At 70.1% G+C, this 57671-nt stretch carries 48 protein-coding genes and 3 pseudogenes (2 of these 51 cut by a window edge); 15 read left to right on the top strand and 36 right to left on the bottom strand.

Going from position 1 to position 57671, the window contains the following annotated elements:
• From M8J73_RS06970 to M8J73_RS06910, 13 genes and pseudogenes are all read right to left on the bottom strand, one after another.
• A protein-coding gene (locus tag M8J73_RS06970; protein WP_249828353.1) for a class I SAM-dependent methyltransferase crosses the window boundary here: on the bottom strand, nt 1–898 show its 5' portion. It extends 374 nt beyond the left edge of the window; 898 of the gene's 1272 nt are visible here — the first part of the coding sequence; the start codon lies at nt 896–898; the stop codon falls past the left edge of the window.
• Complete coding sequence (locus M8J73_RS06965) at nt 895–1653, bottom strand: DUF1365 domain-containing protein (RefSeq protein WP_249828352.1); 759 nt, start codon at nt 1651–1653, stop codon at nt 895–897. The genes M8J73_RS06970 and M8J73_RS06965 overlap by 4 nt, the downstream gene beginning before the upstream one ends.
• Nucleotides 1650–2966, bottom strand: a complete 1317-nt coding sequence (locus tag M8J73_RS06960; protein ID WP_249828351.1) for an NAD(P)/FAD-dependent oxidoreductase — start codon at nt 2964–2966, stop codon at nt 1650–1652. The genes M8J73_RS06965 and M8J73_RS06960 overlap by 4 nt, the downstream gene beginning before the upstream one ends.
• Before the next feature lie 150 nt (nt 2967–3116).
• On the bottom strand, nt 3117–3854 hold the full coding sequence (locus tag M8J73_RS06955; RefSeq protein ID WP_055540435.1) for a flavodoxin family protein: 738 nt from the start codon (nt 3852–3854) through the stop codon (nt 3117–3119).
• A 4-nt stretch (nt 3855–3858) separates the two neighbouring features.
• Nucleotides 3859–4245, bottom strand: a complete 387-nt coding sequence (locus M8J73_RS06950; RefSeq protein ID WP_157873206.1) for a hypothetical protein — start codon at nt 4243–4245, stop codon at nt 3859–3861.
• Nucleotides 4236–6662 carry a SpoIIE family protein phosphatase gene (locus M8J73_RS06945; RefSeq protein ID WP_055540433.1) on the bottom strand — a complete coding sequence of 809 codons (2427 nt, stop codon included), beginning with the start codon at nt 6660–6662 and terminating at the stop codon, nt 4236–4238. The genes M8J73_RS06950 and M8J73_RS06945 overlap by 10 nt, the downstream gene beginning before the upstream one ends.
• A gap of 186 nt (nt 6663–6848) precedes the next feature.
• Complete coding sequence (locus tag M8J73_RS06940) at nt 6849–8459, bottom strand: phytoene desaturase family protein (RefSeq protein WP_249828350.1); 1611 nt, start codon at nt 8457–8459, stop codon at nt 6849–6851.
• A gap of 88 nt (nt 8460–8547) precedes the next feature.
• The gene (locus M8J73_RS06935) at nt 8548–10821 is read right to left on the bottom strand and encodes a serine/threonine-protein kinase (protein ID WP_249828349.1); all 2274 of its coding nucleotides are present in this window, start codon (nt 10819–10821) and stop codon (nt 8548–8550) included.
• Nucleotides 10822–10889: 68 nt separating this feature from the next.
• Nucleotides 10890–11789: an oxygenase MpaB family protein gene (locus M8J73_RS06930; RefSeq protein ID WP_249828348.1), complete on the bottom strand. Its 900-nt coding sequence runs from the start codon at nt 11787–11789 to the stop codon at nt 10890–10892.
• Between the two features lie 218 nt (nt 11790–12007).
• Nucleotides 12008–12115: pseudogene (locus M8J73_RS45470) on the bottom strand (RICIN domain-containing protein); the annotation flags it as partial.
• Between the two features lie 127 nt (nt 12116–12242).
• Nucleotides 12243–13271, bottom strand: coding sequence for an acetate/propionate family kinase (locus M8J73_RS06920; RefSeq protein ID WP_240501277.1), 1029 nt, complete (start codon nt 13269–13271; stop codon nt 12243–12245).
• 163 nt (nt 13272–13434) lie between these two features.
• Nucleotides 13435–13629, bottom strand: coding sequence for a hypothetical protein (locus tag M8J73_RS06915; RefSeq protein ID WP_055538822.1), 195 nt, complete (start codon nt 13627–13629; stop codon nt 13435–13437).
• 349 nt (nt 13630–13978) lie between these two features.
• Complete coding sequence (locus M8J73_RS06910; protein WP_055538823.1) at nt 13979–14566, bottom strand: TetR/AcrR family transcriptional regulator; 588 nt, start codon at nt 14564–14566, stop codon at nt 13979–13981.
• Nucleotides 14567–14665: 99 nt separating this feature from the next.
• Between M8J73_RS06910 and M8J73_RS06905 the strand changes: the two genes are divergently transcribed.
• Complete coding sequence (locus tag M8J73_RS06905) at nt 14666–15496, top strand: oxidoreductase (RefSeq protein WP_055538824.1); 831 nt, start codon at nt 14666–14668, stop codon at nt 15494–15496.
• Nucleotides 15497–15716: 220 nt separating this feature from the next.
• Here M8J73_RS06905 and M8J73_RS06900 read toward each other — a convergent pair whose 3' ends face one another.
• The gene (locus tag M8J73_RS06900; RefSeq protein ID WP_055538825.1) at nt 15717–17891 is read right to left on the bottom strand and encodes an FUSC family protein; all 2175 of its coding nucleotides are present in this window, start codon (nt 17889–17891) and stop codon (nt 15717–15719) included.
• A gap of 333 nt (nt 17892–18224) precedes the next feature.
• Nucleotides 18225–19400: a glutathione-independent formaldehyde dehydrogenase gene (locus M8J73_RS06895; RefSeq protein ID WP_055538826.1), complete on the bottom strand. Its 1176-nt coding sequence runs from the start codon at nt 19398–19400 to the stop codon at nt 18225–18227.
• Between the two features lie 345 nt (nt 19401–19745).
• On the opposite strand from M8J73_RS06895, the gene M8J73_RS06890 reads away from it, so the two are divergent.
• A complete protein-coding gene (locus tag M8J73_RS06890) occupies nt 19746–20237 on the top strand; it encodes a hemerythrin domain-containing protein (RefSeq protein WP_055538827.1) in 492 nt (163 codons plus the stop codon).
• A gap of 297 nt (nt 20238–20534) precedes the next feature.
• On the top strand, nt 20535–21635 hold the full coding sequence (locus tag M8J73_RS06885) for an NAD(P)/FAD-dependent oxidoreductase (protein ID WP_055538828.1): 1101 nt from the start codon (nt 20535–20537) through the stop codon (nt 21633–21635).
• Between the two features lie 74 nt (nt 21636–21709).
• On the opposite strand, the gene M8J73_RS06880 is transcribed toward M8J73_RS06885, so the two are convergent.
• Entirely contained in the window at nt 21710–22831 is a 1122-nt protein-coding gene (locus tag M8J73_RS06880; RefSeq protein ID WP_206187837.1) for a hypothetical protein, read from the bottom strand.
• A 264-nt stretch (nt 22832–23095) separates the two neighbouring features.
• Between M8J73_RS06880 and M8J73_RS06875 the strand changes: the two genes are divergently transcribed.
• Nucleotides 23096–23545, top strand: coding sequence for a DUF1931 family protein (locus M8J73_RS06875; protein WP_055538834.1), 450 nt, complete (start codon nt 23096–23098; stop codon nt 23543–23545).
• A gap of 103 nt (nt 23546–23648) precedes the next feature.
• Here the strand turns inward: M8J73_RS06875 and M8J73_RS06870 are convergent, their stop codons facing one another.
• From M8J73_RS06870 to M8J73_RS06820, 11 genes are all read right to left on the bottom strand, one after another.
• Nucleotides 23649–24041: a DUF2267 domain-containing protein gene (locus M8J73_RS06870; RefSeq protein ID WP_055538829.1), complete on the bottom strand. Its 393-nt coding sequence runs from the start codon at nt 24039–24041 to the stop codon at nt 23649–23651.
• A 234-nt stretch (nt 24042–24275) separates the two neighbouring features.
• Nucleotides 24276–24773: an Hsp20/alpha crystallin family protein gene (locus tag M8J73_RS06865; protein WP_055538830.1), complete on the bottom strand. Its 498-nt coding sequence runs from the start codon at nt 24771–24773 to the stop codon at nt 24276–24278.
• Nucleotides 24774–24835: 62 nt separating this feature from the next.
• Nucleotides 24836–26617: an FAD-dependent oxidoreductase gene (locus tag M8J73_RS06860; protein WP_055538831.1), complete on the bottom strand. Its 1782-nt coding sequence runs from the start codon at nt 26615–26617 to the stop codon at nt 24836–24838.
• The gene (locus M8J73_RS06855) at nt 26617–26880 is read right to left on the bottom strand and encodes a UBP-type zinc finger domain-containing protein (RefSeq protein WP_055538832.1); all 264 of its coding nucleotides are present in this window, start codon (nt 26878–26880) and stop codon (nt 26617–26619) included. Before M8J73_RS06855 ends, M8J73_RS06860 begins: the two co-directional genes overlap by 1 nt.
• A gap of 6 nt (nt 26881–26886) precedes the next feature.
• The gene (trxA, locus tag M8J73_RS06850; RefSeq protein ID WP_249828347.1) at nt 26887–27345 is read right to left on the bottom strand and encodes a thioredoxin; all 459 of its coding nucleotides are present in this window, start codon (nt 27343–27345) and stop codon (nt 26887–26889) included.
• Nucleotides 27342–29981, bottom strand: coding sequence for an ATP-dependent chaperone ClpB (gene clpB / locus M8J73_RS06845; RefSeq protein WP_055540506.1), 2640 nt, complete (start codon nt 29979–29981; stop codon nt 27342–27344). Before clpB ends, trxA begins: the two co-directional genes overlap by 4 nt.
• A complete protein-coding gene (locus M8J73_RS06840; RefSeq protein WP_055540505.1) occupies nt 29972–30379 on the bottom strand; it encodes a chaperone modulator CbpM in 408 nt (135 codons plus the stop codon). The genes clpB and M8J73_RS06840 overlap by 10 nt, the downstream gene beginning before the upstream one ends.
• Complete coding sequence (locus M8J73_RS06835) at nt 30379–31335, bottom strand: DnaJ C-terminal domain-containing protein (protein ID WP_055540504.1); 957 nt, start codon at nt 31333–31335, stop codon at nt 30379–30381. Before M8J73_RS06835 ends, M8J73_RS06840 begins: the two co-directional genes overlap by 1 nt.
• A 6-nt stretch (nt 31336–31341) precedes the next feature.
• The gene (locus M8J73_RS06830; protein ID WP_055540503.1) at nt 31342–31959 is read right to left on the bottom strand and encodes a nucleotide exchange factor GrpE; all 618 of its coding nucleotides are present in this window, start codon (nt 31957–31959) and stop codon (nt 31342–31344) included.
• A gap of 9 nt (nt 31960–31968) precedes the next feature.
• Nucleotides 31969–33879 (bottom strand): molecular chaperone DnaK, encoded by a 1911-nt coding sequence (gene dnaK, locus M8J73_RS06825; protein ID WP_055540511.1) that lies wholly within the window; start codon nt 33877–33879, stop codon nt 31969–31971.
• Between the two features lie 52 nt (nt 33880–33931).
• Nucleotides 33932–34420 carry a general stress protein gene (locus M8J73_RS06820; RefSeq protein WP_055540502.1) on the bottom strand — a complete coding sequence of 163 codons (489 nt, stop codon included), beginning with the start codon at nt 34418–34420 and terminating at the stop codon, nt 33932–33934.
• A 218-nt stretch (nt 34421–34638) separates the two neighbouring features.
• Here M8J73_RS06820 and M8J73_RS06815 point away from each other — a divergent pair, with 218 nt between their 5' ends.
• Nucleotides 34639–36360 carry a PucR family transcriptional regulator gene (locus M8J73_RS06815; RefSeq protein ID WP_079055021.1) on the top strand — a complete coding sequence of 574 codons (1722 nt, stop codon included), beginning with the start codon at nt 34639–34641 and terminating at the stop codon, nt 36358–36360.
• A 1069-nt stretch (nt 36361–37429) separates the two neighbouring features.
• Here the strand turns inward: M8J73_RS06815 and M8J73_RS06810 are convergent.
• Nucleotides 37430–37782, bottom strand: a pseudogene (locus M8J73_RS06810) (zinc-binding dehydrogenase); the annotation flags it as partial.
• 189 nt (nt 37783–37971) lie between these two features.
• Between M8J73_RS06810 and M8J73_RS06805 the strand changes: the two are divergent.
• A complete protein-coding gene (locus M8J73_RS06805) occupies nt 37972–38562 on the top strand; it encodes a TetR/AcrR family transcriptional regulator (protein WP_055540499.1) in 591 nt (196 codons plus the stop codon).
• A 169-nt stretch (nt 38563–38731) separates the two neighbouring features.
• On the opposite strand, the gene M8J73_RS06800 is transcribed toward M8J73_RS06805, so the two are convergent.
• Together M8J73_RS06800 and M8J73_RS06795 are read right to left on the bottom strand one after the other, a co-directional pair.
• Nucleotides 38732–39538, bottom strand: coding sequence for a class II aldolase/adducin family protein (locus M8J73_RS06800; RefSeq protein WP_055540498.1), 807 nt, complete (start codon nt 39536–39538; stop codon nt 38732–38734).
• Between the two features lie 40 nt (nt 39539–39578).
• Nucleotides 39579–41120, bottom strand: a complete 1542-nt coding sequence (locus M8J73_RS06795) for an aldehyde dehydrogenase family protein (RefSeq protein WP_055540497.1) — start codon at nt 41118–41120, stop codon at nt 39579–39581.
• A 143-nt stretch (nt 41121–41263) separates the two neighbouring features.
• Between M8J73_RS06795 and M8J73_RS06790 the strand changes: the two genes are divergently transcribed.
• The 5 genes from M8J73_RS06790 (at nt 41264) to M8J73_RS06770 (ending at nt 47220) form a co-directional block, all read left to right on the top strand.
• Entirely contained in the window at nt 41264–42235 is a 972-nt protein-coding gene (locus M8J73_RS06790; protein WP_055540496.1) for an SMP-30/gluconolactonase/LRE family protein, read from the top strand.
• Nucleotides 42236–42332: 97 nt separating this feature from the next.
• Nucleotides 42333–43199: an SDR family NAD(P)-dependent oxidoreductase gene (locus M8J73_RS06785; protein ID WP_055540495.1), complete on the top strand. Its 867-nt coding sequence runs from the start codon at nt 42333–42335 to the stop codon at nt 43197–43199.
• Between the two features lie 112 nt (nt 43200–43311).
• Nucleotides 43312–44514, top strand: coding sequence for an amino acid deaminase/aldolase (locus M8J73_RS06780; protein ID WP_055540509.1), 1203 nt, complete (start codon nt 43312–43314; stop codon nt 44512–44514).
• 42 nt (nt 44515–44556) lie between these two features.
• Nucleotides 44557–45828 carry an MFS transporter gene (locus tag M8J73_RS06775; protein WP_055540494.1) on the top strand — a complete coding sequence of 424 codons (1272 nt, stop codon included), beginning with the start codon at nt 44557–44559 and terminating at the stop codon, nt 45826–45828.
• Nucleotides 45829–45876: 48 nt separating this feature from the next.
• The gene (locus tag M8J73_RS06770) at nt 45877–47220 is read left to right on the top strand and encodes a D-arabinono-1,4-lactone oxidase (protein WP_055540493.1); all 1344 of its coding nucleotides are present in this window, start codon (nt 45877–45879) and stop codon (nt 47218–47220) included.
• A 118-nt stretch (nt 47221–47338) separates the two neighbouring features.
• Here M8J73_RS06770 and M8J73_RS06765 read toward each other — a convergent pair whose 3' ends face one another.
• Nucleotides 47339–47917, bottom strand: coding sequence for a hypothetical protein (locus M8J73_RS06765; protein ID WP_055540492.1), 579 nt, complete (start codon nt 47915–47917; stop codon nt 47339–47341).
• Between M8J73_RS06765 and M8J73_RS06760 the strand changes: the two genes are divergently transcribed.
• From M8J73_RS06760 to M8J73_RS06750, 3 genes are read left to right on the top strand one after another with little or no spacing between them, the layout of a single operon-like run.
• Nucleotides 47916–48557, top strand: coding sequence for a cytochrome P450 (locus tag M8J73_RS06760; RefSeq protein ID WP_055540491.1), 642 nt, complete (start codon nt 47916–47918; stop codon nt 48555–48557). The genes M8J73_RS06765 and M8J73_RS06760 overlap by 2 nt on opposite strands.
• On the top strand, nt 48554–49795 hold the full coding sequence (locus M8J73_RS06755; RefSeq protein WP_055540490.1) for an NAD(P)/FAD-dependent oxidoreductase: 1242 nt from the start codon (nt 48554–48556) through the stop codon (nt 49793–49795). Before M8J73_RS06760 ends, M8J73_RS06755 begins: the two co-directional genes overlap by 4 nt.
• Before the next feature lies 1 nt (nt 49796).
• Nucleotides 49797–50120 carry a 2Fe-2S iron-sulfur cluster-binding protein gene (locus M8J73_RS06750; protein WP_055540508.1) on the top strand — a complete coding sequence of 108 codons (324 nt, stop codon included), beginning with the start codon at nt 49797–49799 and terminating at the stop codon, nt 50118–50120.
• A gap of 6 nt (nt 50121–50126) precedes the next feature.
• Here M8J73_RS06750 and M8J73_RS06745 read toward each other — a convergent pair.
• Both M8J73_RS06745 and M8J73_RS06735 read right to left on the bottom strand, forming a co-directional pair.
• Nucleotides 50127–50600, bottom strand: a pseudogene (locus tag M8J73_RS06745) (IS5 family transposase); the annotation flags it as partial.
• A 684-nt stretch (nt 50601–51284) separates the two neighbouring features.
• Nucleotides 51285–52529, bottom strand: coding sequence for an MFS transporter (locus tag M8J73_RS06735; protein WP_249828346.1), 1245 nt, complete (start codon nt 52527–52529; stop codon nt 51285–51287).
• 1155 nt (nt 52530–53684) lie between these two features.
• On the opposite strand from M8J73_RS06735, the gene M8J73_RS06725 reads away from it, so the two are divergent.
• Entirely contained in the window at nt 53685–56135 is a 2451-nt protein-coding gene (locus tag M8J73_RS06725) for a SpoIIE family protein phosphatase (RefSeq protein ID WP_055539738.1), read from the top strand.
• Nucleotides 56136–56152: 17 nt separating this feature from the next.
• Here the strand turns inward: M8J73_RS06725 and M8J73_RS45205 are convergent, their stop codons facing one another.
• From M8J73_RS45205 to M8J73_RS06710, 3 genes are all read right to left on the bottom strand, one after another.
• The gene (locus tag M8J73_RS45205; RefSeq protein ID WP_240501391.1) at nt 56153–56494 is read right to left on the bottom strand and encodes a transposase; all 342 of its coding nucleotides are present in this window, start codon (nt 56492–56494) and stop codon (nt 56153–56155) included.
• Between the two features lie 198 nt (nt 56495–56692).
• Entirely contained in the window at nt 56693–57079 is a 387-nt protein-coding gene (locus M8J73_RS06715) for a cytochrome P450 (protein ID WP_055539739.1), read from the bottom strand.
• A 210-nt stretch (nt 57080–57289) separates the two neighbouring features.
• A protein-coding gene (locus M8J73_RS06710) for an FAD-dependent oxidoreductase (RefSeq protein WP_055539740.1) crosses the window boundary here: on the bottom strand, nt 57290–57671 show its 3' portion. Its footprint extends 158 nt past the window's final position; 382 of the gene's 540 nt are visible here — the last part of the coding sequence; its start codon lies off the right edge, out of view; the stop codon is at nt 57290–57292.

The raw sequence follows: 57671 nt of genomic DNA, 5'->3' as shown, positions 1-57671 counted from the left end.
CGCCGGGGGCGAGCCGCTCGTCGAGGGCACGGAAGTACACCGGCCAGAACTCGGCGCCGACCGCCTCGATCATCTCGACGCTGACGACGGCGTCGTACTCCCCCCGTGCCTCGCGGTAGTCGCACAGTTCGACGGAGACCCGCTGGTCGAGTCCCGCGGCGCGGATGCGGTCGCGGGCCAGGTCGCGCTGTTCCCGGGAGAGGGTGAGGGAGGTGACGTGGGCGCCGCGGGCGGCGGCCCGCAGGGCGAGTTCGCCCCAGCCGGTGCCGATCTCCAGCAGCCGGGTGCCCTCGCCTACCTCGGCCAGGTCGAGGAGGCGGTCGATCTTGCGGTGCTGGGCGGCGGCGAGCCGGTCCCCGTGGGCGGGGAAGCCGCGGAAGACGGCGGAGGAGTAGGTGAGGGTGTCGTCGAGGAAGAGGGCGAACAGGTCGTTGGACAGGTCGTAGTGGCGGCTGATGTTGGTGCGGGACCCCTCGGGTGTGTTGCGCTCCTCGTGCGGCTGGCGCGGCGCCCACAGGCCGCGCAGGCGTTGCAGCGGGGCCGGAATCAGTTCGGCGGCGTGGGCGGCGAGCACGGTGAGGGCGCCGACGAGGTCGGGGGCGTCCCACTCGCCGGCCATGTACGACTCGCCGAACCCGACGAGGCCGGCGGTGCCGACGCGGGCGTGGAAGGCGGCGGGGTCCCTCACGTCCAGCAGCGGCCCGCCCAGGCCGACGGTGCCGCTTCCGGCGAACCGGGCCCGCAGCGGAAGGTCGCGCAGGGCCCGCCGGACGAGGGCCGAGGTCACGGCCGTGCGCAGCGGCGAGGAGGCGGGGACGGCGGCCACATCGGGCCAGCGCGCGGGATCGGCCGGGGCGGTCGGGCCGCCGGGGACGATGCGGGGCTCTGCTGTGGTCATGCGGCGTTCTCCGGGATGCGGTCGTCGGGGCGCGGGTGGACGGGCAGTCCCCGCAGGTAGAGGCGTATGCCGTGGGCCCGGATGGCAGCCGACACGGCGAGGGTGGACCAGGGGTGACGCGCCGCCAGCCGCAGCAGGGTCCACGCGGTCGCCTCGCGCCGGGTGCCCCGGACGGTGGCGGTGAGGGTGCGGCCCTCCTCGCGGTCCAGGTGGACGGTCAGGTCGAGTCGCGTTCCGGGCGACGGCAGCCGCATGCGGTAGCGGCCGTCGACCGGGAGGAACGGCGAGACGTAGAACTCCTTGTCGGCGCGGTACGGCTCGCCGGCCGTGCCGGTGCCGCCGGCGGGCAGGAGGTAGCAGTGGCGTCCGCCGTAGGTGTTGTGGACCTCCGCGACGACGCACCGCAGTTCGCCGTCGGGTCCGTGGCACCAGAACAGGGTGAGCGGGTTGAACACGTACCCGAGCACGCGCGCGTGGGTGAGCATCAGCACCCGGCCGCCGTCCAGGGTCACGCCCCGTTCGGCGAGGAACGCGTCGAGGCCGGCCCGGATCGTGGGCTGGTCACCGGAGAAGTGGTCACGCGGGTCGAACCGGGCGAGCGGTCGCAGGAGGCGGGGCAGCCGGGGCGGGCGGTCGGGGTCGAGGAGCCACAGGTACGTGCGGTGCCGCAGCGCGTAGCGCCGCGGAGCGGTCCGTACGTGGACGATCTCGCAGGAGTAGAGGGCGGGTTCGGCGGTGGCCGGGACGGGGTTCACCAGCGCGCTCCCAGGGCCGCGGCGGCCTCGACGCCGGAGCGGCAGCCGTCCTCGTGGAACCCCCAGCCGTGGTAGGCGCCCGCGAAGGCGCAGACGGGACTGTCGAGTTCCGGCAGCCGACGCTGGGCGGCCACCGACTCGGGGGTGTAGACGGGGTGTTCGTAGACCATGCGAGCCAGGACCCGGCCGGGGTCGACGCGGTCCTCGCCGCCGAGCGTGACCACGTAGTGCTCGGTGGCGTCCAGGCGTTGCAGCCGGTTCATGTCGTAGCTGACCCGTACCCGGTCGGCGCCCGCGTCGCAGGACGGCAGCAGATGGTTCCAGGAGGCGCGGGCGCCCCGGGACCGCGGCAGCAGCCGGGGGTCGGTGTGCAGGAGGGTGGTGTTGCGGGAGTAGCGGAACGCGCCCAGCACGTTCCGCTCCGCCTCGGTCGGGTCGGCCAGCATCCGCAGCGCCTGATCCGGGTGGACCGCGATCACGACGGCGTCGTAGGACTCGGTGGTGCCGTCGGCGGCCGTCACCGAGGCGCCGTCGGCGTGGCGTCGTACGGCTCGGACGGGCGTGCCGGCGCGGACCTCGCCGATGTGCTTGGCGACGCGGTCGACGTACTCGCGCGATCCGCCGGTGACCGTGCGCCACACCGGTGAGCCGCCCACCGACAGCAGTCCGTGGTGTTCCAGGAAGCGGAACAGATAGGCGGCGGGGTAGCGCTGGGCGGTGGCGGCGTCGCAGGACCAGACGGCGGAGACGACCGGGGTCATGAAGTGGGTGCGGAAGTAGGGGGAGAAGCCCTCCCGGTCCAGGAACTCCCCCAGCGTGAGCGGCGGATCGCCGCCCCGGGCGAGCAGTCGCCGGGCTGCCCGGTGGAAGACGGGCACCTCCGCCAGGAGCCGCAGATAGCGGCCGCGCAGCAGGTTGCCGGGGCGGGCGAACAGTCCGGCGGGCCCCCGGGCGCCGGCGTACTCCAGGCCGCACCCCTCGCATCGGACCGACATGCTCATGTCCGACTCCTGCGTGGCGACGCCGAGTTCGTCGAAGAGCCGCAGCAGCCGTGGATAGGTGCGCCGATTGTGCACGATGAACCCGGAGTCGACGCGGTGCACGCGTCCGTCGTGCGCCGAGGTCAGCTCATGGGTGTGCGCGTGCCCGCCGAGCCGGTCGTCGGCCTCGTACAGGGTGACGTGACGGGTCCGCCCCAGGATGTACGCGGCCGTCAGGCCCGCCACCCCGGCGCCCACCACGGCCGTGCGCCGTCCGTGCCGTGCCGTGTGCTCCGAGTCGTGCGGAGCGTTCCCTCTGTCCCGCGGATCCATCGCCTCTTCCTCCCGCCCTGCGTGCTCCGGTTCTCGCGTAATCCGGAGCAGGTCGGGCGGTGGATTGGCACAGCGGTGAATCTTGTGGCGCGCGGGGGGACGGACGGGCCGCGTGGGCGGCCGGGACCCTCGTGACCTGCGACGAAGGGGTCAGCGGTGTTCGGGATTCTCCGCACCCGGGCGGCAGCCGGCGTCCCACTCGGTGCGCTGGTTGCCGTAGGCGGGGATGCCTCCGGAGCGCTTCAGCAGGGCCGCCATGTGCATGAGGTTCCAGGTCATGAAGGCGGTGTTGCGGTTGGTGAAGTCGTTCTCCGGTCCGCCCGAGCCCGGGTCCAGGTACGACGGTCCGGGGCCGGCCGCGCCGATCCAGCCGGCGTCGGCCTGGGGCGGGATCGTGTAGCCGAGGTGCTGGAGGCTGTAGAGGACGTTCATGGCACAGTGCTTGACGCCGTCCTCGTTGCCGGTGATCAGGCAGCCGCCGACGCGGCCGTAGTACGCGTACTGCCCCTTCTCGTTCAGTTCGCTGGAGCAGGCGTACAGGCGCTCGATCACCCTCTTGGTCACCGAGCTGTTGTCGCCGAGCCAGATCGGCCCGGCGACGACCAGGATGTCCGCGGCCATCACCTGCTCGTACAGGACCGGCCACTCGTCCGTCGCGAAACCGTGCTCGGTCATGTCCGGGTAGACACCGGGCGCGATGTCGTGGTCGACGGCGCGGACCTCGGAGGTGGTGACCCCGCACGACACCATGATGGCCGCGCTCTTGTCGATGAGGCCCTGGGTATGACTGAGCTGCGGGGACGGCTTCAGGGTGCAGTTGATGAACAGGGCGGTCAGGTCGTCGAAACGGTACGGCGTGTCGGCGGCGGGCGCCGAAGGAGCTGTCATGGGGTCAGCGTCTCGCGCGACATCCGTTTTGTCCCACTCCGACGCACCGCCCGTAGGTCACCTCAGCTCTGGCGCAGCGGACCGAAGAAGGTGTGCAGATCGGTGACGAGCAGGTCGGGGGCGTCGTGGGCCGCCCAGTGGCTGCCGCGGTCGAATCGCGACCATTGGTGGGCATGCCGGAGGCGACGACCCGGCAGTCCGGGTACCGGCTCTCGAATGCGTCGATGAGTTCCGCGCGCACCTTCTCGGGCAGTGTGGTGGAGAACCCGGCGCGCAGTACGCCCCCACCGAGGGACCCGGTGCGGCGGACGTCCTCCAGGGTGCGTTCGATCTGGATGTACGCGGCCCGCAGCCCCGCGTAGAGCTGGGCGCCCTGCGGGGTCAGCCGCACGCTTCCTCCCCCTCCGGACCGGGCACGCGGATCATCAGCAGCGTCACGTCGTCGTCATGGGCGGCCGGGTCCGGGAGGAGGGTGGTGATCAGCCGGTCCGCGGCCCGGTCGAGGAGTTCCGGGTCCCCGGGGGCGCCTTTCAGCGCCAGGTCGAGGGTCTGGGTGAGGACGTCGATCTGGACCTCGATGTCGGTGCCCGGTCGCTCCACGAGTCCGTCGGTGTAGAGCACGAGCGTGCTGCCGGGCGGCAGCGGATGGGTGGCCTCCTCGAACGGCACTCCGCCGCCCAGGTCGTTGACGCCGAGCGGCACTCCGATCGGGGTCCACAGTCGGCGGGCTGCCCCGTCCGGGGGCAGGGCGATGACGGGCAGATGCCCGGCCGAGCACAGGGTGACTCCGTCCGCGTCCTGGTCCATGACCAGGTAGACGCAGGTGACGAGCTGGTCGGCGAGGTCGTTGACGAAGGCGTCGAGGGCGGTCATGAGCCGGCTGGGCGTGGCGCCGGTGCGGGCCAGCGCGTGGGAGGCGGCGCGCAGCTGCCCCATGACGGCCGCCGCCTCCAGGCCCCGGCCCATCACGTCGCCGACGATGACGCCGGTGCGGCGTTCACCGAGGGGGATGACGTCGAACCAGTCGCCGCCGACCCCGGGGTCCTGGACGGAGGCCAGGTAGCGGTGCGCGCTGGGCAGGTGCGGGAGGCGGGGCGGCTCCCCCATGAGGCTGTGCTGGAGGGTGTAGGCGATGTGCCGGTGCTGCTCGTAGCGCTCGGCGCGGGCGGCCTCCGCCTGTCTGCGCTCGGTGATGTCCCGTACGGTCAGGACGACCAGGGTCTGCTGTTCGGCCTGGAGTCTGCTGACGCTCACCTCGACGGGGAACTCGGAGCCGTCGGGGTGCCGCCCGTACAGGTCCCGGTCCACGACGGTCGGCCGGGGGTCGCGCAGGCGCAGGTAGGCGTTCAGCAGGGCGCTGTGCCGTCGGCGCCGGGCGTGGGGCACGAGCCGGACGACGTCATGGCCGACGAGGTCGCCGGGCGCGAGGCCGAACAGGCGTTCCACCTGGGCGTTGGCCATGACGATGGTGCCGTCGCCGTCCGTGATGAGGGTGGCGTCGGGCGCGGATTCCAGGAGGGAGAGGAAGCGCCGCCGGGCCCGCTGGACCTCGCGCTGGGCCGCGACGCGTTCGGTGATGTCGGTGATCACACCGCAGACGGCGTAGGGCTCGCCGTTCGCGTCGTTCAGCGGGAACAGGGAGCTGAGGACGTCCCGTTCGCCCTCCGGCAGCTTGAGCAGCTCCTCGCGCTGCACGGGGGTGCCGCGGGCGAGCATGGCGAGGTCGGCGGCGCGTGCCTGACGTGCGAGGCTGGGCGGCAGGACGTCCTCGTCCCGCAGGCCGATCACCTGGTCGCGGGACAGGCCCGTTTTCGCCTCGAACGTCGTGTTGACGGCGAGGAAGCGGCCGTCCAGGTCCTTGATGAACACCACCGCCGGTGTGTGGTCCATGAAGGCCTGGAGGAGTTCGTTCTGCCGTACCTGCCATTCGGCGCGGGCATGGGCCTCCTCGATGCGGCGGCCCACCGCCGAGGCCGCGAGGACGACCGCCGTGAACACGGCGACATGGCCGGCCACGAGGAACGCGGTGCCCAGCCGCGGACCGAAGAGGCCCGCGTCCTCGCCCGCGAGGACGGCCCAGCCGAGCAGGGGCGGTACGACGAGGACGGTGGCGAACAGCCGGCGCCCGAGGGCCCCGGTGGTGCCCGCGTTCATCAGCAGTCCCGCGAGGTCCTCGTCCGGCCGGGCGAGAAACGCGGCGGTGCCCAACAGCACCAGGGCGACCGCGGTGTGCAGGGCCATCCCGGTGTAGGCGCCGAACCGTTCCAGCTCGGTCACCGCGTAGGCGGCCCCGTACAGCCGCAGCATGCCGAGGGCGAGGACGGCCAGGCCGGGGATCTGGCTGGTCCAGGCGGGTGCCCGGGGCGCGCTCGCGGACAGGGAGGCTGCTCCCCCGAGTGTCAGGGCCGCGGCCGTGTTCGGCGACATCCGCCCGGGTGTACCGGTGCCGACCCCGGCGGTGTCGTCGTCGAAGAGGAGTTCGTCGAGACCGAATCCCGTCCCGGTCAGGTACTCGAGGCCGGTGAGTCCGCCGACGAGGAGCGCCGGGAGCGCGGCGACGCGGGCCGCGGCGAGGGTCCGCCCGCCCACCGGGCGGCCGACGACCAGGAACAGGGACAGGCCGAGGGTCAGGATCGCCACGGCGGTGTTCGGCTTCATGGAGACCTCGACGCCGGGCAGCGGGCTTTTCAGCACGTCGGCGTCGACGATCCATCCGGTCAGGCTCAGCGCTCCGAGCAGGGCGGCCAGCAGGGCGGCGATCCGGGCACCCGCGCGGGCGGCGGTCAGGACCGGGGCGTGCGGCGGCAAGCCCCCGGCCTGTGTCGCTCCACCCGCGCCGGGCGGCTCGGACGCCCGCTGCTCTCCCGTCACCGCGTTCTCAACTCTGTGGACGAAGCCGTATCCGCACACTCGGCTCGGGTGCGGACGGAAAGGTACCTACAGCGTCGCCCGCCCGGCCGGAATGCGCGATCGAGAGCGGAGGTCACCCACGGGTCAGGACGGACCGCCGAGGGCCTCCAGTGCCGCCATCGCCGCGTTGTGGCCCGGCACCCCGCTGACGCCGCCACCGCGTACGGCGCCCGCGCCGCACAGGAGCACGTTCGGGTGGCGGGTCTCCACGCCCCAGCGTCCGGTGCCCTCCTGGGTGTGGGGCCAGGCGAGGGCGCGGTGGAAGATGTTGCCGCCGGGCAGGCCGAGGTCGCGTTCCAGGTCGAGGGGGGTCCTGGCCTCGATGCAGGGGCGGCCCTCGGCGTCGGTGGCGAGGCAGTCGGCGAGGGGCTCGGCGAGATGCGTGTCGAGCTGGGCGAGGGTCGACTTCAGGAGTTCCTCGCGCACGGCGTCGTTGTCGGCCTCGAACAGCCTCGCGGGGGTGTGCAGCCCGAACAGGGTGAGCGTCTGGTAGCCCTGCTCGACCAGGTCCAGGCCGAGGATCGTCGGGTCGGTGAGGGAGTGGCAGTAGATCTCGGAGGGCGGCGCCTCGGGGAGCCGGCCCGCGGCTGCCTGCGCGTAGGAGGTCGCCAGCTGGTCGTAGCCCTCGGCGATGTGGAAGGTGCCGGCGAACGCCTCGCGCGGGTCGACGGACCCGTCCCGGAGCCTCGGGAGCCGCTTGAGCAGCATGTTCACCTTGAGCTGTGCGCCCTCGGCGGGCTCCGGCGGCGTGTCGCCGGTCAGCGTCGCGAGTTCCCGGGGTGAGGCGTTGACCAGGACGTGGCGGGCGGCGACGGTGCCTTCGCCGTCCGGTGTCCGGTAGGTGATCTCGGCGGACCGGCCGTCGGTGGCGATCTTCCGTACCTCGTGGCCGGTGGCGAGCACCGCTCCGGCCGCGCGGGCGGCGGCGGCCAGGGCGTCCGTGAGGGCGCCCATGCCGCCGACGGGGACGTCCCAGGCACCCGTGCCGCCGCCGATCACGTGGTAGAGGAAACAGCGGTTCTGGCTGAGGGTGGGGTCGTGGGCGTCCGCGAAGGTGCCGATCAGGGCGTCGGTGAGGACGACACCGCGCACCAGGTCGTCGTGGAAGGCCGACTCCACGGCGACGCCGATCGGCTCCTCGAAGAGGGCGCGCCAGGCGTCCTCGTCGTCGATGCGGACCCGTAGCTCGTCCCTGGTGGGCAGCGGCTCGGTGAGGGTCGGGAAGACGCGTTCGGCGACACGGCCCGTCATGCCGTAGAAGCGCTGCCAGGACTCGTACTCGCGCCCCGAACCGGTCAGCCGTGCAAACGCCTCCCTGGTGCGGCGCTCGCCGCCGCCGACCAGCAGACCGGTGGGGCGGCCGTCGCGTTCGACGGGGGTGTACGAGGAGATCGTGCGACCCCGGACGCGGAAGTCGAGGTCGAGATCCCGGACGATCTTCTTGGGCAAAAGGCTGACCAGGTAGGAGTACCGCGACAGCCGGGCGTCGACCCCGGTGAAGGGGCGGGTGGAGACGGCTGCGCCGCCGGTGTGCCCGAGCCGCTCCAGGACCAGCACGGACCGCCCGGCGCGGGCCAGGTAGGCGGCGGCGACCAGGCCGTTGTGGCCGCCTCCGACGATCACCGCGTCGTAGGAGTCGTGGGGTCGGGGTCCGGGGCGGCCGGTCGGCGCTTGTGGGGCGGGGGTGGCAGGCATGGCTCTTGGTAACACGCGCCGATCGGGGTCGGCCAGGGGGCCGGGGCAGGTGGACCAACGCCGGCGTGCCGGGCGCCGCGGAGATCCATCAGAAGGACCCTGGTGCCCGCTGCTGTCGCAAGGCCGCCACCCTGCGGTAGAGCCGCACCGCTTCCGGGCCGCGGCCGAGCTGCTCCAGGCAGTGGGCCTCGTCGTTGCGGCTGGCGAGGGCGTCGGGGTGGTCGGCGCCGAGGACCCGTTCGCGGGCGTCGGCGACGCTCCGGTACTCGGTGAGGGCGTCGGCCCAGCGTCCGAGCCAGCCGAGGCCGACGGCGACCTCGCGGCGGCTGACCAGGGTGTCGGGATGGTCGGCGCCGAGGACCCGCGCGCGCAGGGCGCACACGTCACGGGACTCGGCGAGGGCCTCCTCCCAGCGGCCGAGCCGGCCGAGGTTGACGCCGAGGCCGTGACGGGCGCGCAGGGTCTCGGGATGGTCGGGGCCGTGGACCCGGGCGCGGTCGTCGACGAGGGCGCGGTAGAGGGGCAGGGCCCGGGCGCTGCGGCCGAGCCGGCCGAGGCTGATCCCGACCTCGTGGCGGGCGGCGAGGGTGTCGGGGTGGTCGGGGCCGAGTGCCTGGGAGCGGGCCTCGGCGACCTCCTCGTAGGTCTGGAGCGCCTCGGGCCAGCGGCCCAGCTGGCCGAGCGCCCAGGCGACCTCGAAGCGGGTGACGAGGGTGTCGGGGTGGTTGGCGCCGAGGACGCGGGTGCGGGCGGCGGCGACCTCGCTCGCCGTGCGGTACGCGTCCTCCAGCAGGCCGAGCCTGCTGAGGGTGAAAGCGAGGTTGTGGCGGCAGCGCAGGGTGTCCGGATGGTCGGGGCCCGCGAGGCGTTCCCGGGTGGCGAGCACGGACGCGTACGCCTGGTGGGCCTCGTGGTGGCGGCCCAGCTGGCCGAGGACGTACGCCATCTCCTGCCGGGCGGCGAGCGTGTCGGGGTGGTCGGCGCCGAGGAACCGCTCGCGGGCGTGGGCGACATGGGCGAACTCGCGCAGCGCGTCGGCGGGGCGGCCGGTGCGGCTCAGGGTGAAGCCGACCTCGTAGCGGCTGGCCAGGGTGTCGGGGTGGTCGGGACCGAGGGCGTGCTCCCGTTCGGCGGCGACCGCCCGGTGCACCTGCCCGGCCTCCGCCCAGCGGCCCAGGCGGCCCAGGCTCAGGCCCGCGTTGTGCCGCCCGGCCAGGGTGGCGATCAGCTCCGGTGAGGGGGTGGGCCGTTCGGCGCGTAGGGCTTCCTCCGCCTGTGCGGCGGCCGGGCGGGTGATCCACTCCCCCGTGAGACCGGCGGAGGCGTCCGGCGGGGTGAGGCGCGGTCCGGTGCCGGTGGCCTTGTGGCCGGTGGTCATGCCCTGGGTCCAGGACGGCAGCCGGGGCTCGCGCGCCGCGGCCGGGTAGGGGCGGGCCTGGGGCAGCGGGGTCACCGGCACGGGGTCGGCCGTGGGGGCGCGGCCGGGGGCGCCCAAGGGGGCTGGGACCGCCGGCGTAAGCCCCTCGTCGATACGGCGGGCCAGCTCGCGGGCGTCCTGGGGGCGGGCCTCCGGTTGCTTGGCCAGCAGGTCCAGGATGAGCCGCTCCAGGTACGTGGGGAGGTCCTCGCGGTGGCTGCGCGGGGGCAGGGGCACGGTGTCGCGGTGGCCCATGAGGACCGCCCACGCGTCGTCCAGGTCGAACGGCGGTACCCCGGTGGCGATCTCGTAGAGGACGCAGCCGAACGAGTACAGGTCGCTGCGCCGGTCGACCTGGCCGCCGCTGATCTGTTCCGGCGACATGTAGTGGGGGGTGCCCATCGCGATGCCGGTGCTGGTGAGGCGGGAGGTGAAGGTGACGTCGCGGCCGAGGCGGGCGATCCCGAAGTCGCAGATCTTCACCGTGCCGTCGGTCAGCCGCATGATGTTGGCGGGCTTCAGGTCGCGGTGCACGATGCCCCGCCGGTGGGTGTAGGCGAGGGCGGAGGCCACCTGTCCGGCCACCTCGACGACATCGGCGACGGGCAGCGGATGCTGCTTGTTGTCCTCCAGGAGCTGGCTGAGGTTGCGGCCCTCCAGCAGTTCCATCACGAGGAACAGCACGCCGTCGGACTCGCCGAAGTCATGGACGACGGTCACCCCCCGGTGCTGGAGGCCGGCGGCGACGCGCGCCTCCCGCCGGAACCGCTCGCGGAGCACACCGGCGACGGACTGGTCCGGCCGGGTGTTGACGGGTTTGAGGCACTTGACCGCGACCTGGCGGTCCAGTGACTCGTCTCTCGCACGCCAGACCTCGCCCATGCCGCCACGCCCGATCAGATCGAGCAGCCGGTACCGGCCCTGGATCAGCGTGGTGTCCGTCATCGCCAACGATCGCCCCCGTCCGTACGGACCCGCCCTCCCCTGGCTTGTCCGATGTCCAGTATGGCGACCTATCTCATGACTTTGTACGGTGCCGGGCGGGTGCCGGGGCCGAGCCGCGCCATGGCCCTCAGGATGTGCTTGGGCGGGAGCTGCCAGCGCAGACGTGCGGGAACGCCGCGCAGCAGGGTGCCTGTGCGGCGCAGGCGGCGGGTGACGACCACCGGCGCGGGGGCCGGTCTGCCGTACAACTCATGGGCGTACGGCGGCAGGGAGGCGTACGCCAGGTCGGCCACGCGCCGCCAGAGCGCTTCGCGTGCCGGTACGAGCAACGGGTGGGTGGGCGGGCGGCGCAGGAAGTCGTCCACGTCGCGTGCTTCCGGCCCGGCGGCCAGTTCGGGGCGGACCCGTTCGAAGTACGCGGCCAACTCGGCGCGGCTGCCGGGCACACCGGCCGGGTCGAGCCCCATCAGGCGGGCGCTGACACGCTGTTCGGCCACGTACCGGTCGGTGGACGCCTCACCGAGGGGGAAGCCGGAGCGGAGCAGGATGTGCACGTAGGAGTCGATCTCGGCGCAGTGCACCCACAGCAGCAGTCCGGGTTCGTCGACGCCGTACCGCTCCCCCGTGTCCGGGTCGGCGGCCGTGAGCATGCTGTGGATCTTCCGGACGCGGGCGGCGGCCCGCTCGGCGGCGTCCGTGGTGCCGTACGAGACGGTGCCGACGAAGTCCGCGGTGCGCAGCAGCCGGCCCCAGGCGTCCTTGCGGAAGTCGGAGTTCTGCATGACGCCGCGTACGGCCCGGGGGTGCAGGGCCTGGAGGTAGAGGGCGCGGACCCCGGCGATCCACATCATGGGATCGCCGTGCGTCTGCCAGGTCACCGAGTCGGGCCCGAACAGTCCGGGGTCGCCCCGGTGCGGGGCGCCCACGCCGTCGGGTCGGGTCACGCCGTCGGGTCGGGTCACGGTCATGTGAGGTCACCTCGGGTGGCTGTCGGCTCGCGCGTGTGGTCGACCGTTCAGCAGCATCATCCCCCCAGGGGGAGACAGAGCGGAAGCCGCTGGTGACCGTGCCCGGCAGACACGGTCACCAGCTCGTGGTCGGGTGTGCGCGGGTCGGCGCTGCAGGGTGAGCAGCCCGGGCGGTACGGCAGCCCAGCCGTTCGCCAGCTGCGCCGGCGGCCCGTCGAGGTCCACTTCTGATTGCTGCCGCCGGCGCAGTTCCACAGCTGCACCGCCGTGCCGTCGGCCGTGGCGCCGCCGCTGACGTCCAGGCACAGCCCGGACTCCACGGCGACGCCGCGCAGGGCGCCGCTGCTGGGCGGCCGGACCGGCGACGAGCAGCGCCGCCAACGAGACCAGGACCGCGATCGCGGCGGCGAGCGCCGCGGACGGCAGGAGCTGGTGCTGGTTCCTCACGATGCGTCACCGGTTGTCGGCGGTGCCGTTGCCGGACCGCTGGAGGACCTCACCGTCAGCAATGCCCAGCACCCGTCGGGTCTCGGCGGCGATCTGCTGTGTCTCGCCGGTTGCGACCACGAAGACCGGGACACCCCTCACCGCCTGATCGATGCGATCGATGCGTCGGAGGCCTTCCCGCATCAGATCTTCCAGTTCGGGGACGAGCAGCCCGCCTCGTACACCGAGAACAGTCAGGGCCGAGCAGATCTCCTCGCGTACCTCGGGCTGGTCCTCGCCGATCTCCCCCGTGAAGACCAGCGCGTCCAGCCGGTCCAGCGAGGCTGCCATCGAGGCAATGCCCCTGCGGCAGCTGAGTGTGAACGTGGCCAACGCCAACGCGGCCGCGGCGTCACCCTCCGCACGGGCGCGCACCAGGTCCCGGGTGTCTCCCGAGGATCCGGAAAGGCCGAGCAGACCGGACTGCCGGTGGAGTGTGTCATCCAATTCGTCCGTGCTCAGACCGTGCCGCCGCTGCAGCCACAGCAGCGCGCCGGGATCGAGGCTGCCACTGCGCCGGCTCATCACGAGGCCTTCCAGCGGAGTGAAGCCCATGGTGGTGTCCACGCTGCGGCCGTTCCGGACGGCGCAGGCCGAGCAGCCGCCGCCCAGGTGCACGAGCACGACTTGGAGGTTGTCGACGGGTCGGCCCAGGGCCTGCGCCGTCCTCCGCAGTGCCCACGAGTAGGAAAGCCCGTGGAAGCCGTACCGGCGCAGCCCGTATTCGGCTCGCCATCGCTCCGGCACGGCGTATGTGCGCGCCGGCGCCGGCAGATCCTTGTGAAAGACAGTGTCGAAGCAGGCGACATGAGGGACGTCGGGCAGGAGCTCTCGTGCGGCATCGACCACCCGCAGGGCAGGGGTCACGTGCAGCGGCGCGAGATCGGCGACATCCGCCAGCAGAGCCCGTACGCGTGCGTCGATCAGCGTATGCGCAGTCAGGTGCGGACCGCTGTGGACGATGCGGTGACCGACCGCCGCGGGAGCCGGCACCACGCTGAGGAAGTTCCGCAGTTCCGCCGCCGCAGCAGGCCCCGGGGGCTCCGAGGCGTCTCGATCCGCCACCCGTTCACCGTCCGCCGCGAACAGAGCGATGTGAAGGCTCGAAGAGCCGGCGTCGAGGACCAGTACGTGACCATCACGGCTCGCGTCGGAGCGGTCAGCACTCATCGCACACCTCCAGTGCGCCCGCGTCCTCCGGCACGGTGCGCCCACCACGGAGTGCGCTCCTGTGCTCAAGGTCGGTCTCGGTGCGAACCGGGTGGTGCTGCGCCCGGCCCGGCAGGGCGGTGAGGAAGACACGGGTGTCCCCGTCGCCGTCCTCCAGGCGGGTGCCGACGTTTGGCCACGTCAAACACGTCGACCTGTTCGTCCGCTGCCAAGGGCGCCGGAGGCGAGGTCGCGCCTCGCCGCTTTCCCCAGGCTGCCACCACGGGGAGGGATCCGCTCGTCCATCCGTTCGGCAGCACGCCGCGCCTGCGGGCCGGGGCCACGGTGCGTGGCTTGCTGTCGTGCGCGGTGTCGGTGGACGCGGCGCCGTAAGTCCTACCGAAAGGGGCGGCGACTGCCGATCGGAAAGGCCACCGCCGACGTCGTCACCACCCAGCAGACCCGGGAAGCCAACCGGCAGTTGACCAGGTCTTGAACCAGCCCGCCGGACGTGCGTCTGGGCAGTGCAGCCGCCGCGACCGGAGGACATCTGGTCAGGAGGCGGGCTTCTCGTGCGCGGTTCGTGTGTGGGTGGTCAGGCCGGTCAGCACCAGGCTGAGCCAGCGGGCGCGGGCGGCGGGCGGCTGGTCGGTGGGGGCGGTGCTGAAGAGCAAGTAGATGTCGTCGACGGTGACGTCCTGGTGGATGTCTCCGTCGGCCTGCCCCGCCTGGATCAGCGCGGCCAGAGCGGCGGCTGCTCGCGCTTCGGCGTCCCGGTCGACCGGTTCGGCGCCGAGGGCGCGGGCGGCGGCCTTGACGGCATGGTTGGTGGCGGTCGCCTCCGTGACGCGGGCAAGGAAGTCGCTGATCTCGTCCACCGCGCGCGACCCGGAGGCGAGGCGTTCACGGGAGCCCTCGGCGGCTTCGGCGACATGCGTGATGTATTCGGCGACGACGGCGGCGACCAGGTCGGTCTTGGTGGGGAAGTGCCGGTAGAGGGTGCCCACGGCCACGCCCGCCGCCGCTGCGATCTCGTCCATGCCCGTGTCGGGGCCGTGCAGGGTGATCTGCTCGCGGGCCGCGTCGAGGATCTTCTTGCGGTTGCGGACGGCGTCTGCGCGCGGTGCTCGGGTCTGGGCCATGGGCTCTCCTGCGGTGGGCGTCTTGGCTTGCATTAACGTGAACCAGGGTTCATGATGGATAGTGAACCGAAGTTCATCTTACTCCGACAGGAAGTCCTCATGACCGCCAAGACCACTCTCGTCACCGGCGCCTCGTCCGGCATCGGTGAGGCCACCGCCCTCAAGCTCCAGTCCCTGGGTTACACCGTCTACGGCGCCGCCCGCCGCACCGACCGCCTGCAGAAGCTGGCCGACCGCGGCATCCGCCCGCTGGCCATGGACGTCACCGACGACGACTCCATGCGCGCCGGCATCGACCGCATCGTCGCCGAGACCGGCCGCATCGACGTGCTGGTCAACAACGCCGGCTACGGCTCCTACGGCGCCATCGAGGACGTCCCCATGGACGAGGCCCGCCGCCAGTTCGAGGTCAACGTCTTCGGCGCCATGCGCCTCGCCCAGCTCGCCCTGCCGCACATGCGCACCCAGCGCGCCGGCACGATCGTCAACATCACCTCCATGGGCGGCAAGATCTACACCCCGCTCGGCGGCTGGTACCACGGCACCAAGTTCGCCCTCGAAGCCCTCAGCGACTGCCTGCGCCTGGAGGCCAAGCCCTTCGGCATCGACGTCGTCGTCATCGAACCCGGCGGCATCGCCACCGAGTGGGGCGCCATCGCCGCCGACCAGCTGGAGAAGTCCTCCACCGCCGGCGCCTACGCCGAACAGGCCGATGCCGTGGCCTCCTCCCTGCGCTCCGAAGCCAACACCAAGCGCAACTCCCCGCCCCAGGTCATCGCCGACGCGGTCGGCAAGGCCGTCACCGCCCGCCGACCCAAGACCCGCTACGCCACCGGGTTCGGTGCCCGCCCCCTCATCGCCCTGCGCCGCCTCGTGTCCGACCGGGCCTTCGACGCCGTCATCTCCCGCGCAGTCGGCCTGCCCACCTGATCCTCACCGGGCCACTCCGGCGACGGCCCTGCACCTCCGGTGGCAAGCCTGGTTCGCCCGGTCCAGCGATGGCACCACACTTGTTGCATCCGCTGCTGGCGGCGACACCGGCGCTGAGCCGCAGCAAGCCATCGGGCTTCGCCAGGCGAAGAGGCGGTCGTTGCGGCCGGGAGACCGCTTCCCGCTTCAGGATGCGCGGCGCTGCCCGTCGGCGGAGCCGTCACCCACCCCGATGCGCAGGTCCTGGTCCGTCACCTTCAGCTGCGGCCGCTCGCACCCGTTGCTCCTCGCGAGCGGAACTGACGTCCCGTTCCAAGGGTGTGCGGCTCACCGCTGCCGCGAGGTCCTCCAGGGCCCGCTTCTGTAGTTCCGCACCGCGTCGTAGCACCGGGCTCGGGTCCCCGGCGGCGCCCTCCCACGCGTGGAGCGCCTCCTCCACACGTCGTCCCCAGTCCGGATTCCGGTGCTCGCGCACATCGTCTGCCGCCTGCGCGGTGTCCGCCTCCAGGGCCTCGGCGAGCCGCTCCGCCTCCGGGGCGGAACGGCTGTCGACCCGCGGGACGTGGCTCTCCATGAGCATCGCCGCCCGGTCGAGTCCCTTGAGCGCCTCCTGCGCCTCCTCGGCCTCGCGCGCTGTCAGACCTCTGGGGCCGACCGGTTCCTGCCGCGCCTGGTCGTAGGCCTCCTGCCAGGCGGCACGTGCCTCCCTGCTCGCCAGCAGGGCCCTGCGCATGTCGGCGCGACGCTCCCGGGTCGGTTCGGCGTAGCTGCGGAGCACTGCGGCCGCGTAGCGGCCGTCGGCGGCGAGCCAGTCCGCCAGCCGGCCCGGCAACCGGGGGGTCTCCCATGTGGGGAACACCAGGTACGCCAGCATGGCCAGGGCCCCGCCGAGCAGGGTGAGCACCACCCGCTCCGGGACCGTCTGCTCCCATGTCTGGCCGCCCATGCCGAGCAGGAAGACGACGTACGCGGCAGTGAAGCACTGGGAGTAGGCGTAGCCGGTACGGAACAGCGTGTACGACAGGGCCGCCGAGACCACCGCCAGCGCGCCGAACACCGGGGCGTCCGGGCCCAGGACCCGCACCATCCCGGTGGCGAGCGCGACCCCCGCCAGGGTCCCGGCGAGACGGCCCACCGCACGCGCGTACGTGCGGTGGAAGTCCGGCCGCATCACCATCACCGAGGCGATGGGCGCCCAGTAGCCGTGTTCCAGGGGGAGCCGGGAAGCGATCAGATAGCCGAGCGTGGCCACCGCCGCCAGGCGGACGGCGTGCCGGAACACGGGCGAGTCCCGGCGGAGTTCACGGCGGACCGCCCGGAGGGCGACCGGGAGCAGCCTGAACATGGTCGGGCGCACCAAGAACTGGGCGCTCGCGTGGCCGGGCGGCGTAGACGTACTGTCGCGCGCCCCGCCGCTCCGGGCGATCTCCAGCGCCTCGGCGAGCAGTTCCACGAGCCGTTCGGCGGCCTGCCGGGCGGGCCCCTCCAACACCTCACCCTCCTGGTCGACGCGCAGGACGTCCGCGCTCCGGGGCGGTATCTCGGCGGGAGTGCCGCGGCGGATCGAACGGGCGGCCGCGTCCAGGACATCGGCGGCCGCGCCGAGCAACTCCCTTGCGCGGTCCCGCCCGGGTCCCTCCGCCGGGGCGCCGACGTCCGGGTCGGCGAGCGCGGCGACGACCGGCAGAATGCGCTCGGCGAGGCCCCGAGGGCCGTGGAGGACGGGGGGACGGGTGCGGGCCTGTGAGGGCGTCACGGCGGCGGCGTCCCGGGCCGTCATCAACGGCTCCGGGTCGAACGGGGCGACCGGGTCGTGCCGCAGCCGACGGGCGTAGTCCGCCACGGCGGCCAGGGCGTCGGCGAGCGCGTCACGATGCGCCCCCCAGCGGCGGACCGGGAACAGCAGGATCAGTACGGCCTGCGCCACGCCTCCGAGCGCGATGACACCGGCGTGTTCCAGGGCCCGCCCGACGCTCGTGGGCAGCGTGACGGTCACCAGCATGCTGCCGACCGTCGTCGCCGCGACGATCCCGGCGGTCGATCCGAGGGCCCACGCCATCCCCGCGGCAAAGGCCCAAGCGGCCAGCAGCGGGAGGAACGTCACGAGTCGCCCCGCCGCCAGGTAGCCCACGAAGGTGCTGAGTGCCAGACCCGCGCCCGCGCCGAGCGCGATCACCTTGCGCGGACGCCAGGTGCGCTGGAAGGTGGCAGCACCCGCCGAGTAGGCACCGAGGGCGGCGGACGCGGCGTACGCCGGGGAGACCAGCCACAGCGCCGGTCCGATGACGAGCGCCACCCCAGCGGCCGTGCGCAGCGCGAGCAGGGGCTCCAGCCGCGTCTCCTCGATCGTGAGCCCGGAGCGCGCGACCTCGCCGAAGGTCCGCAGCCACCTCACGGGGTGAGCCCGGTCGGAACGCGCTGCCGGGTCGCGGCGGCCTGGTCGAGGTGCGGCCGTCGGGCGAGGAAGCCTCCCGCCGGGCCCAAGAACCGGGCATCGGTACATTCGCGACACATCAGCATGCAGCCTCACCAGTCCCAGGGTCTGCCTCGCACCGTATGTCCGGCGGGGTCTTCGCCTACGGCTTGGCGAGCATGCGGGGCCCCGGTCCGTCCTACCGGGCCGAACTCCGGTGGTCGCCGCTGGTTCAGCCCCTGCCGGAGTCCGGGTGACTGCCACCCGTCACCCGGACTGGTCCGGGGTGACAGACGGGCAGCGGTCCCTGGGTTCCTATCGCTTGCTGCCGTTGCCGTGTCCGTTGGGATGCAGGACCACCTTGGTCCAGCCCTCGTCACGGGCGTCGAAGTGCTCGTAGGCGGTGGGGGCCTCGTCCAGGCTGAGCTCGTGCGAGACGACGAAGCTCGGCGTCGCCTTCCCGCCCGCGATCAGGTCCCGCAGCGCACGGTTGTACCGCTTCACCGGGGCCTGGCCGGTGCCCATGCGCTGGCCCTTGAACCACATCATCCCGAAGTCGATCGGCACCTTGCCCTGTGCCTCCAGCTCGCCCTGGGCCTCTTCACCGCCGGGGTCCTGGGGCAGGAACACGCCCACCACGCCGATGTCGCCGGTGAACCTGACCGAGTCGATCAGGCCGTTGAGCGTGAGGCTGGCATCCTCATGCCCCTCGGGGTCGTGGGCCTGGTAGCCGACGCACTCGCAGCCGTTGTCGGCGCCCAGACCGAGGGTGGCTTCCTTGACGACCTGCGCCGGGTCCTGCTCGGCGGTGTTGATCGCGATGGCCCCGATCTCCTCCGCCTTGCTCAGCCGGTCGGGCTGGTGGTCGGCCACCCAGACACGGCCGGCGCCCCTGAGCACGGCCGAGTAGGCCGCCATCAGCCCGACGGGACCGGCCCCGAAGACGATCGTCTGGTCGCCCGGTTTGACGTGGGCCATCTCGGTGGCGTGGTAGCCGGTGGGGAAGATGTCGGCGAGCATGACGTAGTCGGTCTGGCGCTCGGCGGCGTCCTCGCCCAGGCGCAGCGCGTTGAAGTCGCCGTAGGGCACACGCAGCAGCTCTGCCTGGCCGCCCTGGTAGGGGCCCATGTCGGCGAAGCCGTAGGCGGCTCCGGCCAGGGCCGGTTCCGGCTGCATGGTCAGGCAGTAGTTGGTCAGCCCCCGCTCGCACTGCTTGCAGAAGCCGCAGGCGATGTTGAAGGGCAGGACCACATACTCGCCGACCTGGACCTTGCGCACGGCCTGGCCGACCTCCACGACCTGGCCCATGTTCTCGTGTCCCAGCGTGCGGCCGGACTCGAACGAGGTGCGGCCCTCGTACATGTGCAGGTCCGAACCGCAGATGTTGGTGGTGGTGATCTTGACGATGATGTCGCAGGGGTGCTCGATCTTCGCGTCCGGTACGTCCTTCACCGTGACCGTTCGCGGTCCTTCGTATACCGCTGCCTTCATGATGGCAATCCCTTGATGTCGCGGCACGACCGCACCATGGCGGCGATGGAGACGGCGCGAGATGCCTCACTCCCGGGCGTTGAACGAGGGGGGTGCGGGACGCGGTCCGTGGCTCCGGCATGCCTCTGCGGGTCGTTCACCCGGATCAGGTGCAACGGCGCGGCCGGCGGCTTGCGATGCGGAGTACCGGCGGCATGCCGCTCGGGTCCCCGTCGACCCTCGACGCGAAACGAGCACACGCGCATCAATCAGGAAAATCTTGATGCAGACAGTCCTGCTGAACACCAGTGGACGGGGTAGCAGGATCTCGGCAAGGTCCCCCGTACGAATGTGAGGCCTGTTCCCATGGCAGAGACACGAGACGTCGTTGAACTCATTCTTCAGGACCACCGGAAGATGGAGGAGCTCTTTCGCCTGATGCGCAGCGTCGAAGCCGACCGGGCCGCCGCTTTGCGGGAATTCTCCGATCTGCTGATCGCGCACGCACTGGCGGAAGAGGCGAAGGTCTATCCCGCGCTCAAGCGCTACAAGAAGATCGACGACGAAGAGGTGGAACACGGCGAGGAGGAGCACGAGGAGGGCAACAAGGCACTCCTGGAACTCCTGGAAGTCGACGAGGTGGGCTCCCAGGAGTGGGACGAGAAGCTGGAAGATCTCGTTCAGGCCGTCACCCACCACGCCGACGAGGAGGAGCGCACCATCCTCAACGGGGCGCGCGAGAACGTGGCCATGGAGCGCCGCGAGGAACTGGGCGCGGCGTTTGTGGAAGAGCGCGAGCGTCAGCTGAAGGAAAGCTGCGGCGCCGTCGACAACGTGCGCCGCATCGTCAGCTCCTGACCGCAACCCGTGCCACTCCCCCGGACGGTCGGCGCTGGGAGGAGGCGGCCGTGACCTTCCGGTTCCCGCGCAGTTCCTTCCCGGGTGCAGGTCGGTCAGGGCCGCCGTCCGAGGTGGCCGCTTGACTTATTACAGACCGGTGTGACGCTGGAGAAGAGGCGGTTCCGCCGCCGTATCGCGTAAAGCCTGGCAGCGCCGCCCATCGGGTCCGACAACCCACCAGTTCGCGGCGGCGACAGATGACCTGACCCCTGCTCCGTAGAGGGAAGTCTCCGGGACGCGAAGTGAGGCGATCCAATGGACCGGGCTCCCGATGTGGCCGTGATAGGAGCCGGCATCGTCGGACTCTGCACCGCCTACGCACTGGCCGAACGGGGAACGACGGCGCGGGTCTACGAAAGCGGCGTTCCAGGCCACGGGCAATCCGGTGGCGAGTCCCGCGTATTCCGTCACGCGCACGACGATCCCCGCCTGGTTGAATTCACCCGGCAGGGCCGCGCCGTCTGGGACGAGTGGGCCGACCGGTTGGGCGCCGAACTGATCTCCCGGGACGGCGTGGTCGCCCTGGGCAGTCCCGTTCCTGGGAGACTTCGCATTCTGCAGGATGCCGGCGGCATACGGGTCCGGACCGTGGACAGCGACGAGCTTCAGGCCGGCATGCCTCTGCTCGCGGAGTACCGCGGTCCCGCGATGCTTGATGAGGACGGCGGTGCCATCCGCACCCGTGTCGCGGTCCAGTGCCTGGCCGACGCACTGGGTGACTCTGTGGTCACCGACGAGGTCCTCTCGCTGCGTCCCACGGGCCACGGCACGGTGGAGGTGCTCAGCACCGTCGGCCGCGAAGAGTACGCGAGCGCCGTGGTGTGCGCGGGCTTGGGCACCGCCCGGCTGGCACGCAACGTGGGGCTTTCGCTCCCCATACGGTCGGCAGCCCACGTCCGCCTCACCTTCCAGGTCAGAGGAGCGCCTCCGGAACGGGTCGCCTGTCTGCAGGACAGCAGCGGCGACTTCGGGGAGGTCGGCGTCTACGCAGCCCCCTACCCGGGCAACAGCCGATATGCGGTGGGCCTCAGCCAAGCGGTCGAGGTGCGGGAGGACGGCAGCGTCGTGGACCCCGGAGCACTGGCGGCACTCAGCGACCGCGCCAGCGCGTACGTCTCCCGCGCATTGCCCCGTCTCGACCCCGAGCCCGTCGAGTACCTGCACTGCTGGGTGACAAGCCTGCCGTGGAGCGAAGACGGCATAGCGGTCTGGGAAGCCGACAGGATCCTTTTCGCAGCCGGGCACAACCTCTTCAAACAGGCACCTCGACTGGGACGGGCATTGGCCGGCGCGGCCATGGCCGAAAAACTGGAGGAGAACCTGCGTCCGTCGGCAACCCTCGGCCGGCCCCGCTGAACGCCCCAGCAGTCGGGACCTTGTCGCCGGACGCCCTGCAGTACGCCCCCGGCCGCGTCGCCGGGCACCATCCTTTAGCCATCTTGGCCGTTCTGAAGCTTGCGGCGGCGTTCCTGCTCGCGCTTGGAGTAGGCGGCCGCCCGAATCGCCTCGTCGCTCTCCAAGCCTGATCCCAGTGCGCCGCCCACGGTGGCGACCGAAGCGACGAACCAGGCCAGCGTCAAGTACTCCTCGGCGTGCAGCGGGGTGCGCGTCATGGAAGCGAACACTTGGTCGTTGAGGATGAACATCGCCCACAGCCAGTTGATGAGCATCAAACCCACGTAGCAGACGAGCACCCCGATACCCACGGTCGCGACCGTCGAGGCGTTGTACAGCCGCGCCTTCTGCCTCGCCTCCGGCGAGCTCTCCGCTGATCGATGCCACAGGTCCGCGTCTATGATCAGCCAGCCGATCATGATCGCGACAGATCCGACGGTGGCGATCACCAGGCGTGGCGTACTGAGGGACGCGGCCAGGTTCCAGACGGTGGAGTTCACGGTGGCGACTGCCCCCGTGGCGAGCGCGGCCGCCAGCGCTTTCGACAAGCCCGGCACCAACAGCCACGGCCGGTTGGCGCGGACCATACCGGCGAGCACTCGCAGGTAACCGCGCGGCCCGCTGGCGACGTACCGAAGATCGTCGGTCTCCCTCTCGCCGGTTCGGCCCGGATGAACAGGCGCGAGACGCTTGACGGAGGCTCCCGGAAGCGGCTGACCTCCTGGAGGCCCTCCAGCACCAGTGGTTGGCGGACCCGCCATGCCGAGCACGGCTTCTTCGACTGCCCGCCGGGCCCTCGTCTGGAGCCGCAGGCATCCCAGTGAAGGAAGAGAGAGCAGCGCCAAGCCGTGTTCGTGATTCAGGTTCACAGCGAGCCTGCGCCCGTTTGAGTGCAGTGGGAGGTCGGTGAGGGCCACGACGATGTCCCAGTTCTCCGCACTCCCACGGTCCATGATCCGGCGCATCAAAGTGGGCGGGTCTTCCGCCCCTGCCGTGAAGGGCTCACTGACCACCTCGACGTCGAACCGTCGCCCCTGGCCCGACTTGTCGGCGAGCCGAGCAGAAAGTGTCCGGGCCATGCGCTGCGCGATTTCCGTAGGCGTGAACGGATCCGCCAGGAGAGCCACGACCGTAACGTCCTGAGAGGACACCTGCATGGCTGGACCCTCCTCATCGGCTGCCCCGCCGATCCCGAGTGCCCACAGACGCCGCCGGGGTAACGTCGACGCCGCGTGACACGGTCGGGCCCCGCCTGCGGGTGCAACGACCCCGGGCAGTCGGTCACCTAGGCCTGGCAGGGCAATACGGAGAGGCTAATTGGGCCCGGCGTGCGCATGCGTTCGCGTGTCCGCGTCGGCCAGGCTGACTGGGAAGCCCAGGGGCCGGGAGCCACCCGGGTCCCGCAGCCGGAGGTTGCCACCATGACCGTGATGTCCATCGCCAGGTTCGAGAAGTTCTTCCGTGCGGCCGCAGGACTGGACGTCGACAAGAACGATCTCAAGCGATACAGCGACTTCGTCGACGCCAAGCTCTACGATCTGCTGACCGTCGCCCAGGCCACTGCCAAGGCCAACGGTCGCGACGTCATCCGGACCTCTGACCTACCGATCACGAAGGGCCTGCAGGAGAGCATCCACCGTTTCCGGAAGATCGACCAGGAAGTGGAACTCAAGCCGATCCTGGAACAGCTCGCCACCCATCCCGCTCTGGACCGGACGCCCGATGAGGAGACCGAGGCGGCCTATCCGGACATCATCGGCGGACTCAGTCTGGCCCTTGCCCAGAGTTTCAAGATCATCCACCCTGACCTGAAGAATCCCCAGACTCAGCACTGGGACGAGGCTCGAGCGGTCTTCGACCTCCTGCTGTGACCGGTGACCGTGCCGGCCGGCGGCGGATGGTCCTACCGCCGCCGGGCGTCGTGGAGCTGAACCGGCGCACCTGTCCACGTGCGCCGAACCGACGTCCTTGAGTTCAGTCCGCGAGGTCGGGCTTGCCGAACAGGACCGCGTAGCTGGAGGGGAGTTGACTGATGATCTGATTCAGTTCTCCTCCAGTGACAGCGTCGGCAACGGTGGTCAGGACCGCACTGGCGTCCCACTGCGCCGTTCGCGGCCGGGCATTGGTGCGCTCGGCGACCCGGCGGTAGAACTCCTCGATCCCGAAGCTCTGCGCGTGCTGCGGCGTGGCACGGTCCAGAACCTGTCCCAGCGGGCCGGGCATCTGGGATGCGAGGTCCCTGACCTCTCCCGGGCTGATCCGTTGGGCCAGCACTTCCAGCACGGCGTTGGTGACGTCCGCGGCTTCATCCTGGTCGTTGTACTCGCCTCGCTCCCGTACACGCGCGAGGAATCCGTCGTATTTCATCGCTGCCTCCTTCTGCCGCGGTCACCGCTGGTCATGGGGGTCGCCCGAGGCGCTGTCGAGTCAGCCGCGTCCGTCCGTCACGTCGGCGCGTAGCCGCCGCTGGCAGGGCTCTTGGCCCTGGACTCAGAGAGGGAGGCAAGCGTCAAGCACGGGCCTTCGACCGCGAAGACCGGGGCGGCTTCGCCGGCCCGGCCGCGGTGCCGGACGGGGGTCCGGGACCGCGGCGTTCGCGTCTCAGCCGCTGCTACCGGTGCTTTCACTCTTATTGCTGATCTCGACATGCCGGGGCTTCGCGACCTCGGCCTTGGGGACGGTGATGGTGAGCACCCCGTCCGACATCTGCGCATTGATCTTTTCGGTGTCGACCTCTCCGGGCAGCCGCAGCCGGTACTCGAAGGCTCCGGTGCGCCGTGTGCTCCGGCGCAGGACGCCTTTGCGTTCCTTCTCCTTGATCTCTCCGGTGACCACCACCTCCTGACCGTTCGCTTCGACGTCGATGTCCTTGCTCTTGACGCCGGGGAGTTCGATCTCGATGTGGAAGGCGTCGTCGGACTCAGTGACATCCGCCAGGGGTGTCCACGCGACTGCGGTAGCCGCGCCTCCCACCGTCGATTCCATCAGTCCGCTCATCTCGCTGAGGAGCTGGTCGAACTCCATCAGCGGATTGCGTGCCCAGCCACCTGGCCTGGCCTGCATTGCGGCACCTCGGTGGTGCCGGACGGGCGTGGCCATTCCCATCGCCTCCTTCTCCTTCTCGTGTTCTCCTTCTCGTGATCTCGTCGCCCGCTGGGGTGTCATGCGAGCCAAGCGGACTCCTTCCGACGGGTGTGCGGGGAGCTGTCGGTGCCGCCGGGCGCGGCCGTGCGGCCCAGGTAGCGGTGCACGAAGTGGATGCTCATCGCGCCTTCGCCGACCGCGGAAGCCACGCGTTTCACCGAGCCGCTGCGGACGTCGCCGGCGGCGAAGACGCCAGGCAGGCTGGTCTCCAGCGTCAGGCAGTCGCGGCCCTGGCTCTGCCAGACTTCGGGAACGGAGCGGGCCTGCGCCTCCGTGCCGGTGAGCACGAAGCCGCGCGCGTCGAGGGCGAGCGCGCCCGACAACCACTCGGTGTGGGGGTCGGCGCCGGTGAAGACGAACAGGGCCCGCACCGCGAGCTGCCGATGCTCGCCCGTACGGTGGTCGACCACGGTGACCGCCTCCAGCACCTTGTCGCCGAGTGCCTCGGTCACCTCGGTGTGCAGCAACACGCTCACCCGCGGGTGGCGCTCGACCTGATCGATCAGGTAGCGGGACATGTGCGCCTCAAGACTCGGCCCACGGACGAGCAGATACACCCGCGGTGCGTACCGGGCCAGGAAGAGTACGGCCTGGCCCGCGGAGTTGCCGCCCCCGACGACGGCCACCGGGTCGGTGCGGCACTGCTGGGCCTCGTAGACGGTCGCCGAATAGTGGACGCTCGTTCCCTCCAGGCGTTCGACACCGGGCACATGGAGGCGGCGGTAGCGGGCGCCGGTGGCCAGGACGACGGTGCGGGCGGTGATCTCGCTGCCGTCGGCGAACCCGACGGCGTAGTGGCCGTCCCGCGGTTCGAGACGGGCCGCCTCCACCGGAACGCTGATCCTGGCGCCGAACTTGTCGGCCTGGAGCACGGCGCGGTCGGTGAGTTCGGCGCCGGAGATGCCGGAGGGGAAGCCGAGCAGATTCTCGATGCGGGACGACGTCCCGGCCTGGCCGCCGGTGGCCATCGCCTCGACCAGGGTCGTACTGAGCCCTTCCGAGGCTGCGTTCACCGCGGCGGCGAGGCCGGCGGGTCCGGAGCCGACGATCAGGAGATCGCCATGATGGTTTCCTGCGGGCAGCGAGGGCAGGCCGATGAGCCGGGCCAGTTCCGCGTTGCTGGGGTTGCGCAACAGAGTGGTGTCCCGCCAGATGACGAGCGGTGTCTCCTCCGGGCCGACGCCGAAGCGGCGCAGCAGCGCCTCGGCCTCCTCGTCCGTCTCCAGATCGATCCAGCGGTACGGCAGCCGGTTGCGGGCGGCGAACTCACGCAGCCGCCGGGTGTCGGGCGAATAGCGCGAGCCGACGATGCGGAAACCGGCGCCCTGGCCGACGAGCAGGGCACGGCGGCCCAGGCAGGCGCGCAGCACCAGATCGCCGAGGACGGAGTCCCGGGCCACCAGGTCACGCAGCTGATCCATGGACAGGGCGAGGACCTCACCGGGGTCCCTGACCGTAGCGGTGTAGAAGGCCACCTGCCCGTTCAGAAGGCCGAGTTCGCCGATGAAGCGGCCGGGGCCGTGCACGCGCAGCAGACGTTCGTCGGGCGTGCCGTAGTCCTTGACGACGGCGACCGAGCCGCTGAGGACGACGTAGAACGTCTCGCACCTCTCCCCCTCCCGGATCAGCACTTCGCCGGCGTCGACTTCGCGCCGCCGACCACGCTGCGCCAGGCGGTCGATCTGATCCTCCGACAGGCGCGGATAGGCGCCGTAGATGTCGGCGGTCTCGAAGGGGACGCTCTCCTGCGTCTCGTCCGGCACCTGCGCTGCGCTCGGCCGCGTCCCGTCGCCGGACATCAGACGAACGCCTCGTGCACGAAACACCACCGCCAGTCCTCACCGGGCTCCAGCGACGCCGCAATCGGGTGGCCGTCGGCGGCGGCGTGACGGCGCGCGTGCCGGTTCGGTGAGGAATCGCAGCAGCCGACGTGGCCGCAGGTCAGGCAGAGCCTCAGGTGGACCCACGCGGAGCCGAGCAGCAGACACTCCTGGCACCCTTCGGGGGTCAGTGGCCTGACCGGCCGGACGAGCGCGAGGTGGGGGTCGGTTCGTAGGGTCATGGCTGATCACCCTTTCCCGGCCGGTTCGCGGCCCGCGATCGACTGCTCCACCCACCGCCGCAGGGCTGGGGCGGGTGCGGCGCCCGCTTGCCGGGCGATGGTCTGTCCTTTGTCGAGGACCAACAGTGTCGGTACCGCCTGGACCTCGAACCGCTGCGCCAGGCGTGGGTTCTTGTCGATGTCGACCTTGACCAGTTTGATCTTTCCCGCGAGATCGGTGGCGACCTTCTCCAGCGCGGGGCTCACCATGCGGCAGGGTGCGCACCAGGTGGCCCACAGGTCGACGACGACGGGCACGGTGGCCTGCTCGACGACCTCGGTGAAGTCGTCGTCGCCCGCGTCGGCCGTCCACGGCAGCGGCTGCTTGCAGTTGCCGCACGTGGGGCGGCCCTCGGCGGCCACGGGTACCCGGTTGGTGCGCCCGCAGTGCGGGCAGGTGACGTTGGTGGCCTGCACGGTACTCATGCCGCCCTCGCTCCCTTCGTGTCCTCGGGCTGGTCGTAGGTGACCACCAGCTCTCCGTGCTCGGCGTCGACGCGGACCGTCGCGCCGTCCTGTACGTCGCCGCGCAGCAGGGCGCGCCCGACCAGGGTCTCGACCTCGTGGGAGATGTAACGCCGCAGCGGCCGGGCCCCGTACACCGGGTCGTAGCCCTGGTGGGCGATCAACTCACGGGCTGCCTCGGTGAGTTCAACGGTGATGCGGCGCTCGGCGAGGCGGCGGCGCAGTTCGTCGAACTGCAGCTCCACGATCCGCTCGATCTGCCTCTCACCGAGCGGCTTGAACAGCACGATGTCGTCGACGCGGTTGAGGAACTCGGGGCGGAAGTGCCCGCGCAGCTCGCCCATCACCAGGGCGCGGGCGTCCGGCTTGATCTCACCCTCGGCGGTGGCGCCGTCGAGGAGGTGCACGGAGCCGATGTTGGACGTCATGATGATCACGGTGTTGCGGAAGTCGACGGTGCGGCCCTGGGCGTCGGTGATGCGGCCGTCGTCGAGGATCTGCAGCAGGGTGTTGAAGACATCGGTGTGCGCCTTCTCGATCTCGTCGAACAGCACGACCGAGTACGGCTTGCGGCGTACGGCCTCGGTGAGCTGACCGCCCTCCTCGTAGCCGACGTATCCGGGCGGGGCCCCCATCAGCCGGCTGACGGTGTGCCGCTCCTGGTACTCGCTCATGTCGAGGCGGACCATGTTCTCCTCGGAGTCGAACAGGGCCGCCGCGAGGGTCTTGGCCAGTTCGGTCTTCCCGACGCCGGTCGGGCCGAGGAAGATGAACGAGCCGATGGGCCGGCGAGGGTCGCGGATGCCGGAGCGGGCGCGGATGATGGCGTCGGCAACGAGCTTGACGGCCTCGTCCTGGCCGATGACGCGCTCGCGCAGGATCTCGTCGAGGCGCAGCAGCTTCTCGCGTTCGCCCTCCTGGAGGCGGGCGACGGGAACGCCGGTCCAGGCGGCGACGATCTCGGCGATCTCGTCCTCGGTGACGACCTCGCGCAGCAGCCGGTTCTGCCCCTGTTTGGAGGCCAGTTGCTCCTCCTCGGCCTTCAGCCGGCGTTCCACGTCCTGGAGGCGGCCGTAGCGGAGTTCGGCGGCGCGGTTGAGGTCGTAGGCACGTTCGGCCTCCTCCGCCTCGTGCCGGACCTGTTCCAGTTCCTGGCGCAGTTCCTGCACGCGGCGGATCGCCTGCCGTTCGGCCTCCCACTGGGCGTGTTTGGCGTCGGCCTCGCCGCGCAGGTCGGCGAGTTCCTTGCGCAGTTCCTCGAGGCGGGTCTTGCTCGCGGGGTCGGTCTCCTTGGAGAGGGCGGCCTCCTCGATCTCCAGACGGGTGACGCGGCGGGTGATCTCGTCGAGTTCGGCGGGCATCGAGTCGATCTCGGTACGCAGCCGGGCGCAGGCCTCGTCAACGAGGTCGATGGCCTTGTCGGGCAGGAACCGATCGGTGATGTAGCGGTGGCTGAGGGTGGCCGCGGAGACCAGTGCGGTGTCCTGGATCTTCACGCCGTGGAAGATTTCCAGGCGCTCGCGCAGTCCGCGCAGGATGGAGATGGTGTCCTCGACGCTCGGCTCGTCGACCAGGACCTGCTGGAAGCGGCGTTCGAGGGCGGCGTCCTTCTCGATGTGCTTGCGGTACTCGTCGAGGGTGGTGGCGCCGATCATGTGGAGTTCGCCGCGGGCGAGCATCGGCTTGAGCATGTTGCCCGCGTCCATGGCTCCTTCGGCGGCGCCCGCGCCGACGACGGTGTGGAGTTCGTCGACGAAGAGCAGGATGTGCCCCTGGGCTGCCTTCACCTCGGACAGCACGGCCTTGAGGCGTTCCTCGAACTCGCCCCGGTACTTTGCCCCGGCCACCAGGGATCCCATGTCCAGTGCGAACACGGTCTTGTCGCGCAGTCCTTCGGGCACGTCGCCCCGGACGATGCGCTGGGCCAGGCCCTCGACGATGGCGGTCTTGCCGACGCCGGGGTCGCCGATGAGGACGGGGTTGTTCTTGGTCTTGCGGCTGAGGATCTGGGTGACGCGGCGGATCTCTGCGTCACGGCCGATGACCGGGTCGAGTTTGCCGTCCCTGGCCTCGGCGACCAGGTCGCGGCCGTACTTCTCCAGCGCCTCGTACGCCACTTCGGGGTTGGCCGAGGTCACGCGCTGGTTGCCGCGGATCTGGGTGAGCGCGCTCAGGAACGAGTCCCGGGTGATGCCGTGCTCCTTGAGGAGCCGTCCGGCGGCGGTGGACGAGCCCTCCTCGGCCAGGGCGAGCAGGAGGTGCTCCACGGAGACGTACTCGTCCTTGAGTCGTTTGGCCTCCCGCTCGGCCGCGTCCAGCAGCCGGGACAGCCGCTGGGTGACGAACACCTGGCCCGGCGCCGCACCCGGACCGGTCACCTTGGGCCGGCGGGAAAGCTCCTCACGCACAGCCGCACGGAGTTCCTCGGGCTGCCTGCCCGCCTGTTGCAGCAGCCGCGGGATCAGGCCGTTCTCCTGGTCGAGGAGCGCGAGCAGCAGATGCTCACCGTCAACCTCGGTCTGGCCCATGCGGACGGCGGCGGTCTGCGCCTCCTGGAGGGCTTCCTGTGACTTCTGGGTGAGACGGTTCATGTCCATGGCGGTATGTCACTCCTCGTACCGGCGCGGCGCAGTGCGGCCTCGAGCAGGCTGATGCGGTCCAGCAGATCGAGCACCAGACCGATGGATGCGTAGTTGAGACACAGACCGGAGCGCAGCCGCTGAACGCGGGCGAGAACCGCCGGGGCCCCAGGGTCGAACACCAGATGCCCCGCGGCGTCGCGCTCGGCGTCGACCAGGCCCAGGGCGACGAACCGGCGGACCAGGTCGGGATGGACGCCGGCGCGGCGGGCCACGGTGTCCAGGGAAAGCCTGGGCACGGGGACGAGCGCGTACCGCACGGCCGTGGAGCCGGCGCTCGCCCGTACGGGTTGCCCGCCCGCGTCGGCCCGGGCGGTCCGGCCGCCGGTCGCTGCCCATGAGGGTCGGTCGCTCATCACGTCCTCCTGGGATCGTACGAAGAGGTGGCGGCGAGCTCCTCGAACAGCTCGCGCTCCCGGTCGCTGAGCTTGGGCGGCACCATGACGCGGAGTTCGGCGTAGAGGTTGCCGTCGGCACCGCGCGGGTTCGGCATGCCCTCGCCGCGCAGCCGCAGCCGCCGGCCGCTGGACGAGCCCGCGGGCACGGTGACCTTGGCCGTGGAGCCGCCCGGGGTGGGCACCGGAACCGTCGCGCCCAGCGCGGCCTCCCAGGGGGTGACCGGAAGCTGCACGTACACGTCCCGGCCGTCCAGCCGGAACCGGGGGTGCGGTTGGATACGCACCCGCAGATACAGATCCCCCGCGGCGGCGTCACCACTGCCCCGTCCGCCCTCGCCCGCCAGACGGATGCGCTGCCCGTCGGTGACGCCTGGCGGTACGTCGACCTCGTACCGTCGCGGCTGCCCGGTGGGGCCGGCGAGTGTGACGGTTCGACGGCCGCCCCTGTACGCCTCCTCGACGGTGAGCGGCAGCTCCGCCTCCTGGTCGGCTCCCGGTACACCGCCGGGGGCGCCGCCTGCTCCGAAGAGCGAGCCGAGCAGGTCCTCGATGTCGATGCCCTCCCCCGCGAAGTCGTCGCCGAAGCCGGTGGCGTACCGGACACGGGGGCCGCCCGCGCCCGCCGTCCTCCGAGCGCGGAACCCGCCGCCGGGTCCGGCGCCGGCACCGACCCGCTCCTCCCAGTCCTCGGGGACCCTCCGGAAGTCCTCGCCGAAGCGGTCGTAACGGGCCCGGGTCTTGGGGTCCGACAGAACGCTGTACGCCTCGTTGAGGTCCTTGAAGCGTTCCTCCGCCCCCGGGTCCTTGTTGACGTCGGGGTGGTACTTGCGGGCGAGTTTGCGATAGGCCTGCTGGATCTCGTCCTGGCTCGCGGTCCGTGACACGCCCAGTACCTCGTAGAAGTCCTGTGCCATGACGGGTCACTCCCGCTTCGCGACAGTCACGGCGGCGGGCCTGAGCTGCCGTTCGCCGTCCCCGTAGCCCGGGCGGAGCACCTCGACGACCGTGCCCGGTGGGGCTTCGGGGTCCTGGACGACACCGACCACCTCGTGCCGGGCCGGGGCGAAGGCGACGCCGGTCTCCGCGTGCCTCGGGTAGCCGAGCAGTTCGAGGACGTTCACCGCCTGGTCACGGACCGCCCGGACGCCCTCCACGATCGCGCCGGGGTCGGATCCCGCATGGGTCAGGGCGAGTTCGAGGTTGTCCACGACGGGCAGGAAGGCCGCGGCTGTGCGGGACCGCTCGACCATCCGCTCCCGCTCCAGTTCCCTGACGTGGCGCTTGCGCAGGTTGTCGAGGTCGGCGAGCGCGCGCCGCCAGCGGTCCTCGAGTTCCTTGAGCTCGGCCGTGTGCTCGTCCTCGGACGGGGCGGGGCCACCGGCCGCGTCGGGGCCGGGTTCCTCATCCGTGTCGGGCCCCGCCCCGGCCGGCCGGCCCGAGCGCGGAAGATCCCCTCGAGGCGGACGTACGGCGCCCTCCGGAGCCGGGGCGGCCGGGTCCGGCACGGCCGGGTCGGATTCCCTGGGGTGGATCGGCATGGCGGTTCCTCAGCTCTTGTCGAACTCGGCATCGATGACGTCGTCGTCACCGCCACCGCCGCTCGGGCCGCCCCCGGTCGCACCGTCCCCGGTGGTGTCCTGGTCGGGACCGCCCGTGGTGGCGCCGCCCTGATGCGCCGACAGCCCGGACAGCACCTGCTGGAGTTCGGAGGTCAGGGGCCGCACCCGCTCCACCCCTGCCTCCTCCTTGACCGCCGCCCGGGCATCCGCCACCAGCATCTCGGCGCGCGCCTTCTCGTGCGCGGGTGCGGCGTCGCCCAGCTCGGCGAGGCGCTTGTCGACCTGATAGGCGACGGCGTCGAGCTCGTTGCGGGCGTCGACGGCCTCGCGCAGGGCCTGGTCCTCGCCCTGGTTGCGCTCGGCCTCCTGGACCATGCGTTCGACCTCGCCGCGGTCGAGGTTGGAGCTCTCGGTGATGGTGATGCCCTGTTCCTTGCCGGTGTCCTGGTCTCGGGCCTTGACGTTGAGAATGCCGTTGGCGTCGACGTCGAAAGTGACCTCGATCTGCGGTTCGCCGCGCGGCGCCGGGCGGATGTCGGTGAGCTGGAAGCGGCCGAGCACCCGGTTGTCGGCGGCCCGTTCGCGCTCGCCCTGGAGGACGACGATGTCGACGGCGGGCTGGTTGTCCTCGGCGGTGGAGAAGGTCTCGGTGCGGCGCACGGGGATGGTGGTGTTCCGCTCGATGATCTTCGTCATCACGCCGCCGCGGGTCTCGACACCCAGCGACAGGGGCGTGACGTCGAGCAGCAGGACGTCCTTGACCTCGCCCTTGAGCACCCCGGCCTGGATCGCGGCACCGAGGGCCACGACCTCGTCGGGGTTGACGCTCATGTTGGGTTCCTTGCCGCCGGTCAGCCTGCGCACGAGGGCCTGGACGGCGGGGATGCGGGTGGAACCGCCGACGAGGATGACCTCGTCGATGTCGCTCTCGCCGGCCTTGGCGTCGGCCATCGCCTGCTGGACCGGCTCCAGGCACCGCTCCACCAGATCGCTGGTGATCTGCTCGAACGTGGACCGCATGACCGAGTCGGTGAGGTGCTTGGGCCCCGAGGCATCGGCCGTGATGAACGGCAGGCTGACCTGCGTCTGCGTCACCGAGCTCAGCTCGGTCTTGGCCTTCTCCGCCGCCTCGAACAGGCGTTGCAGGGCCTGCGGGTCCTTGCGCAGATCGATGCCGTTCTCCTTCTGGAAGTCGTCCGCGAGGTAATCCACCAGGCGCCGGTCGAAGTCGTCACCGCCCAGGTGACTGTCGCCCGCGGTGGAACGCACCTCCACCACGCCGTCGCCCACGTCGAGGATGCTCACGTCGAAGGTGCCGCCGCCCAGGTCGAAGACGAGGACGGTCTCGTGCTCCTTCTTGTCCATGCCGTACGCGAGGGCGGCCGCGGTCGGCTCGTTGATGATCCGCAGCACCTCCAGTCCCGCGATCCGCCCGGCGTCCTTGGTGGCGGTGCGCTGGGCGTCGTTGAAGTAGGCGGGCACGGTGATGACCGCCTCCGTGACCCGCTCCCCGAGCTGCTTGGACGCGTCGTCGGCGAGCTTGCGCAGCACCTGGGCGCTGATCTCCTCGGGCGCGTAGAGCTTGTCGCGCACCTTGAAGCGGGCGACGCCGCCCGGACCCTCGACGACGTCGTACGCCACCGCCCTGGCCTCTTCCGAGATCTCGTCGAAGTGCCGGCCGATGAACCGCTTCGCCGAGTAGATGGTGCCCTTGGGGTTGAGGATCGCCTGGCGCCGGGCCAGCTGGCCCACCAGCCGTTCCCCGGTGTCGGTGAAGGCCACCACGGACGGTGTCGTACGGTTCCCCTCGGTGTTGGGCACGACGGAAGGCTCGCCGCCCTCCCACACGGCGATCACCGAGTTCGTGGTGCCCAGGTCGATGCCCACTGCCTTGGCCATGAGGAGCTCCTCCCGGTGCGGCGGCATGCGCCGCAGGTGCGGATCCGATCGTTCATGTATGGGCGGGACGTCCGCCGACGCCGGCGGTTCGCAGCCCGCCGAGAAGCCGTATGGCCTCGTCGGCGACCGCTTCGTCCACGACGACGTCGTACCTGCTGGGCTGCATCGAGCGGACCGAGGCGAAGTCCCGGCGGCCGCCCTGCAGCGCGTGCAGCAGCAGACCGAACAGCGCGCCCACGATCGCCCCGAAAATCAGGCCGTAGAGGGCGACGAGCAGGGCGGAGACCAGCGGGTCCACCCAGTCGAGCAAGCCGAAGAGCCAGCCGATCAGCGCACCGGGAAGGGCGCCGCTCGCCGCACCGTGCAGGGCGGCCCGGCCGTAGTCCATACGTCCGACGACCTGCTCGACGAGGCGGACGTCCTGCCCGATGATGGCCACCCGCTCCACGGGAAACCCTTGGTCCGAGAGGTGGTCTACGGCGCGTTCGGCTTCCTGGTACGTCTCGTACGTGGCAACGGGCCTGCGAGGCTGCTCGGTCATCGCCCAGTCCTTCCTGCCGGTATGCACGGCGGCCCCCGGCACGCCCTAGACTGGCGAACCGAGCAGCCCTACGCCTGCCCCCGGCAGGTCAAAGAACGACAGCGCCCGTCCCCCCGCGAGCACGAGGCGAAAACCCCGAAGACCCCGGGTGAGCCGGTCGCAGAGGGGTACGCGAAGGACGCCCACCTCTCTGAGGACTCGGGAAAGGGAGTGATCCCATGGTGCGGAGCCGTCCGGGGACCCCACGGCCTCGTGTAGAGGGCCTCACCGGCACCTTCCCGGCCCGGGCGACCCGGCCGCCCGGCGAATTGCTGGCAGTCCTCCGCGCCCTGTTCGACACCCGGAACGAGGGCGAGATCCTGCGCCTGGCCATGGACCACGTGTCAGCCGTCGGCCCGTACCGAGCCGAGGCCGGATACCTCAGGGTGAACGGCCAACTGGTCCCCGACCAGCAGGGCGGGCCGAACCAGGCGTCAGGCGTCGACCGGACGGTGCGAGAGCTGGCGGGACAGGACGGCCCCGTGGCGGTTCCCGGCCGGTCAGGGGGCCAGGCACTGGCCCTGCACGGACCCGGTGGACTGCACGGCTACCTCGTGGTGACGTCTCGCTCCCGGCCCACCCATGCCCAGCACTTCCTGCTCGCCACGCTGGTACGCCTCACCGCCGCGGCCCTGTCGGTCGCCGTCGCGCACCGCCGCCAGCAGGAAGACGCGCTGGAGCTGCACCGACTGCGACGAGAACGAGCAACCCTCCAGCAGCGGCTGGTCTCCCTCGCGGTCAAGGCGGGATACCAGCGGGCCGTGCACGACGCACTCACCGAGGCCGCGGCCGCGGGTGGCGGCGAGGAGACCATCACCAGCGCGCTGCATGAGCTCACCGGATTTCCGGTGCTGGTGGAGGACCGCTTCGGCCGACTGCGGTCCTGGACCGGTCCCGACCGGCCCGACCCCTATCCGGAACCGGATCCCGTACGCCATGAAGAGATGCTCCATGAGGTCGCCCGAAGAGGCGGGCCCATGCGCGTCAAGGACCGACTGATCTCCCTGGTACGCCCCCGCGGTGAAGTGCTCGGAGTGCTGGCCCTGGTCGATCCCCAGGGCGACGCCGACGAGTACACCGTGTTCGCTCTGGAGCACGCCGCCACGTCACTCGCCCTGGAACTGTCGCATCTGCGCCATCTGGCGGAGGTGGAGCTGCGACTGCGCCGAGAACTGGTCGACGATCTTCTGGGCGGCACGGACGAGGCGAGCGCGTACGCCCGGTCCGAGGCGTTCGGACACGACCTGCACCGCATCCAGTACGTGGTCGTCGTGCAGTGGAGGAGCCGGGTCGTGGACGACGCTTTCGCGCGGACCGTGGGCCGGGCGGCTTCGGCCGTGGGCATGCCGTCGCTGGTGGCTCGGCGTTCCGACCACGTGGTCCTGGTCGCCGAGGGCAGGCCCGACGACCACGCCCTGTACGAGATGCTCGCCCGGGAGACCGGCACACCGGACGGGACGATCGGGGTGAGCGCCCGCTGCGACACCCCGGACGGCATTCCCGGCCGCTATCAGGAAGCACTGCGTGCCCTGGAGGTGCGCCGCCGGTCGCGAAGCCGGTACGGCACGACGTTCTTCGACGATCTGGGCCTCTACCGCATCCTGGGACCTGGGAACGACCACCAGGAGCTGGAGGGGTTCGTTCGGGAATGGCTCGGACAGCTCCTCGACTACGACGGCCTGCACCGTGCGGCGCTCGTGGAGACTCTGTCCCGGTACTTCGACTGCGGCGGCAACTACGCCGAGACCGCCGAATCCCTCGCGATCCACCGCAGCACGCTCCGCTACCGGCTCCAGCGCATCCGCGAGATCAGCGGCCATGACCTCACGAACGTGGAGGACCGCCTCAACCTCCAGGTCGCGACCCGGGTGTGGAAGATCATGCTGGGCGGACCCGGTTGAGGCGCTCACACGGCCGAATGGGTGTCACACCCGGTGTGACCACAGCCGCTAGGTGTCTCCTGAGCATCAGGTTGACCTGCGCTTTTGCCAACCAGCTTCAGCAGCACGGTGCGCGGGCTGCCGAGGATTCTTGACACATCCGTACAGGCTCATTGATTTTCCAGCCCTGCGCCGGAGAAGGCCCCATCCCGCTCCTTCACTCGTCTGCATCGGCACATCCCCCACCACGGCGTCACCTCGGATCCTCCCCAGGGCGCCGCTGGATCATTCACCCGAGAGCGCTCCGCGGTCCCCTCATGACCAACGACGCTGCTGCTGTGAGCGCACCACCAGACCGGCCGCCCTCCTCCGCTCGGAGTCGCTGCCTTGCAGCACCTCATCCCCGGCCTGGGCGCCTTCCCCTAGACTGTCACCTTTCACTGGAGTGACCGGTGAAGACTCAGCGCGTCGGTACGTCTGCCTGGACCCTTCGACACCGATGCCGCGAATCCTTGCTGGCAACGCCGGGCGCGCTGGCGCGACGGAGATCCAATGACCTCTGCGATGATCTTCGCCCTCCCATCGCACTCTCGGCATGTAAGGCGGAGACGTGGCTCCCCAGCCCGCGCTGCTCGATCACGCGCCAGTTGGCCCATCGAGCGCTGATGTCCCCTGGTCGGACACATCAACACTGCACGATCTCGCCCGAATGCATGCCATTTCCGCTGATGCGGTCGGTCAACTGGTCATGCCGCCGGACTGAAGTGCCCGATGGACTGCGGCATGGTGCTTCGGGCGGACGATCATGTTCTCTGGTGGAGGCTCTCGCTCAACCGTTCCGTCTGCGCTTCCGAAGCGTCAACGGCAGTGTCGAACACATCCCGGACCATCTTCTGCTGACCGATGGCACGCCGTGGCTCATCGACGTGCGACCCTCGGAACGGATCGAGCCTGAGGACGAGGTCAAGTTCGCCGCTGCTGCCGAGGTCGCACTGGTTGCCGGGTGGAATTATGCGGTCGTTTCTGGTTGGCGCGACCATGTAGTGGGCCTGATCGATACGTTCTCGGCCGGTCGAAGGCGCTTGACCGACCCACTGATCCCGACCGTCCGCGCCGGGCGTACCGCACCCGTTTCCACGACGGCGGCGTACGGTGGAGACGGCGTCGGGGATGATGGCGGCCCGGTCGAAGGGGAGGTCGTCCGGCAGGGCGATCAGGGCGTCCTCGCGAGCCACGGCGCACTCGGCCGAGCGTGACGGTGCACGTCTTCGCGACGGCGTCGACGGGGAACGCGGGACTGATGCTGCCGTCGATCAGGTGGACGCCGGACAGGCATACGCCCGCGGCCCACACCTCGACCAGCACCTCGCCCGGGCCGGGGGTGGGCACGGGGACCTCTTCGACGTGCCTGTCGGAGTCAAGGAACAGTCGGCACCGTCCCACGCGAAGCTCAGCGGCGCGTACCGCCGCCTCCTCGACCGTGGGGACCGAGCCCGCGGAGCCCGTCAGCGAGACATCGCCACCGTATCGGGTCACCTGACGACCGAATCGTAGTTGGTCGATCGTCCAAGACACCGGTTAGCATGGAGTGAGCATTTCACTCTTGATGAAACGGTGTACCGAATGTCTCGCATGGCAGCGAAGGATCGACGGGAAGAACTCATCGCCGCGGCGTTCCGCGTCATGGTCCGCGACGGAGTCGTCAAGACCACCACACGCGCTGTCGTCAACGAGGCGAAGATGCCACTCGGCGTCTTTCACTACTGCTTCAACTCACGTGAGGAGCTCCTGCAGGAGGTCATCACCCGCATCACGGACAGCGGCGTGGCCAAGGCCCGGAAAGTGTTCGAAGGAGAGGGCGACCTCGGCGCACGAATCGCCAAGAGCCTCTACACCTTCTGGGAGGGGGTCGAGCTCAACCCGGGAGAGCACCAGGTGGGGTACGAGCTCACCCACTACGCGTTGCGCCAGGAGGGCTTCGAGGATCTGGCCCGCCGGCAGTACGAGCACTACCTGGAGGTCCACGAGCAGCTCCTCGCGGAAGCTGCCGAGAGTGCGGGCATCAAGTGGACGGTGCCCCTTCCCGTTCTGGCCCGCTACCTCAACTCGGTGCTGGACGGTGTCACGCTGTGCTGGCTGGTCGACCGTAACAGCGAGCACACCCGTGAGGTGCTCCGCCTGACCGGCGAGCACCTGATGAGTCTCGCTGCCAAGGCTGACTGATGTTCGGATGACCATCCTGCGTCCGTCGGGGGGCGTCACCCTCTGCCCGATGAACGCACATTCAGAGGCGCGAGGCGCCTCCTCGCCGGAGCGGCCGCATCAGAAAGTCGGGTGGGGCCAATGGCCCCACCCGACTTGGTCCCGCACCGCTGTGTGTCAGCGAGTCATTTCAGTCGAACAGATCGGGCTGGTCTGCGGTGATCTGGTCCCACAGGGGGCGGAACTGGAACCAGCCCGGGAGGGGGCCGGAGATCTGGTCCCGCACCATCCGCGCCGTCTCGGGGTCGATGAGCTTCGGCTCACCGGCGGCCATGGCCAACAACTGGGCCTGGCACGAACGTTCCATGGTGATGAAGTACCAGGCCGCCTCGGCGACGGACTCCCCGACCGTCAGCAGCCCGTGGTTCTGCAGAACGACGGCCTTGCCCTCGCCCAGCGCCACACCGATCCGCCGGCCTTCCTCGGTGTCGTTCACCACTCCGCGGTAGTCGGAGTAGATGCCGTGGTCCTCGAAGAAGGCGCAGGCGTCCTGGGTGATCGGCTCGAGCGGGACGCCGAGGCTGGAGAAGGCCTTGCCGTGCAGGGAGTGGGTGTGTGCGGCCGCGACCACGTCCGGCCGGGCCCGGTGCACCTCCGAGTGGATGCAGAACGCGGCGTTGTTGACCGGACGCTTGCCCTGAAGGAGCTTGCCGTCATGGTCGACGAGGATCAGGTCGGAGACGCGGATCTGGCTGAACGACATCCCGAAGGGGTTGACCCAGAAGGCCGAGGGGTTCTCCGGGTCGCGGGCCGTGATGTGTCCGGCCACGCCTTCGGAGAAACCGAAGCGGGCGAACAGGCGGAAGGCGGCCGCGAGTTTCTGCTTGCGGACCTGACGCTCCTCCTCGACGCTCAGGTTCTGCTGGGGCAGTGGCAGGGTGACGCCTTCCGGCATGGCGCCGACGGACATGTGCGGGGCGGCGGCTGTCGTGGTCATCGGGATCTGGCCTTTCGTGATCTGGTGGGCGATGGCGCGGTTACTTGTTCCGGCGGCGCAGGCGGTTGCCGTACATGAGGTCCACCAGGCGCAGGATGGACCGGTAGGCCGAGGGGTCGAACGGGATCATGTGAAGGTCGCGCCGGGTCGGGAAGCGGTTCACGCTGACGGCCTGGAGCCGGGTGTACTTGCGGATTCCTTCGGCGCCGTGCCGTACGCCGAGGCCCGACTCCTTCCAGCCGCCCATGGGCAGGCCGAAGGCCATGTAGTTGGTCTGGGCGTCGTTGATGGTGACGCAGCCTGCCTCGAGACGCTCCGCGAGGTGTCGGGCACGCTTCATGTTCGAACCGATGATGGAGGCCTGCAGGCCGTAGGTGCTGTCGTTGACGAGCCGGACGGCCTCCTCGGCACTTGCGACCTTCATCACGGGCAGCGTGGGTCCGAACGTCTCCTCACGCATGCATTTCATGGTGTGGTCGACATCGACGAGCAGCGTTGGTTCGAAGAACCGGCCCGGGCCGGGGGCGGCGTGGCCCCCCACGAGGACGCGCGCCCCTCGGCTCACGGCGTCCTTCACGTGGTCCTCGACGATCGCCATCTGCGGCGGGAAGGTCATGGCGCCCACATCGGTGCTGCCCAGCCCTGCCGGCCTGCCGGAGGTGACCTCCTCGAACCGCTGGCGCAGCCTGGCGACGAACGCGTCGTACACCGGCTCCTCGACGTAGACGCGCTCCACCGAGGTGCACATCTGCCCCCCGTTGCACAGAGCACCGTGCAGGGTGACGTTCACCGCCCGCTCCAGCGAGGCATCGGCCAGCACGATCAGAGCGTCCTTGCCGCCGAGTTCGAGTGAGCACGGGACGAGCCGCTCGCCCGCCCGCGCGGCGACGGCCCGGCCGGTCTTCGTGGATCCGGTGAACATCACGAAGTCGGCGGCGTCGACCAGGGCCTGACCGGTGGCGCCGGCGCCGGTCACGACCTGGAAGACGTCCTTGGGCCAACCGCACTCACGGGTCATCTGCTCCATGAGCAGCGCGGTCAGCGGTGTGTACTCCGAGGGTTTGAGGACGACCGCGTTGCCGGCGGCCAGGGCCGGGATGGCGTCACCGAAGGAGTTGATCAACGGGTTGTTCCAGGGGCCGATGACCCCGACGACACCGAGTGGCACCCGGCGGGTGTACATGCTGCGGCCGAGCACGAACGGCGAGAGCGAGCGGATCTTCGCGTCGGCGAGGTAGTGCCGTGCACGCTTGGACCAGTAGGCGAAGGCGCTGACGCAGTAGACGATCTCGACGATCGCGTCCTCTTGAGTCTTGCCGTTCTCCGCGACGATGGAGTCGATGATCTCCTGCCGGTGAGTCAGCAGCCACTGGCGACCTCGTGTAAAGAATTCCGCACGGCTTCGGGCGCTCAGTTCAGCCCAGCCCGGCTGTGCCCGCCGGGCTCGTGCGACCGCTTGCGCCACCTCCTGCGGCGACGCGTCTGCGACGTGGCCGACCACTGCTCCGGTGGCCGGGTTGTCCACTGCGATGTGTGCGTCCGCCCGGGCGCCGTCGGGCGTGAGCGATCGAGTCTGAGCCACGGAAAAACTCCTGCCGGAACGTTGACTTCGGTTTGCCCAGAATGAGACGGTCACCCGTACAAGTCAAGTGTCTTGTACGGATGACCAACTTCGTTTGCGGCAGAGACATCACGCCCAAGGCCCGTCACCAAGGAGCGGCTGGAATGAAACGGACGACATCGGTCGCGTTGAGCGGTTTCGGCGTTCCCGAGTCACTGCGGTGGCATCAGGGAGCTCTGTGGTTCTCCGACCTGGCACACGGCACGGTGCACCGCTGGGACGGTACGGGAGAGGCCGAGACGGTCCTCAAGGTTCCCGGCCGGGCCGGCGGGCTCGGCTGGCTTCCGGACGGGCGCATGCTCGTCGCCTCCATGGACGGAGGCGTCGTGTACCGACTGGAGGCAGACGGCGAGCTCGTCGAGCACGCGGATCTGCGGCACCTCGTCGGCGGCCCGGTCAACGACATGCTCGTCGACCCGCACGGACGTGCGTACGTGGGCAACTTCGGCTTTGACTACCATGCGTTCGCACGCGAGCACGCCAACGCCATGCTCTACGCGCCGCCCGGCCCGACGAAGGCACCGATCGCATGCCTGGCCGCGGACGGGACCCTGCTCGGGGTGACCGAGCCGGTGCTCTTCCCCAACGGATGCGTCCTGACGGCCGACGGCGCGACCATGGTGGCGGCCGAAACCCTGGCCATGCGGCTCACCGCCTTCCCCGTGCTGCCCGACGGCACGCTCGGGGAGCCGCGCCCCTGGGCCCCGCTGATCTCGCCGTTCCTATGGCATGCGGTGAACCATCCGGGGCTTCTCGGCCGGATCACCCGCAGGATCTCGGCACTCCTGGACCACCCGGCCATCGCCAAGCGCTCCGCCTCACCGATCGCGCCCGACGGCATTGCCTGGCACGGCGACGGCGAGACGATGTGGATCGCGAACGCACTGCGCGGCGAATGCGTGCGCGTGGCCGAGGGCGGCCGCGTCCTCGACCGCGTGGCGACGAGCCAGAACACCCTGAGCTGCCTGGTCGCAGGTCAAGACGGGCGCACCCTGTTCGCCGCGACCGTGCCGACCGACGACCCCGTCCGCGCCGCGGAGCTGAACGGTGGTCGCATCGAGATGCTCCGGCTGTGAATCCCGAGGTAACAGCTGTGAATCCCCAGGTAACAACCGAAGACAATCTCCTATCGGACAGTTGACTTGGACATGCGACCAGGAGACTCTGTTGGCCATGAGTGAAGTGTCTGAAAACAGCCGGGTCCTTCTCGTCACCGGAGCAGCCTCCGGCATCGGGGCCGCGATCGCGCAGTCGGCGGTCGCACGCGGTCACCGCGTGATGCTGTCCGATGTCAACGAGCAGGCCGTACAGGCCAGGGCGCTCAGTCTCGGCAGCCGGGCCGCCGGCTGTGTCCTGGACATCCGGGATCCAGCGGCGTGGGTCAAGGCATTCGAAGCGACACAGGCCGCGTTCGGAGCCGTCGACGTGCTGGTCAACAACGCCGGCATCACCCACACCGGCCACGCAAGTGACCTCAGCCCGCACCAGCACCGCGACATCCTGGAGGTCAACCTGCTCGGCGCCATCACCGGCACCTGCACGGCGATCGAGCGGATGACCGCGCAGGGCCGCGGCCACATCATCACCGTCTGCAGTATGACGTCGTTCCTCCCGCTCCCCGGATACGCGACGTACTGCGGCTCGAAGCACGGGCTGCGGGCCTTTCACCACAGCGTGGCCCTGGAAGAACGCGACGGGCCACTGGACTTCACGATCATTCATCCTCCGTCCACCCGCACGGACATGCTTGAGCAGGAACTGGCCGACCCCGCATGCGCCATCTCCTTCGCCGAGAAGTCCTACGCGCCGGAGGAGATAGCCAAGACCGTCGTCGACGCGATCGTCTCCAAGCCGGTCGAGGTGGTGTTCCCTCCCCTGGGCGGACGTGTCCAGCGGATCGCCGGCGTCTTCCCCCGTCTGATGCGGTGGGTGATCCCGCTCGCCGAGGCCAAGGGAAGAAAGCGACGAGAGCGAATCATCGCCCCCACGGGCCGCCACCGGCCCGATGCGGCGCGGCCTTCGGACCGCTCCACCGTCTGACACGGTTCCCGGCCGCCGCTTACGGGGCCGGTCCACCGAACTACCGAGAAAGGGTGCGGATGTGAGCGCACATGTGGCGTCCTGGCCGGACGTGAAATCGGCCGCCTCCGCCATGGCCGGCTTCAGCGAGGTCCGGATGGCCCAACTGGAGCGGACCACCCAGCACTTGGATCCCCCGTTCGCCGTGGTGGACCTCGATGCCTTCGACGCCAACGCAGGTGATCTGGTGCACCGCGCGGGCGGTCGCGCCACGATCCGACTGGCCAGCAAGTCGGTCCGCAGCCGCGACCTGATCCAGCGCGTCCTGAAGCGCCAGGGCTACCGGGGCATTCTCGCCTTCACCCTGCCCGAAGCCCTGTGGCTGGCCGAGGACCACGAGGACGTGGTCATCGGCTACCCGACCGCGGACCGCGCCGCGTTGCAGCAGCTGGCCAAGGACGAGCGGGCGGCCTCACGCGTCACCCTCATGATCGACTCCGTCACCCAGCTGGACTTCATCGACGAGGCCGTCGGTGCCGCCCGCCCCCGGCTGCGGCTGTGCATCGATCTGGACGCCTCCCTGGAACTGGCCGGCGGACGCATCCACCTGGGCCCGTACCGCTCCCCCGTGCACACCCCGCACCAGGCTGTCACGCTTGCCCGGGCGATCCAGAGCCGTCAGGGGTTCCACCTGGCCGGGGTCATGTCCTACGAAGGACAGATCGCCGGCATGGGTGACAACCAGCCCGGATCCCCTCTCAAGCGCGTCGCGCTCCGCGCCATGCAGCGTCTGTCGGCACGTGAGCTGGCCGACCGGCGCGCCGCCGCCATCGCCGCAGTCGAGACCGTCGCCCCGCTGGAGTTCGTCAACGGCGGCGGCACCGGCTCCGTGGAGCAGACCTCCGCCGAGCACGTCATCACTGAGATCGGCGCGGGTTCGGGCCTGTACGGACCGGGATTGTTCGACTTCTACCGACGCTTCCGTCCCCGGCCCGCCGCCTACTTCGTCATGCCGGTCGTACGCCGTCCCACGGACAAGATCGCCACCGTACTCGGGGGCGGCTGGGTCGCCTCCGGCCCGCCCGGCCTCGACCGTCTGCCCACCCTCAGCTGGCCCCGGGGCCTGCGGATGAACCCGCTGGAAGGAGCGGGGGAAGTCCAGACACCGGTGCTCGGTCCGGCAGCTCACGGGCTACGCCTCGGCGACCAGGTGTGGTTCCGGCACGCCAAAGCCGGCGAACTGTGCGAGCGGGTGAACACCCTCCACCTGGTCTCCGGCAGCGAAATCGTCGGCCAGGTCCCCACCTATCGGGGTGAAGGACACGCCTTCCTCTGACCCATCTCCCCCATCCGCGGCCCACCTTCTCCCGGAGGCCCGATGCTCCCCGACTTCAACTCACCCGCTCCTGCCCTTGCAAGACCCCTCGGCCAGGCCACCGCCCAAGGACCGGCCGAGCCCGTCTCGCGCCGCTGGACCACTCTGTACGGCCTGGTGTGGTTCGGCTTCTGGATGGCAAACCTCGTCCCCCTCCAACTGCTGCTTCCCCAGCAGCTGGAGGCAATCGATCCGGCCTCGAAGGTCTACGACTTCGCCATCGTCAACGGGGTCTCGGGGCTGGTCGCACTCGTCGCCCTGCCCCTGTGCGGCGCCCTGTGCGACCGTTCACGCAGCCGCTTCGGCCGACGCAGACTCTGGCTCACGGCGGGCGCTGTCGCCTTCGCCGTCGGGCTGATCGTCACCGGCGCTCAGACCAGTGTGACCGGTGTGGTCGTGGCGTGGGCGGCCAGCATGATCGGTCTCAGCGCAGCCACCGCCGGGCTCACCGCCATCATCGCCGACCGCGTTCCCGAGGACCAGCGCGGCATGATCTCCAGCGCCATCTACGGTCCCCAGGCCCTCGGCGTGGTCGTCGGCATCGCTCTCGTGTCGGCCTTCGGACTCTCCCCCATGTCCGGGTTCGCCGTCATCGCGGTCCTGCTGATCGTCTGTCTGGTGCCGTTCCTGGCCGCCCATCGCGACATCGCCTTCAACGTCGAGGCGCCGCTCAGCGTCGCGGAACTGCTCGTGTCGATGGGCAGCTCGCTCAGGAACCGGGAATTCGCCTGGGCCTTCGGCGGACGGCTCCTGGTCAATCTGGCGAACTCGCTGGGCACGTGTTACACGCTCTACTTCCTCAGCGATGGCCTCAACGTCCCCGATCCGGCCGGCAGCCTGCTGGTCTGCACCGTTCTCTATCTCCTGGCCGGTCTTCTGGCCACCGCCGCCGCCGGTGTGCTGTCCGACCGCCTCGGCCGACGACGGATCTTCGTCGCCCTGGCGGCGCTGCTCCAGGCTGCTTCCGGCTTCCTGCTGGCGAGCGCCCCAAACCTCACCGTCATGATGGTGACATCCGCTCTCATGGGCGCCGGCTTCGGTGCGTACATGGCCGTCGACCAGGCTCTGATCACACAAGTGCTCCCCGACGCCGAGAGCCGGGCCAAGGACCTCGGCATCATGAACATCGGCTCGGTCGTTCCCCCGGCGATCGCCCCGTTGATCGCCGGAGCGATCATCAGTTCACAGCACGGCTACCCACTTCTCTTCGCGCTCGTAGGTGCGACCGCCGCCGTCGGAGCGGTCCTCGTCTACCGCATCCGTTCCGTCCGCTAGATACGCGCATGGCACCACCACCCAGCTCACCGAGGGGAGAAGAGGGACATGGCAACGACCCGCTACGGCGCGCACGCGGGTAAGGACCGCGCGAACAGGGGTGTGTGGCGGAACTGGGCCGGGAACGTCACGGCCCGCCCGGTGAGGGACGTCGCACCCGCCTCGGTCGAGGAGCTCTGCGCCGTTGTGCGCGAGGCCGCCGAGGACGGCCTGCCGGTGAAGCCCGTCGGCAGCGGCCACTCGTTCACCGCCGCTGCCGCGGCGGAGGGCATGCTGATACGGCCTGACCGCCTGACCGGCATTCGCGCCATCGACCGGGAGGCCAAAACCGTGACCGTGGAAGCGGGCACACGGCTCAGGGACCTGAACGTCGCCCTGGCCCGGGAAGGCCTGTCGCTCACCAACATGGGCGACATCATGGAGCAGACCGTCGCCGGCGCGACCAGTACGGGCACCCACGGCACGGGCCGCAACTCGGCCGCGATCGCGGCACAGATACGCGGCCTGGAACTGGTGACGGCGGACGGCTCGTTGCTCACGTGCTCCGAGAAGGAAAACCCGGACGTGTTCGCCTCCGCACGCATCGGGCTGGGCGCGCTCGGGGTCGTCAGTGCCCTCACGTTCGCCGTGGAACCGCTGTTCCTTCTCACCGCGCACGACGAACCGATGACGTTCGACGGGGTCACCGCGGCCTTCGACGAACTCCACGCGGCCAACGAGCACTTCGAGTTCTACTGGTTCCCGCACACCGGAAACTGCAACACCCTGCGCAACAACCGCAGCACAGGTCCGCTCGCCCCGATGGGCCGGTTCAGAGGCTGGTTCGAGGACGAGTTTCTCTCCAACGGTGTTTTCCAGGCCATCAACTCGCTGGGGCGGGCCGTGCCCGCCGCCGTCCCGGCCATAGCGAGGGTGTCGAGCCGGGCTCTTTCCGCCCGCACCTACACGGACATCCCGTACAAGGTCTTCACATCCCCCCGCCGCGTGAAGATGATCGAGATGGAGTACGCCCTCCCGCGCGAGGCACTGATCGACGCCCTGCGCGAGGTGAAGGCCATGGTCGACCGTTCGGATCTGCGGATCAGCTTTCCCGTCGAAGTGCGTACAGCACCGGCGGACGACATCACCCTCTCCACGGCGTCGGGCCGTGAGAGCGGATACATCGCCGTCCACACCTACCGGGGCATGCCCTTCCGTGAGTACTTCGCCGCGGCGGAGCGCATCTTCACCGCGCACGGCGGACGCCCGCACTGGGGCAAGCTGCACACACGTGACGCCGACTACTTCGCGGCGGCGTATCCACGCTTCGGTGAATTCACCGCACTGCGTGACCGCCTCGATCCGGATCGGCGCTTCGCCAACGCATACCTGCGACGAGTCCTGGGCGACTGACCCGGCCCTGTCCACAACTCATCACAGAAAGGTGGTAGTTAAACCCATGTCCTCCACACAGCTGACTTCGGTGGCAGATCTTCCCGCCATTGAGGACTTGATCCCGTTCGACGATTTCTCACGCGACTTCGTGGAAGCGGCACGGGAGTTGCGGGGCCGAGAAGGAACCGACTTCCTCCGGGGCCCGATGAACAGTCTCGTCGTGCTCCGTAACAAGGACGCCAGAACGCTTGCGGCGAATCCGGCGTTGGGCAACGTGCCCGCGGACATCGTCCTGTGGATGGCCACCGAAGCGGATCTCGGCTCCGGGCCCGTGACCAAACCGGATCCCGAACAGACCGAAGGGTACGGCAGGTTCCTGCGGAACCAGGTGTTCACCACCAACCCTCCGCTGCATCAGCCGTACCGCAATCTCCTGGTCCGGCAACTGATGCCCCGGAACATCCTCCGTTTCGCTCCCGCCGCCGAACGCCTCGCACAGGAACTTGTCGAGGAGTGCGCCGGGCGCGACCGGACCGACTTCTCCCGGGAGTTCGCCGGACGGTTCGTCACCCGCTTCTGGGCCGAGCAACTCGGCCTGAGCAGGGACCAGGCGGCGCACGTCCAGCACCTCATGGAGGAGATGAGCCTGACATTCCTGCTCACCCGCACGCCCGAGCAAGTCGCAGCGCCTGTTCTCAGCTGCGGCGACGTACATGGACGTCGTCGGAGAAGCCGTTCAAAAGGCCTGGTCGGACGGAGGCAACGCGCTCCTCGACGACATGGCGGCCGAACTCACCACGATCGACATGGAGGGCAGGCCGGAGGACATCGGCTCGTTGGTGGCCTCGAACTTCTTCGACGGCTTCCACACGATCGGTGTGGCGATCGAGAACGTGGTCTTCCGCATGCTGAGCGACGGGACGGCCCTGGAGCAGGTCCGTGCCGACCCGGCGTTGGTCACCAGTGTCTTCTACGAGGGCACACGTCTGGAGTCCCCGCTGATGCTCAGTCAGCGACTGACGCTGCAGGACGTCGAGTACAACGGCGTCCTTGTCCCCGCCGGCACGCCGGTCGTCATGATGTGGGCCGCGGCGAATCGCGATCCCGAGGTCTTCGACGACCCCGACAGCTACCGGCTGACCCGGCAGATCCAGCACGGCGCGACCTTCGGCGGCGGTGCCCATCTGTGCCCAGGCAGGAACGTGGCCCGGATGCTCACCGAGATCGCCGTGACCGCGCTGACCGCGCCCGATGTCGAGATCGCACTGGTCGCGGACGATCACGAATGGGCGGCCCACTCCATGATGCGGCAGCTGACGGCGTTGCCGGTCACCATCCGACGGGTGCACCGGTGAAGACCGTCGTCATCGTCGGTGCGGGACAGGCCGGCTCGGAACTGGCCGTGGCACTGCGGCAGAACGGTTTCAGCGACCGGATCCTGCTCGTCGGGGCCGAACCCCACCTGCCCTACCAGCGCCCGCCGCTGTCCAAAGCGTTCCTGCACGGCAAAGTCGATCAGGTGGCACTGCGGACTCGCGCCCCGGATGCCTTCACCAACGCCGGCATCGAGATCGAACTCGACACTGCCGCGGTCGGGATCGACCGCCGGACACGATCCGTCGCCCTGGCCGACGGCCGCACGCTGCGCTACGACAAGCTGGCCCTCACCACCGGTGGCAGTCCGCGTCCTCTCCGATTCGGCCCCGGCCACGTCGCAGGCAGGACTCTGCATCACCTCGACGACGCGATCGCGCTGCGTCAGGAACTGCAGTCCGGTGGAACCCTGCTGATCGTCGGTGGCGGATTCATCGGCCTGGAGACGGCGGCCGCCGCGGCCGACATGGGGATCGCGGTGACGCTCGTAGAGGCCCAGCCGCGAGTCCTGGCCCGGACGTGCCCACCGGCCGTCTCCGCCTTCGTCGAACGCGAGCACCGCAGTAATGGTGTCGATCTGCGCACAGGGGTGTCCGTCCGCAGCGTCGCCCGGCGCGACGGAGCCCTCCTTGCCGAACTCAGCGATGACACCGTGGTCAGAGCCGACCTGATCCTGACCGGCGTGGGGATCGCTCCGAACGACACCCTCGCCGCCACCGCGGGACTGGCCGTCGACGACGGTGTCCTGGTCGACGCCGTGGCCCGGACCGAGGACCCCGACATCGTCGCCGCGGGCGACTGCACACGACAGTGGCACGGTTTCCTCGGCCGCAGCGTACGCCTCGAATCCGTTCAGAACGCTACTGACCAGGCCAGAATCGCGGCCCGGACCCTGTGCGGAAGGCCGACCGAGCGCTTTACGGCGCCCTGGTTCTGGTCCGATCAGTACGACCACAAACTCCAGATGGCCGGCCTGCCGCAGACCGGCGACACAGCTGTCGTCCGCGGCGACCCGGAATCGAACTCCTTCAGCGTGGTGTATCTGCGCAACGGCATCATCACCGGCCTGCACGCGGTCAACCGGCCGCGGGATTTCACGGCCGCCCGGCAACTCGTCACGGCCCGGGCCGCCATGACCGGGGATGAAGCCGCCTCCGAAGATCTCCCGCTGTCCGAACTGATGAAGCGACACCAATTCACCACAGAAAGGCGTGCCTGACGTGCCAGTGATCAAGTTCATCGAGGCCGACGGAACACCGCACCCCGTGGAGGCCGTCGTCGGCCAGAGCCTCAAGCAAGCGGCACTCGACCATCTCGTGCCCGGCATCATCGGCGACTGCGGCGGCTGCGCTTCCTGCGGAACGTGTCACGCCTACATCGACGAGAAGCACCTGCCGCTCCTCCCTCCGGCTGACGAAAACGAGGAGATGATCCTCGAGGGGGTACCGGCGGCACGCAACTTCAACAGCCGCCTCACCTGCCAAATCCCTGTGACAGCCGACATGGCCGGGATGGAGGTACACATTCCTGACACTCAGTTCTAAGAGCTTCTAACGGAATGCGACCCGCAGGCGGCGCCCGCAGATCAGCGAGCAGGCGAGCTTGAGGAACGCCTCGTGGATGTCGTCGCGGATCTCCCAGCGGATACGTAGGCGGCCGAACCAGTGCAGCAGCGCGATCGTCTGCTCGACCACCCACCGCTTGGTGCCCAGGCCGGAACCGTGGTCAGTGCCACGACGGGCGATCACGGGCTTGATGCCCTTCGCCCAGACCTGGCGGCGGTAGCAGTCGTGGTCATAGCCGCGGTCTGCCTAGAGCTCCCGCGGTCGCTGCCGCGGTCATCCTCGCTTGCCGCGGATCGGTAGGACCGCCTGCAGAAGCGGCATGAGCTGGGTGATGTCATTGCGGTTGCCGCCGGTCAGCGCCACCGCGAGCGGGACGCCGGTGGCATCGCAGATCACGTGATGCTTGGAGCCCGACCGTCCCCGGTCGACCGGGCTCCGACCGGTTTTGGGCCGCCCGGCGGCGGGCAACTCGACGACGCGCAACTGTCCGCCGTCTTTCAGGGCGTCGATCCAGCCTCGTTCCCCGCAACGGTCACCGTCGCCGGGTCGATGCCCGTTCCGATCGAGGACGAGTTCTCCTTCGGACTCGAACTTCTTTTCAGCGGGCTTGCCCAGCTGCGCGACGACGCCTGACCAGCCAGGACGATGCGGACCTGAGGCCGCCCGCCCACGGGGTGTCATCTCGGTCGGCATGGAGCGAGGCTGTCAGGGACTCGTGATCGACCCGCCGGCTCCGGCCAAGGGTGAATGCGCCGGCCGAACCGGCCCACCGGTGCCCGCCCGAGGAAAGCCGTCCGCCCCGGGCACCCAACGCTGCAGTGCCCGCGGCAGACGAGTTGAGCAACCGCTCGTGGTGAGCCTACGGGGATGCTGTCGAACCTCCCCAGCGGAGTCTGTCCGTCACTGCCCGGCGGCGGCAAGGGCGCTGTGCTTCTCCCGAGCGCATGCGGCAGGTCGAGTGCGGCAGGACAGGTGACCAACGAGGCCCCCGAGCAGCGTTGTTGAGACCTCAGGCATCTCGATCGACAGCTCAGGGGCCTCGCTCGTTGCGCTTCGCAGCCTGTCACCTGATCAGGGACCAGCTCGAAGAAGCTCAATATGTCGCGCGGTGCTGAGCCGGGAGACGGATGGCCCGGCCCGGGCTCACGCTTGCAGGGTCTCTTGCGGGCTGGCCTTCCGGAGGAGGGGCAGCAGTGCGGCCGCCACGAGCGCGCAGGCGAGGCCGAGGGCGCCGACGGCCGTCGTGAGGTGGCCGGTGGTGGACTTGAGGGTGAGCAGGGCGGGTGGGCAGAGGAACTGCCCGAGGAAGAACGACGCGATCCACAGTCCGGTGCCCCGGCCACGGTTGCGGTATTCCAGCTTCGACATGGCCCAGGTGAGCAGCGTGGGCAGCAGAAGGCCGGTGCCGATGCAGTTCAGGAAGGTGCCGAAGATCAGAATCGCCACGTTGTGGGCCAGGCTGATCAGTACGAACCCTGCTGCGCACAAGGCGAAGATCGCGGCCAGTCTGCGCTCCGGCCGGCCGATCATCGAGGCGAAGATGACCGAGCCGATGACCGTGGCCGTGCTGGCAATTGCGGTGACCATGCCGATGAGGGTGCTGGACTGTATGCCCAGGCCGTTCATCAGGTAGGCCGTCTCGGCCGGGACGACGTAGAAGACGATGCCACCGAACACCGAGAGCAGGCAGACGCCGGCCAACCGGCCGACCGAGGAGGGCCGATGCCCGACGGTGAGCGCCTCGTCCACGGGGGCGACCGGCCCGGGCTTGGACAGGAACGCGGCCATCGCGGGGGCGAGGAGCAGCCCGACGGCGTAGAGCTGGAACGGGGCGCGCCAGTCCGTGGTGGCCATCGCCCCGCCGAGTATGAAGAAGGCGGTGGCGGAAATGGTGGCGCACACCGTCTGCAGGGCCAGGTAGCGGTCGCGTGCCCGGCCCGTGTAGTAGTCGCCGATCAGCGTCGTGCAGGAGGTCAGGACGAAGGCCTCGGCGACACCGAGGAGGGCACGGCTGGCCACGATGGCACCGAGCGACTCCAGCCACAGCGGAGCGGTGCCGAACAGCGCGTACAGGACGGTCGCGACGATCAGCGGAATCCTGCGTCCCAGGCGGTCGAGCAGGACACCCGCGAGGGGGGCGACCAGGGCGACCGTGAGCGCGGGAATCGTGAGGATCAACGGGACCAGTACGTCCGCGTCCGGCACCGTCCTGAACAGCTCCTGCAGCTTCGGCAGCACGGGAGCGAGTAGCACCGCGCCGAGGACCGGCAGACAACTCCCGCTCATCAGGATCGTCAAGCGCAGACTGCCCCCGGATTCCGGCACGGGCTCGGTGCTCCGGACGGCGAAACCGTCGGTGGGGACGGGTGAGGAGGTGAAACCGGGCACGCAAGGCCTCCACGTGGGCGGTGGCAGGGCACGTGGCTGGCTGCCGCGTGGCGTTGCCACACCGCGGAGCGCCAGTGCACCGAAGGGAAACGCCCGGAGGAATGAGGGGGCGTCTTGACTTGCACGACTATTGGGCAAGTTACTCCCTGTCGCCTACCCCTTACGCCATTCAACTGGCAGATCTCACCTATCCATCCTCTGGATGGTTCCCGGTGCCCGATCTCCCGCCCGGAGGTCGGTTTAGGGGGCCGGCCGGCGGCAACGCTGCAACACCCACACCCTTTTGCCGCTCGCACCGTCTCCAGACCGTCCCGGCTGGAACCCCCCGCGGCAACCCGCACACCCTCGCCCCAGGCCCGCCGGCGCGCCGGCATCGACAAACGCCAGCGAGCCTTGACCGCACTCGCCGCCCTGGAACGGCAGGGCAGAAAGATCAACCACGCCGCGGTCGGTCGCCCGCACCGCTTGGCCTGGCTGAGCTGACCGAGGCGCTGGCAGCGGATGCTGCGCCGGAGGAGCCGGTTCGGCCGTCACCAGTCCCGGCCGTGGTGAACGAGCCCGTGGCACGGTTCAGTGATCCCCGGGTGGCTCGAGGGTTTCACCACAGGGTCGGTGGCAGGCGAGGCGACGTCTCATGAGCACGGCCATCGACCACTGCACGACGGCTTCGCTGATGGCGGGCCGCGTCTCGCCGTCGCGGGCCAGACGCCGCGAGCGCGACAGCCGGCCCAGGGTGCGCTCCACGCACCAGCGTCGAGGCAGCACGGCGAAGCCGCGCATGTCGTCGCTGCGCTTGACGATTTCCAGAGTGAGGCGGAGTCCTACCTGGCCCAGTCGGCGAGGGAGCGGTCCCGGAGGCCCTGGACGTACCGACCGCTCGTGCGACTGCGCGGACGGGCTCTGTCGAGAGGGGCGCATCGTGTCCGTTGCAGACTGCCCGGCGGATCCGCTGTTCCACTCCTGCCCGCGGACAAAGATCCGCACAGTGACCATCGGATGGCCGACATGTCTGACATGCCTGATGTGACTGAAGATCCTAGCCGGGCGTCGCCGGGTGAAGCGTAGCAACATGGGGATACAAGGTCGGCCTGCAAACTGGTGTCGGCAGGCGGAAGCCCCCCGAAGCCCCCGGGCCCCGGTAGAAGCGAGACGGCGATGGAACACCGACGGATCCCGGCCGCTGCACGGCTGGGCCAGCCTGGCGACGTGTTCGATGACGGTGGCGCGGCCTGGGCTGTCGTCGATCAGCAGGGCATCGTGACGGGGTGGAGCGAAGGCGCCCGCCAGTTGCTGGGCCATCGGCCGGACGAGGTCGTCGGGAAGCCGGCCGTACGCCTCCTCGATGAGGATCTTCCCCCGGAGACGCTGCGCGAGATCAAGGCGCTGCGGAGGTGGAGTGGCCGGGTGCGGCTGAGGCACCGCAATGGGCACCGAGTGGAGTGCGGTTTGATCGCTCATGACCGGACAAAGAGCGACACGGGCTCGGATTGGTTGCTGGTCTGTCCCATCACAGGGGCCATCACCCCGGAGGACAAGCCGCTTATAGAGCAGAGCTTCCAACAGTCTCCCTGCTGCGCGTTGAATCTGTTCGACACGCATGCGCGCCTGCGCCGGGCCAACGCCTACGCGGAAAGCGCCCTGGGGCTCACCGAGGCTGAGATGCGAGGACTGCGGGTCTCGGAGTTCGACCTCGACCCGGAAATCGCACGGATCGAGCGGGCTGTCGGTCAGGCACTGGAGACCGGCGAGCCACAGCACCTGGAGACCTACGGGCAGACCCCTGGCGAGAGCCGGGAGCATGCTTGGTCCATGCACGCGTACCCGGTGCGGGACGAGAGCGGTGCCGTGCGCGGAGTGGGCGTCGCGGGCCATGACATGACCGAACAGTACTGGGCGCGCAAGCGGCTGCAACTGCTCAACGATGCCAGCGTCCTCATCGGCAGCACCCTTGACGTGGCGCGCACGGCCCAGGAACTGGCGGAGGTGGCCGTCCCGGAGTTCGCCGACTTCGCCACCGTCGATCTACTCGTCGGCTCCGGCCCGCGCCCTGGGACCGCCCACCCGGGAGCGGTCCGTCTGCGCCGTGTGGCGCACCAGTCCATACTCCCGGGCATTCCTGAGGCGGTCGTCCCCCTCGGCGAGGTGGACGCCTACGCCGTGGATTCCCCGACGGCCGAGTGCCTGGCCACAGGCAAGGCCGTGCTCCGCGCGGAATTCGACGCATCGAATGCTGACTGGTCGATGGGCCACCCGAGCCGGGAAGCCGCAGTCCGCGCATTCAAGATGCACTCCGTCATGGCCGTGCCCCTTCGTGCTCGCGGCACCACCTTCGGCATTGCCGTCTTCATCCGGCACCAGCGGCAGGAGCCCTTCAGCGAGGACGATCTGCTGCTGGCAGAAGAGCTCACCGGCCGGGCAGCCGTGTTCATCGACAACGCCCGCCGGTACACCCACGAGCGCGACACCGCGACGGCACTGCAGAAGACCCTGCTGCCGCAACAACTGCCGCAGCCGACGGCCGTGGAAGTCGCCTCCCGGTATCTGCCTGCCAGCGCGCTCGCCGGAGTGGGCGGCGACTGGTTCGACGTCATCCCGCTGTCCAGCGCACGGGTAGCCCTGGTCGTCGGCGACGTGGTCGGGCACGGCATTCAGGCGGCGGCCACCATGGGACAGCTGCGCACCGCCGTGCGCACTCTCGCCGACGTCGACCTGCAGCCGGACGAACTGCTCATCCACTTGGACGATCTGGTCGTCCGGCTGGCGGCAGACGCAGACACGGGCGGCGCGTCGCCGGCCGACCAGGTCGCCGAGGCCGCCGGGGGGCTGGGCGCCACCTGTCTGTACGCCGTGTACGACCCGGTCTCACAAACGTGCACACTGGCCAGCGCCGGCCATCCCATGCCTGCCCTGCTCACCCCCGAAGGAACCGTGGACTTCCTGGACGCGCCCGTCGGCCCCCCGCTTGGCCTGGGGGGCCTGCCGTTCGAGGCCACCAAGGTCGCGCTTCCTGAGGGGAGCATCCTCGCCCTCTACACCGACGGCCTGATCGGGTCCCGCAACCTGGACATCGACGAGGGGCTGGCGCGGCTACGCACAGCGCTCGCCCGGCCCGCCGTCGGCCTGGACAACCTCTGCGACACAGTGATCAGCGCGCTCCCGCCCGAGGTCCGCACGGACGACATCGCCCTGCTCATCGCCCGCACCCACACCCTCGACGCCCGGCATGTCGCCTCCTGGGACCTGCCCGCCGACCCGGCGATCGTGGCCCAGGCCCGCAGGCTCGTCGCCGCCCAGCTCATGGCCTGGGACCTGATGGAAGTATCCTTCGTCACCGAATTGATCATCAGCGAACTGGTCACCAACGCCATCCGCCATGCCGCCCCGCCCATCCAGCTACGGCTGATCCACGACCGCCACCTCATCTGCGAGGTCTCCGACGCCAGCAACACGGCCCCCCACCTGCGCCGGGCCCAGACCTACGACGAGGGCGGCCGTGGTTTGCTGCTGGTGGCCCAGCTGACCCGCGGCTGGGGCACCCGCCACGGCGAGACCGGCAAGACCATCTGGGCAGAACAGGCCCTCGACGCAACCCAGCCCGGCATGTGAAGTCCCACCGGACCTGCTCAGGAACTCGTTCCTTCGCGGACGAGGCCGGCATCCTTCAGGCGTGCGAGCACGAGGTCGAGGGGACGGTCGGCTCGGCCGTCCCCGGTGCAACGCTTGCGGAAGTCGGCCAGCACACTGTGGTGGAAGCCGGGATCGTCCAGTTCCATGGCCAGCGCGTACTTGAAGTCGATGCGGCAGCGAACAGCCTCGGCCGCCTGCCGGTCCGACAGACCGAGCAGGAACTGCAGTAAGCAGACGGTGGCCGGCTGGGCGCGCGCGAGCCCAGGGCGGCCATCGCGCGGATACCAGTCGGCGAAGTCCTCGTCCCGCCACAGCCCGCCAGGCGGTCTCTCACCCACATCGCCGTCGTGCCGCCCGGGTTGCTCGCTCGCGCCATCCGCACGGTCAGAGACGGGACTTGCTCACCAGAGCGGGCGTGGAGCGACAACGGGCAACGGGGCACCTCGACAACTGCATCGGTCCTTGAACAGAGCCGAGCATGCCCGTTGATCATGCTGCCCCGCCGGGGATCCTCAAGATCCCCAACAGAGTCAAGCTCAGCCGCCGTCCGCCTCGACTCGGAGGCGGAGTCGGCCCAGGCCCAGGATGGTGTTGTTGAGGCGGCGTTCGGGTGTCCCGACGATCTCCATGCCCCGCACCCGGCGGGCCCAGGCCTTGAGGATCGCCTGGCCCTCCATCCTGGCCAGGCCCTGGCCGGCCCAGGAGTGGATGCCGTGGCCGAAGGCCAGGTGGTCGGCGGCCATGCGGGAGACGTCGAAGGTGTCGGGGTCACGGAAGTGCCGCTCGTCCCGGTTGCCCGACAGCATCAGCGTGACCACGCGACCACCCGCGCTGACCGGCTGCCCACCGATGGTGGTGTCGCGCGTGGCGCCGCGGGCGAAGAACATGACGGGGGATTCGAAGCGCAGTGTCTCCTCCAGCACCGGCTTGGCCAGCTCGGGGTTTGACGGAGGGCGGCCCAGGCGTCGGGGTGCTCGGCGAGCGGTCTGATGGCGCTGCTGATGGCGTTGATGGTGGTGTCCATGCTGGGGACGAGGTAGGCGGACATGAGGTGGATCGCCTCCTCCTCGTTCACGTCTCCCCGGTCGACAGCGTCGTAGACGGCCGCTCCCCAGGAGTCCGGCGCGATGGATTCACGGCTCATCGACTCGGCGATGTGGGCCCAGCTGGGAGACCAGGCAAGGTGCCATGTGCACCACGGTGACGCGCAGGCCGAGACTGAGAGCCGTCGACGCGATCTCCATGCCGAGGTAGCCGCCGCCGACCACCACGACCCGGGGGCGCGCGGCGAACGCCCGGCTGAGCGCGGCGGCGTCGTCCAGGGTGCGCAGCACGTGCACGCCTTCGAGCTCGGCCCCGTCCAGACTGCGTGCCCGCCCGCCGGTGGCGATGACGAGAGCGTCGTACGGGACAGCCTCCCCGCCCTCGAGGTGGACGCGCCCGGCGTCGGTGTCGAGCCGGGTCGCCGCGGTCCCGCGGATCCAGTCGACGCCCTCCGCGGTCACGGCCAGTGCC

The organism is Streptomyces neyagawaensis (assembly GCF_023516595.1).
Taxonomy (GTDB): domain Bacteria; phylum Actinomycetota; class Actinomycetes; order Streptomycetales; family Streptomycetaceae; genus Streptomyces; species Streptomyces neyagawaensis.
This window is presented reverse-complemented; position numbering and strand designations above follow the sequence as displayed.

What these genes read in the sequence shown, in the direction of transcription:
- M8J73_RS06960 (WP_249828351.1), bottom strand. Translation starts at nt 2,966, where the DNA reads ATGGATCCGCGGGACAGAGGGAACGCTCCGCACGACTCGGAGCACACG.
- M8J73_RS06955 (WP_055540435.1), bottom strand. Translation starts at nt 3,854, where the DNA reads ATGACAGCTCCTTCGGCGCCCGCCGCCGACACGCCGTACCGTTTCGAC.
- M8J73_RS06940 (WP_249828350.1), bottom strand. Translation starts at nt 8,459, where the DNA reads ATGCCTGCCACCCCCGCCCCACAAGCGCCGACCGGCCGCCCCGGACCC.
- M8J73_RS06935 (WP_249828349.1), bottom strand. Translation starts at nt 10,821, where the DNA reads ATGACGGACACCACGCTGATCCAGGGCCGGTACCGGCTGCTCGATCTG.
- M8J73_RS06930 (WP_249828348.1), bottom strand. Translation starts at nt 11,789, where the DNA reads ATGACCGTGACCCGACCCGACGGCGTGACCCGACCCGACGGCGTGGGC.
- M8J73_RS06910 (WP_055538823.1), bottom strand. Translation starts at nt 14,566, where the DNA reads ATGGCCCAGACCCGAGCACCGCGCGCAGACGCCGTCCGCAACCGCAAG.
- M8J73_RS06905 (WP_055538824.1), top strand. Translation starts at nt 14,666, where the DNA reads ATGACCGCCAAGACCACTCTCGTCACCGGCGCCTCGTCCGGCATCGGT.
- M8J73_RS06895 (WP_055538826.1), bottom strand. Translation starts at nt 19,400, where the DNA reads ATGAAGGCAGCGGTATACGAAGGACCGCGAACGGTCACGGTGAAGGAC.
- M8J73_RS06890 (WP_055538827.1), top strand. Translation starts at nt 19,746, where the DNA reads ATGGCAGAGACACGAGACGTCGTTGAACTCATTCTTCAGGACCACCGG.
- M8J73_RS06885 (WP_055538828.1), top strand. Translation starts at nt 20,535, where the DNA reads ATGGACCGGGCTCCCGATGTGGCCGTGATAGGAGCCGGCATCGTCGGA.
- M8J73_RS06880 (WP_206187837.1), bottom strand. Translation starts at nt 22,831, where the DNA reads ATGCAGGTGTCCTCTCAGGACGTTACGGTCGTGGCTCTCCTGGCGGAT.
- M8J73_RS06875 (WP_055538834.1), top strand. Translation starts at nt 23,096, where the DNA reads ATGACCGTGATGTCCATCGCCAGGTTCGAGAAGTTCTTCCGTGCGGCC.
- M8J73_RS06870 (WP_055538829.1), bottom strand. Translation starts at nt 24,041, where the DNA reads ATGAAATACGACGGATTCCTCGCGCGTGTACGGGAGCGAGGCGAGTAC.
- M8J73_RS06865 (WP_055538830.1), bottom strand. Translation starts at nt 24,773, where the DNA reads ATGGCCACGCCCGTCCGGCACCACCGAGGTGCCGCAATGCAGGCCAGG.
- M8J73_RS06860 (WP_055538831.1), bottom strand. Translation starts at nt 26,617, where the DNA reads ATGTCCGGCGACGGGACGCGGCCGAGCGCAGCGCAGGTGCCGGACGAG.
- M8J73_RS06855 (WP_055538832.1), bottom strand. Translation starts at nt 26,880, where the DNA reads ATGACCCTACGAACCGACCCCCACCTCGCGCTCGTCCGGCCGGTCAGG.
- trxA (WP_249828347.1), bottom strand. Translation starts at nt 27,345, where the DNA reads ATGAGTACCGTGCAGGCCACCAACGTCACCTGCCCGCACTGCGGGCGC.
- clpB (WP_055540506.1), bottom strand. Translation starts at nt 29,981, where the DNA reads ATGGACATGAACCGTCTCACCCAGAAGTCACAGGAAGCCCTCCAGGAG.
- M8J73_RS06840 (WP_055540505.1), bottom strand. Translation starts at nt 30,379, where the DNA reads ATGAGCGACCGACCCTCATGGGCAGCGACCGGCGGCCGGACCGCCCGG.
- M8J73_RS06835 (WP_055540504.1), bottom strand. Translation starts at nt 31,335, where the DNA reads ATGGCACAGGACTTCTACGAGGTACTGGGCGTGTCACGGACCGCGAGC.
- M8J73_RS06830 (WP_055540503.1), bottom strand. Translation starts at nt 31,959, where the DNA reads ATGCCGATCCACCCCAGGGAATCCGACCCGGCCGTGCCGGACCCGGCC.
- dnaK (WP_055540511.1), bottom strand. Translation starts at nt 33,879, where the DNA reads ATGGCCAAGGCAGTGGGCATCGACCTGGGCACCACGAACTCGGTGATC.
- M8J73_RS06820 (WP_055540502.1), bottom strand. Translation starts at nt 34,420, where the DNA reads ATGACCGAGCAGCCTCGCAGGCCCGTTGCCACGTACGAGACGTACCAG.
- M8J73_RS06815 (WP_079055021.1), top strand. Translation starts at nt 34,639, where the DNA reads ATGGTGCGGAGCCGTCCGGGGACCCCACGGCCTCGTGTAGAGGGCCTC.
- M8J73_RS06805 (WP_055540499.1), top strand. Translation starts at nt 37,972, where the DNA reads ATGGCAGCGAAGGATCGACGGGAAGAACTCATCGCCGCGGCGTTCCGC.
- M8J73_RS06800 (WP_055540498.1), bottom strand. Translation starts at nt 39,538, where the DNA reads ATGACCACGACAGCCGCCGCCCCGCACATGTCCGTCGGCGCCATGCCG.
- M8J73_RS06790 (WP_055540496.1), top strand. Translation starts at nt 41,264, where the DNA reads ATGAAACGGACGACATCGGTCGCGTTGAGCGGTTTCGGCGTTCCCGAG.
- M8J73_RS06785 (WP_055540495.1), top strand. Translation starts at nt 42,333, where the DNA reads ATGAGTGAAGTGTCTGAAAACAGCCGGGTCCTTCTCGTCACCGGAGCA.
- M8J73_RS06780 (WP_055540509.1), top strand. Translation starts at nt 43,312, where the DNA reads ATGGCCGGCTTCAGCGAGGTCCGGATGGCCCAACTGGAGCGGACCACC.
- M8J73_RS06775 (WP_055540494.1), top strand. Translation starts at nt 44,557, where the DNA reads ATGCTCCCCGACTTCAACTCACCCGCTCCTGCCCTTGCAAGACCCCTC.
- M8J73_RS06770 (WP_055540493.1), top strand. Translation starts at nt 45,877, where the DNA reads ATGGCAACGACCCGCTACGGCGCGCACGCGGGTAAGGACCGCGCGAAC.
- M8J73_RS06760 (WP_055540491.1), top strand. Translation starts at nt 47,916, where the DNA reads ATGGACGTCGTCGGAGAAGCCGTTCAAAAGGCCTGGTCGGACGGAGGC.
- M8J73_RS06765 (WP_055540492.1), bottom strand. Translation starts at nt 47,917, where the DNA reads ATGTACGTCGCCGCAGCTGAGAACAGGCGCTGCGACTTGCTCGGGCGT.
- M8J73_RS06725 (WP_055539738.1), top strand. Translation starts at nt 53,685, where the DNA reads ATGGAACACCGACGGATCCCGGCCGCTGCACGGCTGGGCCAGCCTGGC.